The following is a 57,671-nucleotide window of genomic DNA, read 5'->3' on the forward strand; positions in this document are numbered from 1 at the left end:
TCGGACGAACCACGCCTGGAGCTCGTCCTCGTTGCGCAGCCCGAGTCCCCTGATGCGCTCCTGCGCGGCGCGCGACCGCCGCCACTGGTCCCTGGGGCATTCGTCACCCCCGACATGGACGAACTCGGCGGGGAACAGCTCCAGGACCTCCTCGAACACCCCCTCGTAGAAGCGCAGGGTGTTGTCAGTGGGAGCGAGTACGTTCGGATTGATCCCCCAGGTGTCCCAGACGGAGAGGGCGGTGGTGTCGATGACGTCGGTGTTGCCGAGTTCCGGATACGCGGCGATCGCGGCCTGCGAGTGGCCGGGTACGTCGATTTCGGGGACGACGGTGATATGCCGCTCGGCGGCGTACGCGACGATCTCGCGGATGTCGTCCTGGGTGTAGAAGCCACCGTGCGGCTTGTCCTCCCACAGCGGGGACGCTCGATGGCCGAATTTCGTGCGGGCCCGCCAGGAGCCGATCTCCGTCAGCCGGGGGTACTTCTCTATCTCGATCCGCCAGCCCTGGTCGTCCGTCAGATGGAAGTGGAGGACATTCAGTTTGTGGGCGGCCATCAGATCGAGGTGGCGCAGGACGCCGTCCTTGGGCGTGAAGTGCCGGGCGACGTCGAGCATGAGGCCGCGCCAGCGGAATCGGGGAGCGTCCTCGATGACCTGGTGCGCGATGCCGAGGGGGGAGCCGGGCCGGACGGGGGCGCGCCGGAAGGCGTCGGGGCCGAGCAGCTGACGCAGCGTCTGGGCACCCCAGAACACCCCGGCCGGGCTGCCGCCCCGGATCTCGACACCGCGGCCGGCGATGACGGCGAGCCGGTACGCCTCCGGCTCCAGGGCGTCGTCCAGGCGCAGCCGTACGGAGCCGGTGCGGTCCTCGGGGCCGGGCGGCAGCGGCAGGCCGAAGGCGGCGCCGAGAGTGGAGCGCAGCCAGCGTTGCGTCGTCTCCGTGCCGGGGTCGGCGTACAGCGTGGTGTCCTCGTCCAGCGGGAGACGGCCGCGCGTCGGGCCCTGGACCGCGCGCGGCGCCGGAATCACGTCCGTCGGTGAAGTCATCTCAGTCCTTCACCGCCCCGCCCAGCCCGGACACCAGTCGTCGCTGCACGAGCACGAAGAGGACCAGCACCGGAATCGTCATCACCGTCGACGCCGCCATCACCCCGCCCCAGTCCGGCTCGTCCGGCTTGTAGAAGACGAGCAGGGCCATCGGCAGGGTGGACTGCGATGTGTCGCTGATGATGAAGGACTTGGCGAACAGGAAGTCGTTCCAGGCCGAGATGAAGGAAAACACGCTCGTGGCCACGAGCCCCGGGAAGACCAGCGGGAAAAGGATCTGCCAGAGGAATCTCGACCGGCTGGCCCCGTCCATGTACGCGGCCTCCTCCAAGGCCTCGGGAACGGCCTTCACAAACCCCCGCAGCATCCAGATCGCGAACGGCAGCGAGAAGGCGATGTGCGGCAGGATCAGCGAGCCCAGCGTGTTCAGCTGACCGAAGTCCCGCATGAGGAAGAACAGGGGGATCGTCAGGGCCTCCACCGGCACCGTCTGGGCCACCAGAAACATGATCAGCAAGGTGGTCCGGAAGCGGAACCGGAATCGTGTCACCGCGGTCGCGGCGAGAAACGCGATCAGGGCCGAGGCGATCACGACCGTGCCCGCCACGACGAGGCTGTTGAGGAAGTAGCGGCCGAATTCGTTCTGCTCGAAGACCCGCCGGAAGGAATCCAGGGAAGGGGCGAGCGTCCAGGGCCGCGGCCGGATCGACTCGATCTCCCCGGCCGGTTTGAAGGCGCTGAGCACCATCCAGTACAGCGGAAAGGCCACGGCCGCGGCGATCAGCAGCGCGGAGGTCTCGGCGAGCAGCCGCCATGGCCGCCGTGCGACACGCACGGCCCTCACAGCTCCTCCCCCCGCCCGCGCAGCAGCCGCAGGTACACCAGCGTCACCGCCAACAGGATCATCAGCATCACCACGCCGATCGCCGATCCCAGGCCGTACTGCGAGGACGCGAACGCCTTCTGGTAGGCGTACACGTTCAGCACGAGGTTCTGGCCCGCGATGCCGCCGCCGTTCGTCATGACGTAGATCTGGGTGAAGACCTTGAAGTCCCAGATCACCGACTGGATGGTGACGACCACCAGGATCGGCCGGAGCATCGGGGCCAGCACCGATCGCCAGATCCGCCACTGCGAGGCGCCGTCGAGCGCGGCGGCCTCCAGCACCTCGGCCGGGACGGCGCGGATGCCGGCGTAGACCGTCACCATCACGAACGGAAAGGAGCACCAGACCACTTCCAGCAGGACGAGGAGGAACGCGCTGAACCGCCCGTACGTCCAGGAGTGGTCACCGAGCCCCAGCACCCTGTTCACCGGCCCGAAGTCCGGGTCGAAGAGGAACAGCCACACCGTCGACCCGGTGATGGCCGGTGTGGCCCACGCCCCCAGCGCGGCCAGCATCAACGCCAGCCGGGGCACGGCACGGACACGGGTGAGCAGCACGGCGAGCGCACAGCCCACGGCGAGGGTCGACACGACACAGGCCGCCGCGAACACGACCGTGGCGAGCAGCACCTGCCGGAACTGCGGGTCCCTGAAGAGCTCCGTGTAGTTCCCCAGCCCCCGGAAGGCGGTCGGCTCACCGCCGCTGACCTGGGCCTGGGTGTACTGGAAGAAGGAGATCAGGCCGAGCTGGCAGACGGGGTGGACGAGCAGCCCGCCGAGAACGACGAGAGCAGGGGCAAGGTACAGCCAAGGTGTACCGGAACCCCGCCAGGGACGCGGGGAACTGCGCGACGGGCCACGCACCACCGGCAGCCGCGAACGGTCCGCGGCCCCCGGGCCGCCGGGCGCCGTCACCCGGCGGAGCCGAACGCGGCGTCCATCTTCCTCGCCGCGTCCCCCGAAGCCGCCGCCACGCCCTTCTTGCCGCTGATGATCTCCTGGAACATCGTCGGCAGCACCAGCGAGGAGTCGATCTGCGCCCACGCGGGCGAGGCAGGGACGAACCGGGTCCCCGCGGCGAGAGTCTCCGCGAACGGCTTCACATACGGCTCCTTCGCGGCGACCTGCCGCCGCACGTCGGTGAACGTCGGCAGGAACCCCATCGCCTCGAACATCGATGCCTGCGTCTTCTTCGAGGCGAGCCGCTCCATCAGCTCGACCGCCAGCGTCCGGTGCGACGTGCTCTTCAGGACGCCGATGTTGTTGCCCCCGGCGAACGCCGGCGCGACGGACCCCGTCCTCACCCCCGGCAGCGGTACGACCGCGTACGCGCCCTTCACCTTCCCGGCCTCCACCGCGGCATGGCTGAAGTCGCCGCCGATCGCCATGCCCGCCTTGCCGGCCGCGAACGCCGTCACGGTGTCGTTGCCGCCCATGCCCGCGCACTTGGCGGCGGGACAGTTGTCGTCGCCGAAGAGGGAGGTGTACGCCTCGATGCCCTTTCGGGCTGCCGGGCGGTCGATCGCCGAGGTGTACGAACCGCCCTCGCCGGTGGCGAGTTCACCGCCGTGGGCCCAGACGAACGGCATCGCGCCGTACGTGTACGCCCCGCCCACCACGAGCCCGTACAGCTCGGGCCTGCGCGCGCGGATCTCGCGGGCGGTCGAGGCCAATTCGGCCATGTTCGCGGGCACTTCGAGGCCGAGCTCCTCGAAGACGTCCGTGCGGTAGTACAGGGCGCGGACACCGACGTAGAAGGGCGCACCGTAGACCTTGCCGGCCACGGTGACCGACTGCTCGGCGGTGGGGTCGGTGTCCTTGGCCTCGCTCCAGGCGCCGAACTCCTCGGTGACGTCGAGGAGTCCGCTGTCCTTCACATGGCCGGCGGTGTCGGTGTTGCCGTACTCCATGACGTCGGGCGCCGACCCGGGGTCGTTGAAGGCGGCCTTGACGCGTTGGGCGCGGGTCTCGACCGGGATGTACTCGACGTCGACCTTCGTGCCGTCGTGGGCCTTCTCGAAGGCGGCCACGACGGAGTCGACGACCTTCTCCTTCGGCTGGTTGCCGACTTCCCGGAAGAGCCAGACCCGCAGGGTGCCGGTCCGCTCGTCCTCGCCGGAGGCGGAGTCGGTGGAGGTCCGGGGGGCGCAGGCCGCCGCGAGGAGGGTCGCGAGGAGCAGGGCCGGGAGCCGGGGGGAGAACTTCATGGAGTGGATCCTCCGAACGTGCGTTGCAACATACGCAATGGATGTTTCGCTCTGCACAACACAACGGAGGCTAGGGACCGCATGAACGCGACCACAAGAGGTCTCAACCACTCTGTGACAGGCGGACGCACCCTGTGCAACGCGCGGGCAGCACAAAGGCCCCCAAGGCGCGCGAAACGCACCTCGGGGGCCTTGCCCTGCCTACGACCGACCGGCCGGGCGAGTTACTTGTCGCCCTTGCCCTTGCCCTTGTCGTCGCCACCGGCGCCCATGGACTCGTAGATCTCCTTGCACATGGGGCACACGGGGTACTTCTTCGGGTCGCGGCCGGGCACCCACACCTTGCCGCAGAGCGCCACGACGGGCGTGCCGTCGAGCGCGCTCGCCATGATCTTGTCCTTCTGGACGTAATGGGCGAAGCGCTCGTGGTCGCCGTCGCCGTGGGAAGTCTGCGGCGTGGGCTCGACGAGGGTCCCCGTACCAGTCCCGCGCTCGGGCTCAAGAGTGCTCATACCGCCAAGAGTACTGAAGCTCACACGCATCAGTTGAGAGATGGGTCGTCCGGATACGTGGCCACCATCGCGAGCTCGCTGCGCTGGCGGCGCAGCACCTCGCGCCAGAGCCTCTCCGGCGACGGCGAGGAGACGTCCCCCGGCTCGGACTCGACGACGTACCAGGCGCCCTCCACCAGCTCGTCCTCCAGCTGGCCCGGCCCCCAGCCGGCGTACCCGGCGAAGATCCGCAGACTGCCGACGGCCGAGGCGAGCAGCTCCGGGGGCGCCTCCAGGTCCACCAGCCCGATCGCGCCGTGCACCCTGCGCCAGCCCAGCGGGGCGCTCTCGCCGGTCGCCTCACCCGGGATGACGGCGACGCCGAGGGCGGAGTCCAGGGAGACCGGGCCGCCCTGGAAGACCACACCGGGTTCACCGGCGAGGTCCGCCCAGCCCTCCAGGATGTCGCCCACGTCCACGGGGGTGGGACGGTTGAGGACGACACCGAGGGAGCCCTCCTCGTCGTGGTCGAGAAGGAGCACCACCGCGCGGTCGAAGTTCGGGTCCGCCAGGGCGGGCGTGGCCACGAGCAGCCGCCCTGTGAGCGAGGACACCTCGGTCATGCCAGACATGATCCCGCATCTTCCCTTCGTGTGGGGAGGCAATGCCGGTTCGGGAGTGAATGCAGCCATGAATCGCAGGAGCGGCCTGGTAAGGCCACGAACGAGGGTGTTGGCGGGGGGCGGGAGGGCGGAAAGGAGCGCCGCCCGGCGCACGAATGGAACGGTAACCGCTTGTGCCCGGCAGTGAACGGTTCGTGTTGTGACAGAGCTATGACGTTCCTGAGCCGTCCGCGGGCTTACTTAAGGGGGGTCGGCGGCGATTACCCTTTCTCTCCGGCCCCTGCCCAACTCATCGGAACGCGAGATACATGACCGTCAACGACGATGTCCTGCTTGTCCACGGCGGAACCCCGCTGGAGGGCGAGATCCGTGTCCGCGGTGCGAAGAACCTCGTACCGAAGGCCATGGTCGCCGCTCTGCTGGGCGGCGAGCCAAGTCGACTGCGCAACGTACCGGACATCCGTGACGTGCGCGTCGTACGCGGTCTGCTCCAGCTGCACGGGGTCACCGTCCGTCCGGGTGAGGAACCGGGCGAGTTGGTGATGGACCCCTCACACGTGGAGAGCGCGAACGTCGCTGACATCGATGCCCACGCGGGTTCCAGCCGTATCCCGATCCTGTTCTGCGGCCCGCTGCTGCACCGCCTCGGCCACGCCTTCATCCCCGGCCTCGGCGGCTGCGACATCGGCGGCCGGCCCATCGACTTCCACTTCGAGGTGCTGCGGCAGTTCGGGGCGCGGATCGAGAAGCGGGCGGACGGGCAGTACCTGGAGGCTCCGCAGCGGCTGCGCGGCACGAAGATCCGGCTGCCCTACCCGTCCGTGGGCGCCACCGAGCAGGTCCTGCTGACGGCCGTGCTGGCGGAGGGCGTCACGGAGCTCTCCAACGCGGCCGTGGAGCCCGAGATCGAGGACCTGATCTGCGTCCTGCAGAAGATGGGCGCCATCATCGCGATGGACACCGACCGCACGATCCGCATCACCGGTGTGGACAAGCTCGGCGGTTACACCCACCGCGCCCTCCCGGACCGCCTGGAGGCCGCCTCCTGGGCGTCCGCGGCGCTGGCGACCGAGGGCAACATCTACGTCCGCGGCGCCCAGCAGCGCTCGATGATGACGTTCCTCAACACCTACCGGAAGGTGGGCGGCGCCTTCGAGATCGACGACGAGGGCATCCGTTTCTGGCACCCCGGTGGCCAGTTGAAGTCCATCGCGCTGGAGACGGACGTGCACCCCGGCTTCCAGACGGACTGGCAGCAGCCGCTGGTGGTGGCGCTGACGCAGGCGACGGGGCTGTCCATCATCCACGAGACGGTCTACGAGTCGCGTCTGGGCTTCACCTCCGCGCTGAACCAGATGGGGGCGCACATCCAGCTCTACCGCGAGTGCCTCGGCGGTTCCGACTGCCGCTTCGGCCAGCGCAACTTCCTGCACTCCGCGGTCGTCTCCGGCCCGACGAAGCTGCAGGGAGCCGATCTGGTCATCCCCGACCTGCGCGGCGGTTTCTCCTACCTCATCGCGGCTCTGGCGGCCCAGGGCACGTCCCGGGTGCACGGCATCGACCTCATCAACCGGGGCTACGAGAACTTCATGGAGAAGCTGGTCGAGCTGGGCGCGAAGGTGGAGTTGCCCGGTAAGGCGCTGGGATAGATCCGGCCCGGCCGGCGCCCGAGAGCGTCGACCGGCACACAACGATGGGGCGGCACCCGAAGACCGGGCGCCGCCCCATTGGCGTTTCTACGAGCCGCACACCGTCTCGTGGTGCGCGGACGGCAAGGTCACTTGCCCTTGGCCGCTTCCTTGAGCTTGGAGCCCGCGGAGACCTTCACGCTGTAGCCGGCCGGGATCTGGATCGGGTCGCCGGTCTGCGGGTTGCGCGCGGTGCGAGCGGCACGGTGGGTGCGCTCGAAGGTCAGGAAGCCAGGGATGGTGACCTTCTCGTCGCCCTTGGCGACGACCTCGCCGACGGTCTCGGCGAACGCGGCCAGCACGGCGTCGGCGTCCTTGCGGGTCACCTCGGCGCGGTCGGCCAGCGCGGCCACCAGCTCACTGCGGTTCATGTTGTTACTCCCGTGTTCTTTTTGCCTTTGAGGCGTGCCACGCGGCGGAGCCGCATATCGGGCACAGCGAAGTCGATGCTGCCAGGGTCCTCGGACACTGCCCGGACCCGGGTCCGTCGTCAGACCCTCGCGCCCGAAGACGCATCCTGCCCCTACCTGCGGCGGGAAAGCCAATCCGGCACCCGGAGGAGTCGTGAGAACACCCTTGGGAGTCACACGAAGAGAGGGCCCGAGCTTGGCCGTCACCATAAACGGCTGCCACAGGCCCTAGGTTCCACGACGCGCCGTTACAAGGGCTTGCCGTGGCGATCCTCACAGCCGGCGCTCCGGAGGCTGTCCGCCCCCGGAGCGCGGCCGAAACCCTGGACGGGGGTTCCCGCTCAGACGCCGGACGTGCCGGCCGTCGCCGCCCCGGCCGCCTTGGCCGCTTCCCGCACCGCACCGGCGACCGCGCCGGCGACCTTGTCGTTGAACACGCTCGGGATGATGTAGTTCGGGTTCAGCTCGTCCTCGGTCACCACGTCCGCCAGCGCCTTCGCGGCGGCGAGCATCATCTCGGTGTTGACCGTGCGGGACTGCGCGTCCAGCAGACCGCGGAAGACGCCCGGGAAGACCAGGACGTTGTTGATCTGGTTGGGGAAGTCGGAGCGGCCCGTGGCCACAACTGCGGCCGTCTGACGGGCGATTGCCGGGTCGACCTCGGGGTCCGGGTTCGCAAGCGCGAACACGATGGCACCCTCGGCCATGGCGGCCACGTCGTCGCCGTCGAGTACGTTCGGGGCCGAGACGCCGATGAAGACGTCGGCGCCGCGCACGGCTTCCTTCAGCGTGCCCGTCAGCCCCTCGGGGTTGGTGTTGTCGGCGATCCAGCGCAGCGGCGAGTCGGCCGCGGCGTCCACCAGGTCCTCGCGCCCGGCGTGCACGACGCCGTGGATGTCGGCGACGACGGCGTTCTTCAGGCCGGCCGCGAGCAGCAGCTTGAGGATCGCCGTACCGGCCGCGCCGGCGCCGGACATCACGACGCGGATGTTCTCGATCGCCTTGCCCGCCACGCGAAGTGCGTTGGTGAGGGCGGCCAGGACGACGATCGCGGTGCCGTGCTGGTCGTCGTGGAAGACGGGGATGTCGAGGGCCTCGCGCAGGCGCGCCTCGATCTCGAAGCAGCGGGGCGCGGAGATGTCCTCCAGGTTGATGCCGGCGAAGCCGGGGGCGATCGCCTTGACGATCTCGACGATGGCGTCGGTGTCCTGGGTGTCGAGGCAGATCGGCCAGGCGTCGATACCGGCGAACCGCTTGAAGAGGGCCGCCTTGCCCTCCATGACGGGCAGCGCGGCCTTGGGGCCGATGTTGCCGAGGCCGAGCACCGCGGAGCCGTCCGTCACGACCGCAACGCTGTTGCGCTTGATGGTCAGGCGGCGGGCGTCCTCGGGGTTCTCGGCGATCGCCATGCAGACACGGGCCACACCGGGCGTGTAGACCATGGACAGGTCGTCACGGTTGCGGATGGGGTGCTTCGACGCCATCTCGATCTTGCCGCCGAGGTGCATCAGGAACGTACGGTCGGAGACCTTGCCGAGCGTGACGCCCTCGATCTGACGCAGCTGCTCGACGATCTCGTCGGCGTGCGCGGTGGAGGTGGCGGCGATGGTGACGTCGATGCGGAGCTTCTCGTGGCCGGACGCGGTCACGTCGAGGCCGGTCACCGAGCCTCCGTGGGACTCGACGGCCGTGGTGAGCTGGGAGACCGCGGTTCCGCTCGCGGGCACCTCCAGCCGGACCGTCATCGAGTAGGAGACGCTGGGCGCCGTTGCCATGGCCGACTTCCTCTGCTTTCACCGTGGAGCTGGGATGTGCCGTCCGATCGTCGCACCTACCGTCGAGTAGGAGTTAGCCGGTCATGGATTGCGAACGTATTGTTCGCCACGTCCCCCATAGAAAGAGACCCACGTCACTTGGTGACGTGGGTCTCTTCGACGTTCATGACACCGGCCCGCCATGCTCGCCTCGCGGCAAGTGGTCGCTCGTAGCGACGAAGGTTGGGCCCGGGGGCTTGGATCGAGCCGGTGCCACACCCAGGCTAACAAACGGATCCCGTAAGGCCATTCCCACACCGCGGGTTACTCCGTCCGCCTCGCGGTCCGCGCACCGGATCAGTCTCTGAGCAGGTCCGGGACCCCGGAGGCGTCCGGCTCGTCCCGCTCCCCCGACACCACGGTCAGCTGCTGGGTGGCCCGGGTCAGCGCGACGTACAGCACGCGCAGCCCGGCCGGCGACTCGTCCGCGATCTCCGCCGGGGAGACGACGACCGTGGCGTCGTACTCCAGTCCCTTCGCCTCCAGGCTGCCGAGCGCCACGACCCGGTCGCCGAGCCCGGCGAGCCACTTGGCCGCCTCCTCGCGCCGCTGCATGGCGACCACCACGCCGACCGTCCCGTCGACCTGGTCCAGCAGCCGGGCGGCCTCGTCCCGGACCGTCTGCGCGAGGGAGTCCCGTACGACGCTGAAGCGGGGCCGTACGCCGGTGGAGCGGACCGCCGACGGGGCCGTGGAGCCGGGCATGGCGAGGGCGAGCACCTTCGCCGCCAGCTCGGCGATCTCGGCCGGGTTGCGGTAGTTCACGGTGAGCTGGAAGCGGCGGCGCGGGCGGGTGCCGAGGGCCTCGTCGCGGGCTTCGGCCGCCTCGTCGACGTCGGACCACGAGGACTGCGCCGGGTCGCCGACGACCGTCCAGGTGGCGTGCCGGCCGCGGCGGCCGACCATGCGCCACTGCATCGGCGTGAGGTCCTGCGCCTCGTCGACGATGACGTGGGCGTACTCGGTGCGCTCGGCGGCCAGCCGCTCGGCGCGCTCGCGCTGCGACTCCTCGCGCACCGGCATCAGCTCCTCCAGGCCGGTGAGCTGGTCGAGCGGGTCGAGCTCGCGCTTCTTCTTCGGCCGGGCCGGGGTGCCGAGGATCGCCTGGAGCTCGTCGAGCATGGCGATGTCGTGCACGGACAGGCCGTCCCGCCTGAGGGAGCGGGCCACCTTGCGGACCTCGCCGGGGTTGAGGATCCGCCGCGCCCAGCGGCCGAGGCGCCGCTCGTCGGCCATCGCCGCGAGGACGGCCCTCGGGGTGAGCTCCGGCCACCAGGCGTCCAGGAAGGCGAGGAAGCTGTCCTCGGAGGTCACGTCCTCGTCGAAGGAGGAGCGCAGCTCGGCTGCGAGCTCGGGGTCGCTGTGGCGGTTCGCCCCGCCGGACTTCTCCCACAGGGCGTCGAGCAGCAGCTTGCGGGCGCGCGGACGCAGCAGGTTGACCGGTGCCGTGCCCCCGAGGGCGGTGCGGCGGATACGTTCCAGCGCGTCCGCCTCCAGCTCCAGCCGGCGCCCGAAGGCGACGACGCGCAACCGGGTGGGCGGTCCGGCCGGTGCCTGCGCGGGCGCGCCGGTGCTGTCGTCGCCCGGGTCGTCGCCGAAGGCGAGCTGCCCCACCCGGCTCGCCGTGACGCCCGAGGCGGGCCGGCGGCCCTGGGCGGTGCCGCCTTGCGGCCCCAGCTCCAGTGCGCCCCGCGCCGCCTTCCGCAGCACCTTGAGCATGCGGTACGAGCCCTTGGCGCGGGCCGTGGAGGGGGAGTCGTAGAGCGTGGCCTCGGCGCCGTCGACCAGCGAGCCGATGGCGCGGATGGCGACCTGGCCCTCCTCGCCCAGCGACGGGAGCACGCCCTCGGTGTAGGCCACCAGCAGGGGGGTCGGCGAGACGATCAGGATGCCGCCCGCGTAGCGGCGCCGGTCCTGGTAGAGCAGGTAGGCGGCGCGGTGCAGGGCCACGGCGGTCTTGCCGGTGCCGGGGCCGCCCTCGACATAGGTCACCGAGGCGGCGGGGGCGCGGATGACCAGGTCCTGCTCGGCCTGGATGGACGCCACGATGTCCCGCATGGTGTGGCCGCGGGCCTGGCCGAGGGCGGCCATCAGGGCGCCGTCGCCGATGGCGGGCAGCTCGTCGCCGTCGAGGAACGCCTTGAGCTCGGGGCGCATGAGGTCGTCCTCGACGCCGAGCACCTTGCGCCCCTTGGAGCGGATGACCCGGCGCCGTACGACCCGGCCGGGGTCGACCGGCGTGGAGCGGTAGAAGGGTGCCGCGGCCGGGGCCCGCCAGTCGATGACCAGCGGGGCGTAGTCCTGGTCGAGCACGCCGATGCGGCCGATGTGCAGGGTCTCGGCGATGTCGGCGGTGTTGTCCTCGCGGACCGCGCCCTCGGCGGGCTCGACGGCGGTGTACGCGCCGTCGGGCCCCTTCTTGCCGTCCTTGCCGAGCAGCAGGTCGATACGGCCGAAGAGGAAGTCCTCGAACTCGTTGTTGAGCCGGTTGAGGTGGACGCCCGCCCGGAAGACCTGCGCGTCCCGCTCGGCGAGCGCGCCGGGCGTGCCGACCTGGCCGCGCTTGGCCGCGTCGTTCATCAGGAACTCGGCCTCGTGGATCTTCTCCTCAAGGCGCTGGTACACCCGGTCCAGGTGTTCCTGTTCGACGCCGATCTCGCGGTCTCGCAGAGAGTCTTCGAGCGCGGTCTCCTGTTGAGCCTGAGCGGCCACCGGGCCCCCTTCTGACGTGCTGGGCAGCCGTCAACCGTACGCGAAGGGGACCCGGAAAAGCTACGGCACGACTACACGTCGACCTCGACGAGCTTGTTCCCGTCGAAGTCCATCACCTCGACATGATCGACGTCGTCCGGCGACATGGACACACCGCCGCTGACGTAGAGCGGGTTCCTGGCCTGCTCGGTCTTGGCGTCCGGGATGCCGTAGCCCCACTTGGGGACGGACCAGGACGCGGCCGTCTCGCGCTCGCCGTCCTTGCTGACGAAGATCAGGGAGCACTTGAGCGGACCCTTGACCCCCTTGAGCTCCAGGGCCGTCTCGGTGCCCCACAGCTTCTCCGACATGGCGACGGTCGCGCTGACGCCGGTCGAGGAGTCGGTGCCCGAGACCTTGTCCTGGATGCCGGTGAACAGGTCCTTGGCGGGGTTGGCCGCCTGAACGGTCCGGTTGCCCTCGCTGCCACCGCCGCCGCCGTCGCCGCCTCCGTTCGTCGCCACGGCCACGAACGGACCGCCGACGATCAGGGCGGCCGCCGCCGCGACCATGTAGAAGCTGCGCCGGCGCTTCTGGGCGCGACGCTCGGCGACCTCGTCGACGAGCTTGTTCACCAGCCGCGGGCTGGGCTTCGCCGACAGCGAGTCACCGATGGCGGGCGTGCCGGCACCGGGCAGGTCCGCGAGCGCGGCCAGCATCGGTTCCATCCCGGCGAGCTCGTCCAGTTGCTGGGCACACCATTCGCAGGTCGCGAGGTGGGCTTCGAATGCGGTCGCCTCGGCGTCGTCGAGAATCCCGAGGGCGTAGGCGCCGACGGTCTCGTGCTCGCTCGGAACCGGATGTCCCTGCATGGGTCCAGACATACCCGAGCCACCCGTCCCGAATCCCTGGTTACCCCCGTAAACACTCATCACGCCGTCACCCCCCGCTCCTCCAGAGCCAGCTTCATCGACCGCAGGGCGTAGAACACCCTGGAGCGGACTGTGCCGCTGGGTATGCCCAGGGTCTCGGCCGCCTCATTGACGGTACGCCCCTTGAAGTACGTCTCGACCAGTACCTCCCGGTGCGCTGGGGTCAGGTCGTCGAGCGCGTCCGACAGCGTCATCAGCCACAGCGCCTTGTCGATCTCGTCCTCCGCGGGGATGACCTCCAGCGGCGACGGGTCGACCTCCTGCGGCCGGGCCTGCCGGCTGCGGTGGCCGTCGATGACGATGCGCCGGGCGACCGTCACCAGCCAGGGGCGTACCGATCCGGTCGCTCGATTGAGCTGTCCGGCGTTCTTCCAGGCACGGATGAGCGTCTCCTGCACGACGTCCTCTGCTCGTTGCCGATCACCGGCGACCAGTCGAAGGACATACGCAAGGAGGGGTCCGGCGTGCTCTCTGTACAGCGCACGCATCAGCTCCTCATCAGGTTCCGAGGGCTGGGACATGCGATGTCGGGCCCTCGATCCACGTTCATTGGCCACGACGGAATCCTTGCGCACGCCCACCTCCGATGTCCGGGGGTTCCCCCAGTCGGTCGCTCGACCACCCGTACGGAAGGGGTGTGTTGAGTGTTCAAAGCGGGACGACACTTTTCTGAGAAGTGACGTGACGAGCGGGACATGGCGGCACATTCCCACCGCGCGATCTTTACAAATCCGTCACATCGGCAAGATCGTTTCTGCGCTTCCCTACGGATGCGTAGGTAAACAACATGTAATCGAAATCACGTCGACGGCCGTTTCACAGAAGCGACATAACGGACCGTCAGGCACGGGCGAGAGCCGCTCGACGGCGATGCCGGGCCACTCTTTCGCGGTTCCCGCAGACCTCACTGGAGCACCAGCGCCTCCTGCGCCCCCGGGACGAATCGAGATAGACGATCGGGCAGTTGTCCCCCTCGCACTCCCTCAGTCCGGCCCGCGCAACGGGATCGGTGAGCAGTTCCACGGCGTCCCGCGCGATGGCGCCGAGCAGCGCCGCGCACTCCGGCGGACGGTCCAACTCCCGGACGAGAGTGCCGTCCTCACCCCGTCTGGCCCGGGGTGCGGGGGGCGCGGCGCGGGCGATGTCGTTCACATGGCCGAGCGCGAGGTCGTACGACGGCCAGGGCTCGGGGGCGATTCCTCCGCGCACCAACTGACCGATCCGTCCCCGCAGTTCACGGAACGCGACCAGCCAGGAGGCGTCGGCGTGGGCGAGCGGGGTGCCGGGTGGGACGAGTGCGGAGCGCGTGATCCAGCCGCGCAGGGCCTCCACCGAGTCGAGCCGTTCGTCGGGGTGCGTGGTGGCGAGGAGATCCAGACAGATCCGCCCGGCGTCGAACCGGGGCTCGTACGTACCGGTGGCCGTACCCAGTGCCATGTGCCTGTCACCGCCTAGGGGTCACCCCGGTCAACAGGGGTCGGTGAGATGCCGTGAGGAGAGCCGGGCGAACCGTTCCCTCCCACAGTGCCTGCCCACCGGCACAGCCGGAACCCCCCGTACCGCCGGTCGGCGCCGGAACACGTGCAAACGCGGCCGGGCGGGAGCGCCGGCCCTACGACGCCCCCGCCCGGCCGCAGCCCACGGTCATCTGCTCAAACGTCCGCGTACTTCGCGTCGGCCGCCGGATCCAGCGCCAGCCGATAACCCCGCTTCACCACCGTCTGGATCAGCTTCGGTGCTCCGAGGGCCGTACGCAGCCTGGCCATCGCCGTCTCCACCGCGTGCTCGTCACGGCCCGCCCCCGGCAGGGCCCGCAGCAGCTCCGCGCGGGCGACCACCCACCCCGGGCGACGGGACAGCGCCCTCAGCAGGGACATGCCCGCGGGCGGGACCGGTCGCAGCACGCCGTCGACGAGGACCGCGTGCCCGCGGATCTCCACCTGGTGACCGGCGATCGGCAGCGACCGGGCCCGGCCCGGAAGTTCCTGGCACAGAAGCTGCACCAGCGGGCCGAGGCGGAAACGCCCTGGCTGTACCGTGTCGACGCCGCGCGCCTGCAGGGGCAGCGCGGTGACCGGCCCGACGCAGGCCGGGAGGACGTCGTGGCTGAGCGCGGAGAGCAGTTCGGTCAGCAGCCCGCGCTCCTCGGCCCGGTCCAGCAGGGACGCCGCGGCCGGGGCGCTGGTGAAGGTGAGGGCGTCCACGCCCCGGGCGACGGTGGCGTCCAGCAGGCGGTCGACCGGGCCGAGGTCCTCCGGCGGCAGCCACCGGTACACCGGCACTCCGAGCACCTCCGCTCCCCCGGCCCGCAGCGCCTCCACGAACCCGGGCAGCGGCTCGCCGTGCAGCTGCACGGCGACCCGGCGCCCCTCGACGCCCTCTTCCAGCAGCCGGTCCAGCACCTCGGCCATGGACTCGCTGGACGGCGACCACTCCTCGGTCAGCCCGGCGGCCCGGACCGCCCCCTTCACCTTCGGCCCGCGCGCGAGCAGTTCGACCTGGCGCAGCCGGGCCAGCAGGTCCTCGCCCAGACCCCAGCCGTCGGCGGCCTCGATCCAGCCCCGGAAGCCGATCGCGGTCGTGGCGACCACGACGTCCGGTGTCCGCTGGATGATCTCCTTGGTGGCGGCGAGCAGCTCGCTGTCGTCGGCGAGCGGCACGATGCGCAGGGCGGGGGCGTGCAGGACGACCGCGCCGCGGCGCTGGAGCAGCGCCCCGAGCTCGTCGGCCCTGCGCGCGGCGGTCACGCCCACCGTGAACCCCGCGAGGGGTCCGTGTTCGGGTTGCTGCTGTTCGTCGTACATAACTCTCGTCCCGCACTCGAGTCGTGGTGCCTGCCCCAGGTTGCTGCACCGGAGGGGGCCCTGAACGCACCCTTGGTGGTTACACCTGCATGCCGAACGAGCCTGTCAACGCTGCGTGACAGGCTCGGTTCGGCTTGATGTCGGCGGTGTTACGTCACACTTCCGCGTAGCTGAGCTGCGGCTTCGCGTCGGCGGCCGGTGTGGTGTTGGTCTCGGAGGCGGCCGGGCGGCGAAGGTATACGGCCCAGGTGACCGCGAAGCAGACGCCGTAGAAGGCGAGGAAGGCGACGAAGGCGCCGGTGCCGGAGCCCACGGTGAGGAAGGACTGGCGGAAGGCGAGGTTGATGCCGAGTCCGCCGAGCGCGCCCACCGCGCCGATCAGGCCCATGGAGGCGCCGGAGAGGCGGCGGCCGTAGGCGGCGGCGTCGTCACCGGTCAGCCCCTTGGCGAGGGCCTTGTTGTGGAAGATGCCCGGGATCATCTTGAACGTCGAGCCGTTGCCGATGCCGGTCAGCACGAACAGGGTGATGAACGCGGCGGTGAACAGCGGCAGCGACTTCTGCATCGAGGCCACGACGATGACCGAGGTCGCGGCGGCCATGGCGACGTAGTTCCACAGCGTGATCTTCGCGCCGCCGAAGCGGTCGGCGAGCGAGCCGCCCACGGGCCTGATCAGTGAGCCGAGCAGCGGGCCGATGAAGGTGACGTAGGCGGCCTGCAGCGGCGTACGGCCGAACTGGGTCTGCAGGACCAGCCCGAAGGCGAAGCTGTACCCGATGAACGAACCGAAGGTGCCGATGTAGAGGAAGGACATGATCCAGGTGTGGGCGTCCCTCACGGCGTCCTTGGCGGCACCGGTGTCGTTCTTCACGGACGAGATGCTGTCCATCTTCAGCCACGCGAGGACGGCGGCCACCATGATGAACGGGATGTAGATCCCGAGCAGCAGACGCGGCCCGCCGCTGGCGCCGATCACCGCGAGACCCACGAGCTGGACCACGGGCACGCCGATGTTGCCGCCGCCGGCGTTCAGGCCGAGCGCCCACCCCTTCTTGCGCAGGGGGAAGAAGGCGTTGATGTTGGTCATGCTGGAGGCGAAGTTGCCACCGCCGACACCGGCCAGCATCGCGCAGAGCAGGAACGTGGTGAACGACGTCCCGGGCTCCATCACGAGGAACGCGGCGACCGTGGGCAGGAGCAGCAGGCTCGCCGAGATGACCGTCCACATCCGGCCACCGAAGACGGCTACGGCGAAGGTGTAGGGCACGCGGACGATGGCGCCGACGAGCGTGGCCATCGAGACGATCGTGAACTTGTCCGCGGGGGTGAGCCCGTACTCCGGTCCCATGAAGAGCACCATCACCGACCACAGGGTCCAGATCGAGAACCCGATGTGCTCGGAGAGGACCGAGAAGAACAGGTTCCGCTTGGCGACCTTCTCCCCGGTCTCGTTCCAGAACGTCTCGTTCTCGGGGTCCCAGTGATCGATCCAGTGGCCTCCCCTGCTTGCAGCGGGGGCTGTGCTAGGGGCTGTCATGACGCCTCCACGGTCTTCGGGCTCAGGCTCTACGAGTGGCTGATCCCGAAGGTAGGCAGGGCGCGTTTCCTCCCTGTGGCACCGAGTGACCGGAAGGGAACTTTGCTCTCACCCGCCGGGGCGGGCGGATGAGAGGTTGTCTTCATCGTCCGGGTATGACTCAGCCCCGCACGGCCCGCGCCCTGCGACGTGTCTGCTTCGTCGTCCCGTTCGGCCACAGCCTGGGCCGCCGCTTGGCCGCGAGGTCCTCGACCCAGCCCACGGCCATGACCATCAGGCCGATCAACGGCCAGACCAGGAAGAACATCCAGATCATGTACGTCGAGTCGAGTGCCGCCGTGGCCCGTTCGCTCTGCATGAAGGGCAGCTCGTACAGCTGGTCGAGGATCGGGACCGTGGCCATGATCAGGAGGTTGTGCCAGAGATAGATCGTGACCGCCCGGTTGTTGGACAGCGTGACCAGCCTGTCCCACTTCGCCAGTCTGCCCGGCAGTTCCTGCCAGGACGGGGAGTACTGGAGCAGGATGACCACGAAACCGAAGGACCACGTGGCCTGGGCCAGCGGGATGTCGTTCAGATCCCAGCCGTCCGGGCCCAGGTGACCCGAGGCCCACCACAGGCCGAAGGCCATCAGGAGGGTCGAGCAGGAGACGGCCACATAGCGCGGGATCTTCGCCAGGAAGCCCTCGTGGTGGGCGAAGCCCAGGACCCAGCAGCTGCCGTAGACCGCGAAGTCCGTGACCGCGTTGCCGGTCTCACCGGGGATCGTCACCAGGCCCGTGCCCACGACCGCCGTGAGGCCCAGCGGGGCGAGCAGCGTCGGCCAGGGGGCCCGGCGGAACGCCCACAGCAGGAGGGGGGAGGCCACCACGAACCACAGGTACGCGCGCAGGTACCACAACGGCCCCGCCGCCTGCACCGCCCAGGTGTCCTCCAGCAGGCCGGACTGCGAGCCGATGTGCCACGGGAACGGCGGTGCGCCGATCGGGACGACGTAGTTGACCAGGTCGAGCAGGGCCCAACTGCCGCCGTGGTCCGGGTCCTTCGTCGGGTTCCAGCCACCCGCGAACATCAACGCCAGCACCAGCGCGCTGAACGCCCACAGCGGTGGCAGGAGCCGGCGGACGCGTCCCCGGATCACGCCCCACGCCGGGCGGTTCAGCGAGCGGGCCATCAGCGAGCCCGCCAGCGCGAACATCACGCCCATGGACGGGAACAGCACCGTCAGCCACGCCCAGCCGAAGAGGTGGTAGACGACGACCCGGACCAGGGCTATGGAGCGCAGCAGGTCGAGATAGCGGTCCCGGCCCGGCTTCTTCGGCGCCGGGTCCGCGGCGGGCGCGGGGGCGGCCGGCTCCGGCTCGGCGTTGCGCTGCTGCGGGACGCCGTACGCGGCCGTCGACCCCGCGGGCTCCCGGAGCCAGGCCTCCGCTCCCGCCTCAGCCGGCTGATATCCGTGCGTCATCCCACCGGCCTCCGATCACCGTCGCGGGTACCAGCCGTTCGCTGCCGCGGCACCGGGCCGCCGGGCGCCTCCACGACGCCCGTGCGCCGCAGCTTCTGCCAGCGCAGGCGACCGCCGGTGAGGGCCGTGATCCAGGACTGGAGCAGCACGACGTACATCAGCTGGCGGTAGAGGATCTGCTGCAGGGGGAGCGAGATCAGGTGGGTCATGCGTTCCTTGTCCAGACGGAAGGCGTACGCCGCGCAGACCAGTTGGATGGCCAGGACGCCGAGCCACGCGCCGATCGTCTTCTGCGTCGGGCCGAAGATCAGGCCGTACAGCAGGAACACGTCGATCAGCGGGGCCAGCAGCGGCGCGAGTACCATGAACAGCGACACGAGCGGCAGGCCCACCCGGCCGAAGCGGCCGGACGGGCCGCTCTCCACGAGCGCCCGGCGGTGCTTCCAGATCGCCTGCATGGTGCCGTACGACCAGCGGTAGCGCTGCGACCACAGCTGCTGGACCGTCTCCGGGGCCTCGGTCCAGGCCCGGGCCTTCTCCGCGTACACGACCCGCCAGCCGTCGCGGTGCATCGCCATCGTGATGTCGGTGTCCTCGGCGAGCGTGTCGTCGCTCATGCCGCCGACCCGTTCCAGAGCCGACCTGCGGAACGCGCCGACCGCGCCCGGGATGGTGGGCATGCAGCGCAGGATGTCGTACATCCGGCGGTCGAGGTTGAAGCCCATCACGTACTCGATGTGCTGCCAGGCGCCGATCAGCGAGTCCCGGTTGCCCACCTTCGCGTTGCCGGCCACCGCGCCCACGTTCGGGTCCCCGAAGGGCTGGACCAGCTCACGGACCGTGGACGGTTCGAAGACGGTGTCGCCGTCCATCATCACGATCAGGTCGTACCGGGCGTTCGCCAGACCCCGGTTGAGCGCCGCGGGCTTGCCCGCGTTGAGCTGGCGGATGACCCGCACGTTGGGCAGGCCCATCCCCTCGACGATCCGTGCCGTGCCGTCGCTCGATCCGTCGTCGACGACGAGCACCTCGATCGGGTGCTCGCTGGCCATCAGCGAACGGACCGTGTTCTCGATGCACTTGGCCTCGTTGTACGCCGGGACCAGCACCGACACCGGTTCGGTGACCGGCGGGCCCCAGCGGAAGCGGCGGCGGCGCACCCGGCGGGCATGGATGCCCGACAGCAGCAGCATCAGCAGGAAGCGGCTGATGACCAGGAAGCCGATCACCGCCAGGCCGACCACCAGCACGGAGGTGATGTTGTCCGAGGCCTGCACCAGGAAGATCCAGGCCTTGCCCTTCCACTTCTCGATGCCGGTGACCGGGGTGTGGGCGCTGGGCGCGTCCAGGGCCTCGGTGAGGTTGGCGAACCGGTACCCCTCGGCCTTCATGTCCGGCAGGAACCGGTCCAGTGCCTCGACGGTCTGGTGGCGGTCGCCGCCGGAGTCGTGCATCAGGACGATGGCGCCCTTGCCGCCCTTGGGGGTGGCGCGGCGGATGATCTCGTCGACGCCCGGCTTCTGCCAGTCCTCGCTGTCGGTGTTGTTGACGACGGTGATGTAGCCGCGCCTGCCGATGTACTCGGTCACCGGCCAGGACTTGTTGTCCATGGCGTCGGCGAAGGAGGAGTACGGCGGGCGGAAGAGGGAGGTGCGGATGCCGGCCGCGCCGCTGATCGCCAGCTGGTTCTGGGACAGTTCCCAGTCGATGCGCTTCTGCGTCTGGTACGAGAGGTCGGGGTGGTTGAAGGTGTGCAGGCCGACCTCGTGGCCCTCCTCGACCATGCGCTGGACGAGATCCGGGTGGCGCGAGGTCATGGTGCCGGTGACGAAGAAGACGGCGTGCGCGTCGTGCTTCTTGAGCACGTCCAGGACCTTGGGGGTCCAGGTCGGGTCCGGGCCGTCGTCGAAGGTGAGGACCAGGCGGTGGTCCTGCAGCCTCAGGCTCTCGGTGCGCCCGCTGCGGGTGTCGATGACCGGGCCGCCCTTGAGGATCTTCTCCGGGACCTTGTCGGAGGCGGCGGAGGGCTGGACGCGGTGGTCGGCCAGGATCTCGTTGTGGACGTAACCGCGCAGCATCAGCATCGCCATCAGGGCGACGAGGACGAGCGAGGGGAGCAGCAGGCGCATGGGCACGCGGCGGCGCCGGGAGCCGTCGGGGGCTCCCTTCGCGGGCCCGTGACGGCGGGTGCGTGATGCCATCAGAGGGTGTACTCCGGGGACGGGGCGGCGGGCGCGGGGGATTCGTCGCCCGGCTCCTGCGCGATGGGTGTGGGGTCGCTCGGGCCGCCCGCGACCGTCCCGCCGGCGGGCTCGTCGATGGTGGGGGGGTCGGTCGGGCCCTCGGTGGGGCCGCCGCCGTCCGTCGGAGTCGGGTCGGGGTCGGGCAGGGTGGGCTCGGTGGGCGGGTCGGGGTCCGGGGTGGGATCGGGATCCGTTGCCGGGTTCTGGGTGTCCGCGGTCGTGTTCGGCTCCGGGGCGACGGACGCGCCCGGCTCGCCGGCGCCGGCCGACGCCTCGGGTGCGAGGCCGCCGGCGCCCGTGGACGGGTCGGTGCCGGCGGTGGCCGTCGGGGCGACGCCCGGGGAGACGTCACCGGTGCCGGAGGGCTGCGGGGCCGACTCGGCGGGCAGCGGCGAGGTGTCGACCTGCCCGGCGGGCTGCTCCTTGGGACGCTCCACGGGCAGCCAGGGCGCGTCGGAGTTGCCGGACAGCACCGTGGCGACGATGACCACGGCGTAGACCGCGCAGGCCAGGGCCACGGCCATGCCTATCCGGCGGAAGCGGCGGCTGCGGCGGCCCGACTCGTCGACGAAGACGGGCCCGTCGGAGCTCTCGCCGCCGCCCGGGCCGTCCTTGGCGGCGCGGAGCATGTTGTCGAGCTGCAGACCGACACCGTCGAGCTGGATGGTGACCTCGTGCGGATCGTGGGTGGCGCCGGGTGCGGCCGAGCGCACGGGCTCCTCGGCCTCGGCCGCCTCGGCCCACGGGTCGCGGACGGCGGGAACGGGCATCGTCACGCCGGGCTCCGGGAACGCCTCACTCCCGCGCGCCGAGGGCCGGTCGAAAGCCGACCAGCCGCCCTGCACCGGAGTCGGAGGGTGCTCGCCCGGAACGTTCCCGCCGACGCGGAGCACGTCCGTCTCACCCGTCTCGGAACGGGGCCGGTGGCCCTGACCGAAAACCTCTGACTCCCCGGTCGCCGGGAACGCCTGGGTCTCACCCCTCGAACCGGCCGGGGAGGAACCGCCCCCGAACCCCGGAACGGCTTCCGGCCACTCCGGTTGGGCGTCTTCTCGCCACTTCTTCACGCGCACGCACATCCCCCCACGGGACCGTTCTGGGTGCGCACACGACACTGAGCACCCGTCGCCGTACCGAGCCCCCACCCGGCCGAGCGCCCCCCTTTACCACAATGTGCTCAGGCGAAGAATGTAGCGCACGCGGAGGTTTCATGGTTGCCGCGTGTCAATCGTGGACACGCATAACGGTCGAATCGATGGCCGGAATCCAACCTCCGACGGGTGGCGTCAACCACCCTTCCGAGGCCGCCACCTGGGCAGCTGCCCGCCGAAGGGCGTCCAGAGCAGGATGCGTCAGCCCCTTTCGCCACACCAGTGAGACGGGCGACACAGGCACGGGATCGACCAGGGGACGCAGCACGGCCCCGGGCATGGCCGGAAATTCAATCACGGCGAGGACGGGGGTGCGCGTCTTGGCCATGATCCGCTGGAACTCCTCGTGGCCGACCGCGAGCGGCGCGGGCGGGGCGAGGGCTATCCCCCGCCCCTCGAACAGCCGGCGGGCGAGATCGGTCCACTCCGGCGTACGGGGGTTGCCCGCTCCGGCGTACACGGTCTCGCCGGCCAGCGCGGCCAGCGGTACCCGCTCCTTCTCGGCCAGCGGATGGCCCTCGGGCAGCAGGACCGCCATCGGCTCGTAGCGGACCGGCTGGTGGTCGAGGCCCGCGCGCAGGGCCGGGTCCAGTCCCGCGAACCGCCCGAACGAGGCGTCGAGACGCCCGGCGGCGATCTCGCCGGCCGCGCCTGTCAGACCGCTCTCGTAGCGGGCCATGAGTTCGTGCTCGGGGGCGAGTTCGCGGGCCCGCCGCAGGACCCTGTGGCCGGTGGCCAAACCCGGCGAGTTCACGTCCACCAGCAGGGGGCGGGCCTGGCCGAAGGCGGCGAGCAGGGCGTCCTGGGCCTGCAGGGCGCCGCGGGCGTACGGCACCAGCCGCTCCCCGTCGGGCGTCAGCGTGACCTGCCGGGTGGTGCGCACGAACAGCTCGGCGCCCAGCTCCCGTTCCAGCCGCCGTACGTCCCGGCTGAGCGCCTGCTGGGCGACGTACAGCCGTGCCGCGGCCCGCGTGAAGTGCAGTTCCTCCGCGACGGCGAGGAAGGCGCGCAGCAGGCGGGGGTCGAGGTGAGCGGGTGCGGGCATGCGGGGAACCTACAACGCCGGGCGCTTTCACAACACAGGTGCGTGAATGCTCACCGAGCAGGTGTTGGACCCCGTGATCCACTCGGGGCGAGGGTGGAGCCATGCCGCAACGACCCGCCATGAACACGCCGAGAGACGGCAGCGCCCCCCTGGTCACCGTCACCGCCGACACCCTTGTCGCCGTCGACTTCGGGTCCCGTGCGCGCACCCGGCCACCGGGCCCGTACCGCCGGCTCTTCGCCCGCCCCGGCACCCGCGCCTTCACCTTCGGGAACCTGATCGCCCGGCTGCCGATGGGCATGTTCAGCGTGAGCGCGGTGATCATGATCGCCGGTTCCCGGGGTTCGTACGCCCTCGCCGGCGCGGTCACCGCGACCGGCCTCGCCGCGACCGCCGTGGTCGCCCCCTGGACCGCGCGGCTCGTGGACCGGTACGGGCAGGCCAGGGTCGCCGTTCCGGCCACGCTCCTCGCGGCCCTGGGCAGCGTCGCGCTGCTGCTGTGCGTGCGCTTCGACGCGCCCGCCTGGACACTGTTCGCCGCGTACGCCGCCACCGCGACCACGCCCAACACCGGCGGCATGTCCCGCGCCCGCTGGGCCCATCTGCTCAAGGGCGACGCCGACGCCCTGCACACCGCGAACTCCTTCGAACAGGCCGCCGACGAGCTGTGCTTCATGCTCGGCCCGGTGCTCGCGGCCTTCCTGTGCGGGACGTTCTTCCCGGAGGCCGGGACGCTGGTCGGGGCGGTGCTCCTCGTGACCGGCGTGCTGGTGTTCGCCGCCCAGCGGTCGACCGAGCCGCCGCCCCGGGGCCGCACTGCCGCGACGGACGCACCGCCGCCCCTGCGCTCCCCCGGCATGCCCGCGCTGCTGGCCGTCTGCCTGGCCATGGGGGCGGTGTTCGGCGCGACGGAGGTCGTGACGATCGCGTTCGCGGACGCTTCGGGCCACCGTACGGCGGCGGGCGCGGTGCTCGCCCTCCAGGCGGCCGGATCCTGCGCTGCGGGCCTGTGGTACGGCCGGCTGAGGCTCTCCGGGTCCGCCGAGCACCGCTACCCGTGGTGCATAGCGGTGATGGCGGCGCTGCTGACCCTGCCCCTGCTCGCCGCGTCCCTCACCGGATCGCTGCTGCTGCTGTCCGCCGCCCTGCTGGTCTCCGGCATGGCCACGGCGCCGACGATGATCACCAACATGTCCCTGGTGCAGCGGCGCTCCCCGGACGGCCGCCTGAACGAGGGCATGACGCTCGCGGTGACCGCGCTGCTCGGCGGTATCGCGTGCGGCAGCGCGACCGGCGGCTGGCTGGTGGAGCGCCTGTCCCCGGCGGCCGGGTACGGGGTGCCGATCGCGGCGGCGGCCGTGGCACTGCTGTTCTCGCTGACGGCGCGGCGCGGCTGGACCACGGCCTGACCGTGTGTCGCTGCCACCGCGGATGACGGAACGCGGCAGTACGGCCCGGCGGACGCGGGCATGACGGGCCGTCGCCGCCCGCGGCGGCGGTCACCTGCCCGGACCGTCACCCGGGACCGCGCTCAGCCCAGCCCCCAAGCCCGCCCCATCCGGTACGCGGCGCACAGATCCACGTCGAGCAGATACGCCCCGGCACTCCCGCACTGCTCGCTCCCGGCCCCCGGGTCGACGGGCTGGCCGTGTCCCGTCCCGGTGAGGCTGTAGGTCTCCACGACCGCGCGTCCGGACGCGTCCCGGAAGACCTGGTGGGGGTGTCCGGCGACCGTGTCGCTCAGGTCGGCCGTCCGGTCGGTGCCGTGCACGTCGGTCCACTGGCCTGTCAGGTCGGTCATGTTGACCGGCCTGACGGTGTGGTCGGCCGTGCCCTGGAAGGCGATCAGCGTGGGCCAGGGACCGGGGTGGCCGGGTCGGGCGGCGCGCACCCGGTCGCCCCACTGACGCGGGCTCTGCGTGGCCCCGACGTACATGCACACGTACGGCGATCCGGCCGCCTGGGCACACCCGTACGGCAGCCCGGCGACGATCCCGCCCGCCGCGAACTTCTCCGGATACGCGGCCATCATCACGGCCGTCATCCCGCCCCCGGCGGACAGCCCGGTGACATACACCCGCGACGCGTCACCGGAGACGTCGGCGAGCTGCCGGTCCACCATCTGCGCGACGGAGGCGGCCTCGCCCCGGCCGCGGGCGATGTCGCCGCTCTGGAACCAGTTGAAGCAGGACGAGGGGTTGTTGGCGCCCTGCTGCTGCGGCAGGACGACGGAGAAGCCCCACCGGTCGGCGAGCTGCGTCCATCCGCTGCCGGTGCCGTAGCCGGAGGCGTTCTGCGTGCAGCCGTGCAGCGCGACGACCACGGGCCGTCCGGCGGGAAGCTGGTCGGGAACGTACCGGAACATGCGCAGTGCGCCCGGATCGGACCCGAACCCGGTGACCTCCTGCAGCGAGGCGGCCGCGGCTCTGCCCGGTGTGAGAAGGGCGGTGATCAGGGCGAGGAGAAGAGTCACCCCGACGGCGGTTCGACGACGTGCGGCTGGGGTCCGTGTCATGCGGAAGAACCGTAGAAGCGTGAACGGCCCCTCGATATGGAGCGGGACACCACAACGGACCTGCGCGCCATGGTGGTTCACCCGGTGAGCGAACCGTCCCCGCGGAACTGCCGAAGGAACGTCCTCGGGTCCCGCACGACCTCCCACAGGCCGAGCCCCAGCAGCAGCACACTGCTGACGAAGCACACCCAGAACACGAACTGGGCGCCCGGCGCGAGGTCGTGGGTGCTGCCGGACTCGTACAGGCAGTAGGCCTGCGGGGGAAACGCCTTGGAGACGCCGACGCCGCCGTGGTACATGGAGCAGGGGTCCTCGCCGGGATCCTTGATCGTGTCGTCGGCCGTGACGACGAGCAGCCAGGCCAGCGCCGCCACCGGAACGGTGAGGAACACGCTCATCTTCGCCCACAGCGGCAGGCGTGGGTGCCCCAGGAGCCCGATGAGAGCGACCAGCACGACACCGAACACCGCGGCGACGGCGGCGGCCGCGGACGTGTCGTCGAGCACCGCCTGAAGCAACCAGACCAGCCCGGCCACCGCAGGCGCGGTCAGGACGACGACCCTGACACCGGGCGGGATGCGCGGGTGGGCGAGCAGGAACACCGCGACCGCGCACCCGAGGAGGATCAGAAAGCCGGTCATCGGCCACCGCGGTTCACGGAGTCGGGAAGGCCGAGGGGACGGCGGACGCGGGCGGCGGCGTCGGCCGCCCGGTGGCGGTGCCGGCGCCCCGGTACGTCTCGTCCTTCTTCCACGGCCCGACGCCGAGCCTGCCCGTCGTCCCGAGGTCGAACTCCGGCACCACCGTCACGGCAGGGGCACCCGGCTTCGCCCGGACACGGACGTACGGCGCGTTCACCGGTTCACCTGCCCCGGTGGTGTTGCGCCACGCCAGCCCCGCCTGCGCGGCCTCACCCGGTCGCAGGACGACGGGGCGCGGGCCGCCCTCGCCGCCGGCGGCCGGGCTGATCCGCTCGGTTCCGTGGAGGATGCGCACACTGTCGATGAAGTCGTGCTCCTCATCGAGGAGTTCCAGCTCCGGGTAACCGTCGAGCCGGTACGGCCGGGTGCCGCAGTTGACGAGGTGCAGCCCGACGACGCGCAGGCCCAGGGCGGCGTCCCCCCGGTCCGCGTAGACGTGGACCCCGGACGCCGGACACGGCCCCGAGGCCGTCGACGCCTCGTCGGCGGGCACGCTGCGCACCTTCAGCACCTGCGCGCCCGACACGTCGAAGGCCCGCCCGGGCGACCGGCTCATGGCGACGGATCTTGTGACCGTCCGCCCCGGGGCGACCGACTCGACGGTCTGCTCGACGTTGTCGACCGCGCCTGCGGTTCCGCTGCGGAAGCTGATGGTGACGCTGTAAGTGAGCGGCTCCCGCTGCCGGTTGGTGACCTCGAAGTCGGCGGAGTAATCGGCCGCGCAGCCGCTCTGCGGCCCCCAGGCGTACAGGCCGGTGACCTCGACGCCGTGTTCGCCCGGACCGGTGAGCGAGGGGAGCGGAAGCGGTGTGGGCGTACCGGAGGGGCTGGGGCCGGACGCCGGCTGTCCGGTCGGCGGGGTGCTGCCGTACTGCGTGAACTCCGAGGGGCACAGCGCCTCGGCCCGCACCGGAGCGTCCCCGCCGCCGCGCGCCTGCCCCGCATCGCCCTCCGCCGAGGGGCGCTGCGAACCGCACGCGGCGAGTAACAGGACACCGGCGAGGACGGCCGGGACGGTGCGGGGGGTGGTGGTCATCGGCCCACCCCACCAGGGCGGTGGGGCACAGGCTGTGGCGGAACCCACACCTCCGGTCACAGGGGTGTCACAGATCACTCGGCGATACGGGCAGCGGGAGACGGCAAGACGAAGGCCCCGCTGCCCGGAAGCAGCGGGGCCTTCGCCCACATGGGTGAGGAGATTCGCGAGAACCTCCCGATCGTGGAGATGGCGGGAATCGAACCCGCGTCCAACGGTGCAAAATCAGGGCTTCTCCGTGTGCAGTTCGCTGTGATTTTCTCGGCCCCGGCGATCACGCGAACAAGTCGCCGACGGGCCCAGTCACTGTTTGGTTTCCCTTTTCACCCCGTGACCGGGATCAAGGTTTAGTTCCCTAGCTGATGCCAGGATCCGGGTCGGGAACAGCCCCGGGCTGACACTTCGCAAGTCGCTACTTAGGCAGCGAGGGCGAAGGAATCGCGCTTGGTGTTGGCGATTATTTTTTGCGACATATGGTTTACGAGATCATTGCCGCTTCCTCGACACGCTTCCCCTGCTTCAACAGCCGCTGTCGAAACCGATCATCCCCATGTTGTTTTATCAATCCCCTCCGGAGACCGGAGGAGGGCGCGCACCCTCTGTGAGGTGCGGTGCCATCGTACGTGACCAACGCGCGACGATGCCAGCGTATTCCCGGCGGCCGCCCGCGGGCGCGTGCCCGCTCGGCGTTCCGCTGCCCGCTAGACGCCCCGCTGCCGGCGCCGCGCCGCGGCGATCGCGCGGTCCGACTCCCGCCGGTCCTGCTTCTCCCGCAGGGTCTGGCGCTTGTCGTACTCCTTCTTGCCTCGCGCCAGGGCGATCTCGGCCTTCGCGCGGCCGTCCTTGAAGTAGATGGCGAGGGGCACGATCGTGTGACCCGTCTCCTGGGACTTGGCCTCCAGCTTGTCGATCTCCTCACGGTGCAGGAGGAGCTTGCGCTTGCGGCGCGCGGAGTGGTTCGTCCAGCTGCCCTGGTGGTACTCCGGGATGTGGGCGTTGTGCAGCCACGCCTCGCCCCGGTCGATCTGGACGAACCCGTCGGTCAGCGAGGTGCGTCCCTCACGCAGCGACTTGACCTCGGTGCCCATGAGCACCAGTCCGGCCTCATAGGTGTCGATGATCGCGTAGTCGTGCCGGGCCTTCTTGTTCTGGGCGACGATCTTGCGCTTGCCGCCCTTCTCGCCGTCCCTGGCCTTCGCGGCCGACCCGCCCTGCTTGGGCTGGGACTCCTTCGGTACGTACATTCCCTTGCTCATAGTGCCGTCCATTTTCGCACCACGGAGGGGGTGGACGGGAAGCCGATTTACGAGTCGCCGAGGCCGCTGAGGACCGTCTCCGCCCGCTCCAGGACCTGCCGGTCGGCCTCCAGGTCCGGCATGATCCCACGGCCGTCGACGGCCCGCCCCGAGGGAGTGCGGTAGTGGCCGACGGTCAGCTCGGCGACGGAGCCGTCGGGCAGGCGGCTCGGCATCTGGACCGAGCCCTTGCCGAAGGTGCGGCTGCCGACGACGACCGCTCGGCCGCGGTCCTGCAGGGCGCCGGTGAGCAGTTCGGCCGCGCTCATGGTGCCCCCGTCGACGAGCGTGACCAGGGGCCTGGTGGTGTCACCGCCGGGTTCACCGTGCAGGGCGCGCTGTTCGCCGTCCACGTCGTAGGTGGCGACGAGGCCCCCGTCGAGGAAGGCGGAGGCGGCGGTGACGGCCTCCGTGACCAGGCCGCCGGGGTTGCCCCGCAGGTCGAGGACGACCCCGGTGCCGGCGGGGGCCTGGCGCAGCGCGGTGCGGACCTCGTCGCCGGAGCCCTTGGTGAAGGAGGAGATCCGGATGAGGGTGATGCCGTCGCCGAGGGTACGAACGGTGACCGGGTCGGTGGACAGCCGTGCCCGGCGCAACGTCAGGTCCCACGCGCGCGTGCCCCGCTCCAGGCCCACCTTCACCGCCGTACCGGCGGTCGCGTCCTTCGCGTCGCCCCTCAGTAAGGCGACGACCTCGGTGACCGGGCGCCCGTCGACCTTCTCGCCGTCGACGCTGCGCAGCCGGTCGCCGGCGCGGATCCCGGCCGACGCCGCAGGGGACCCGGCCCGCACCCTGGTCACCTCGATACGGCCGTCCCGCTCGCGCCGGGCCCAGAGGCCGACGCCGGTGTACTGGCCGTCGAGGGCCTCCTCGAACTCCTTGTACTCACCCTGGGAGTAGACGGCGCCCCAGCGGTCCCCGCTGCGGCTGACCGCGCGTTCGGCGGCCTCCACGGGGGACTGGCCCGTCGCCATGGCCTCCGCGGCCGCCCGGGCCACCACCTCGTGCCGGCCCGCGGGAACGGCCGAACCGGCCGCTCCGTCGGCGGACTTCCGGTCGGGGCCGGGCAGGGCGCCGGTCGCGGCACCCGCGACGAGCACGCTCGCGAACACCAATGTCAGGGCGGCCCCGCGGCCGAGGCGGCGGGGCTGACAGAACAGGTCACGACCTGACATGCCGGTGAGTCTAGGACAACGCGAAGGGGCCGCACGGTCCCTTGCCCGTACGGCCCCGTTGGCGTTGGTCACACCTTCAGGTACTTGCGCAGCGCGAAGAACGCCGCCAGGGCCGGCATCAGCAGGCTCGTCGCGAGGATGAGCGGGAGCTTGGTCAACACGGCGTCCCAGCCGATGAAGTTGACCAGGGTCAGCTGGTCGGCCAGGGCCAGTCCGTGGTCGATGAGGAAGTACCGCGCGATCACCAGGAACCCACAGGCGACCGTTCCGCCGATGAGTCCGGCGACCGCGGCCTCCATGATGAACGGCGCCTGGATGTAGAAACCGGAGGCGCCGACGAGGCGCATGATCCCGGTCTCCCGCCGGCGGCTGAACGCCGAGACCCGCACCGTGTTGACGATCAGCATCAGCGCGACGACGAGCATCAGCGCCATCACCGCGCGGGCCGCCCAGTTCATACCGTTGAGCAGCTTGAAGAGGTTGTCCAGGATGCCCTTTTGGTCCTGCACCGACTGCACGCCGTCCCGCCCGTTGAAGGCGGTCGCGATGACCTGGTACTTCTCGGGGTCCTTCAGCTTGATCCGGTACGACTCCTGCATCTGGTCCGGCGTGAGCGAGGCGGCCAGCGGGGAGTCGCCGAACTGCTCCTTGTAGTGCTTGTACGCCTGGTCCTGGGACTCGTACGTCACCTTCTCGACGATCGCCATCTTGTCGAGGTCGGCGAGGATCTCCTTCTTCTGGTCCGCGGTGACCGCACCCTTGGCGCAGTTGGGGTCGGACTCGGCGTCGGACTTGTTGCAGAGGAAGACGGAGACGTTGACCTTGTCGTACCAGTAGCCCTTCATGGTGCTGACCTGGTCGCTCATCAGGAGCGACCCGCCGAACAGGGCGAGCGACAGGGCGACGGAGACGACGACGGCGAACGTCATCGTCAGATTGCGGCGGAGACCGACACCGATCTCGGACAGTACGAACTGGGCGCGCATGGCGACGGGTTGGGCCTTTCCGTGGACGGGGCGGTCAGTGCTGGTAGCCGTAGACGCCGCGCGCCTGGTCGCGGACGAGGCGGCCCTTCTCCAGCTCGATGACGCGCTTGCGCATCTGGTCCACGATGTTCTGGTCGTGCGTGGCCATCACGACGGTCGTACCGGTCCGGTTGATCCGGTCGAGCAGCTTCATGATGCCGACGGAGGTCTGCGGGTCGAGGTTGCCGGTGGGCTCGTCGGCGATCAGCAGCTTGGGCCGGTTGACGAAGGCCCGGGCGATCGCCACGCGCTGCTGCTCACCGCCGGAGAGTTCGCCCGGCATCCGGTCCTCCTTGCCGCCGAGCCCGACGAGGTCGAGCACCTGTGGCACGGACTTGCGGATCTCGCCGCGGGACTTGCCGATGACCTCCTGCGCGAAGGCCACGTTCTCCGCGACCGTCTTGTTGGGCAGCAGCCGGAAGTCCTGGAACACGGTCCCCAGCTGGCGCCGCATCTGCGGCACCTTCCAGTTGGACAGGCGTGCGAGATCCTTGCCCAGGACGTGCACCTGCCCGTGGCTGCACCGCTCCTCGCGGAGGATCAGCCGCAGGAAGGTGGACTTTCCGGAGCCGGAGGATCCCACGAGGAAGACGAACTCGCCCTTCTCCACTTCCAGGGACACATCCCTGAGTGCGGGGCGGGTCTGCTTGGGGTAGACCTTGGAGACGTTGTCGAATCGGATCACGGATGCACCACGGGTCGCCGGGGGTAGATGAGCGTGACCATACGCGAACCGGGTGCACGAGCGCAGGCACCGGTGGGGGTTGTGCAAGGGTTGTGCCCTTTTGTGCCGGGCAGGGGTGACCCCGAGGGGGCCCGCGGTGACGAAACGACCCCGGCCACCCCTGTGGAAGCGACCCGGCGCGGCTTCCGCGGGAACCTGGCACAGTGGAGGGGGGAACGTTCGGTTGCCCGCGAGCGTTGTCCAGGTGGAACGAGTGGCTAGGAGGGTGGCGCATGACGTACGACCGGCTGGTGTGCGCGAACTGTGCCGCGCCCGTGAGTGAGGGCCGCTGCCCCGTCTGCCGGGCGAACCGTGAGCGGATGCAGCAGGAGAACCCGTTCGCGGGTCTGAACCCCATGACGCTGATCGCCCTGCTGGCGGTGCTGATCGCCGCGGTGGCACTGCTGGCTCACCAGACCGCGTAGAAGACCGCCCACCCGTCAGCGGACATGGCGAGGGGCCCGGAGCGAGCGCGCTCCGGGCCCCTCGGCCGTACGGCGTGAGTCACACCGCGTGACGTGGTGACTGCCGTCAGGCAGCCGCACCGCCGCGACCGCCCGCGAGACGCGGCAGGACGCGGAAGGCGATGCCACCGGCGATCATCGTGGCGGCGCCGACCAGCAGGAACGTGGTCTGAGCGGCACCCGTCTCGGCGAGCTCCTCGCCGCCACCCTGGGCCGTGGTGCTGGTGTTCGTGGCGGTGGTGTCGTCCGAACCGGTGTCGGCCAGGCCGGAGGAGCCCTCCTGCTGGGTCGAGGTGCCACCGTCGGGGTCGGCGTTGTTGCCGCCGCCGTTGTTGCCGTTCCCGTTGCCGTTTCCGTTCCCGTTCCCGTTGCCGTTCCCGTTACCCGGGTTGGTCGGGTCGGTGGTCGGGTCCTCGGTGGGCTCCGTCGGCTCGGTCGGCTCGAGCGTCGGGTCCGTCGGGACGGTGGGCTCCTCGGTGGGGATGCCCGGGTCCGTCGGGATGTCGGTCGGGATGTCCGTCGGCGGGTCGGTGGGAACCGGCGGCTCGGTCGGGTCCTCGTCGGCGCACAGGAGACCGAGCAGGCAGCTGTCGTCCGCCTCGGCGGCAGATGCGGCACCCGCGGCGGTCAGCGAGGCACCGGCCGCGATCACGGCGCCGGCGGCGAGCCGCGCGATACGGATCCGCGTCTTCTTCGTCATGTGGTTGCTACCCCCAGTAGCTGAATCGTCAGTGAGGCGGCGCTCGGGGCCGTGATCGACGGAGGTAGCTGAAAGTGAGCCCCCCGGTTCACATGCGCCCCAGAGATACGCATGCCACGCTTTACCCTTCCCATTTTTCAAAGACACGTCAAGGCCGTTTGCGGGCGCCATGTCCAAATACGGGAACTATGCCGGGAGTTGCAGGCTGTGAGTGTGATGTAAAACCCAGACATGCGGACACAGAAAAGACAACTGCCGCCGGAGCGGCGGCAGTTGTCATGTCGACAAAGTTACTTCTCTTGCTGCTTGCGCCAGCGAATTCCGGCTTCGAGGAACCCGTCGAGTTCACCGTTGAACACGGCCTCGGGGTTGCCGACTTCGAACTCGGTGCGCAGGTCCTTGACCATCTGGTAGGGGTGCAGCACGTAGGACCGCATCTGGTTGCCCCAGGAGTTGCCGCCGTCGCCCTTGAGTGCGTCCATCTTGGCCTGCTCCTCCTGCCGGCGCCGCTCCAGCAGCTTGGCCTGGAGGACGTTCATGGCGGTGGCCTTGTTCTGGATCTGCGACCGCTCGTTCTGGCAGGAGACGACGATGCCCGTCGGGAGGTGGGTGATCCGGACGGCGGAGTCGGTGGTGTTGACGCCCTGACCACCGGGCCCTGAGGACCGGTAGACGTCGATCCGCAGGTCGCTCTCGTCGATCTCGACATGGTCGGACTGCTCGACGACGGGCAGGACCTCCACACCCGCGAAGGAGGTCTGGCGCCGGCCCTGGTTGTCGAAGGGCGAGATACGGACGAGCCGGTGCGTGCCCTGCTCGACGGAGAGCGTCCCGTAGGCGTACGGCGCCTGCACGGCGAAGGTGGTCGACTTGATGCCGGCCTCTTCGGCGTACGACGTCTCGTAGATCTCGGTCTTGTAGCCGCGCTGCTCGGCCCAGCGCAGGTACATGCGCTGCAGCCGCTCGGCGAAGTCGGCGGCGTCGACGCCGCCGGCCTCGGCGCGGATGTTGACGAGCGCCTCGCGGGCGTCGTACTCCCCGCTCAGGAGCGTGCGCACCTCCATCTCGTCCAGTGCCTTGCGGACGGCGGCGAGCTCGGACTCGGCCTCGGCACGGGTGTCCGGGTCGTCCTCCTCCTCGGCCATCTCGAAGAGCACGGCGAGATCGTCGATCCGCCCGCGCAGCGCCTCGGCCTTCCTCACCTCCGCCTGGAGGTGGGACAGCTTGCTGGTGATCTTCTGCGCCTCGTCCGGGTTGTCCCACAGGGACGGCGCGGCCGCCTGCTCCTCGAGCACGGCGATGTCTGCCCTCAGTTTGTCGAGGTCCAGAACGGCCTCGATCGACTCCATGGTCGAGGAGAGGGACTTGAGCTCTTCGGAAACATCGACGACTGCCACGCCTCCAGCGTAACGGCTCCGCCAAGCGGCGGGACGCGGGCGCCCTCGGCCGACGACGCGCCCCGGCGCCACCGGCGGCCCGGCAGGGGCTGTGCCCTCCGTGCGGGAACGGGCGGCGCGGCAGCCGGCCGGCTCCGCGCGGTCCCGTCGTCGGCCGGGACGGTGTGCCCGGCGCCGCGGGGCGGGCGGGGCTCCGCGGACCCGGCCCGGGTGTGCTGTTCGGACAGGCTGGGTGGCGCGGCCGGCCGGCATGCTCCGCACGGCAGGCCCTGAAGGTCCTGTCGTCACATTCCCGCCCTCCGGGCGGACGACGGGAATGTGACGACAGGGCCTAAGGGGTCGCCGGAGCCGAGTTGTTCGTGTCCTGGGGCGGTACGTCGGCGTCGTCGCCGGAGGTCGCCAGCCACGTGCCCACTCCGGCCGCGGCCACCAGCGCCACCGCCGCCGCCCCCAGCGCCACGCGTCGGCGCCGGGCCACCGCCCGGTGGCGGGCCGAGCCTGGCCGAGGCGCCCCGGTCGCCCTCGGCACTCGCGCCGTGCCCCGCGCGCCGCCCGCCAGTTCGTCCGGCGCCGGCACCCTCATCGAGGTGTGCGTGTCGCGGTTGGAATCGGCCGGCCTGGCCCCCGGCACCAACGGCACCGCGCCCCGCCGTCGGGCCCGCTCCCCGCCGTCCCGCGGCGGCGCCGCCTCCTCCGCGGCCTCAGCCTCCTCCTCGGCGGGCTCCGAGCCCGGCTCGTCCACGTCCAGCGGCGGCATCCCGGCCACCAACGGCAGCAGCTCCCGCAGCCGCGCCCCCAGCTCCGACGCCCGCAGCCGGGAGGCCGGCGCCTTCGCCAGGCACTGCACGACCAGCTGCCACAGCTCGTCGGGGATGCCCGGCAGCGGCGCCACCGACTCCGTGACGTGGCGGCGCAGGACCGCCCCCGGGTGGCCGCCGCCGAACGGTGTGAAGCCGGCCAGCAGCTCGTACAGCACCGTGGCCAGGGCGTAGATGTCGACCGCCGCCCGGGGCGGCAGCCCCTCGACGATCTCCGGCGCCAGGTAGTCCGGCGTCCCGATGATCTTCGTGGCGCGGGTACGGCGCGGCGAGTCGATGAGCTTCGCCACACCGAAGTCCGTCAGCAGGGCGGGATGCGAGCCTCCTGGCCCGAGGGGGCCCTGCATGTCCAGGAGCACGTTCTCCGGCTTCACGTCCCGGTGCACGACCCCGGCGGCATGCGCCGCCGCCAGCCCGTCCGCCACGTCGGCCACGATCGCCACCGCCGCCTCGGGCGCGAGTCGCCGGTCCCGGTCGAGGCGGGTGCGCAGGTCGGTGCCGCGGACGAGGTCCATGACCAGCGCGAGGTCGTTGCCGTCGACGACCAGGTCGCGCACGGAGACGACGTTCGGGTGCTCCAGACCGAGCAGTGCCGTCCGCTCCTGCACGAACCGCCCGACGAGCTCCTGGTCGGAGGCGAGATCCTCACGCAGCAGCTTGATGGCGACGGGCCCCTCGGGCCCCTCACCCAGCCACACCGTGCCGGCGCTGCCCCGCCCCAGAATCTGGTTGGCGGTGTACCGGCTACCGATCTTCCGTGCCAAGACTGCTCCTACCGACGCGTGTTGTCGCGCTGCGTCGTTCCGGAGGCCGACCCCCCGGACCCCCAGCGGACAAAACCGGGACCCCCGGTCGACAAAACTACGCGTTCGAGAAGCCAACCTTCACCGCGGAGGCGGAAATCACCCGCCTGGTGTCGACAAATCCCCAAACCCGTCGAGGCTGTGCCTCCCCCGGCCGGGAGCCGGCACGGCCTCCGGTCAGCCGGTGCCCGAGCCCCCGCCCGAACTGCCGCCCAGCTCTCCGATCCAGTCGGTGACGGTGCCGAACCAGTCGGTCAGCTGTTCCCAGTAGCCCTTGCCCGTGCCGATCCACCCCTGCAACGGGCTCAGCTCCCAGATCAGCCAGCCCGCGACGAACAGGATGACGATGGTGAACAGGCAGCCCTTGAGGCAGCCGAGCCCGGGGATCCGCATCGGGTTCGCGCTGCGCTGCCGCGGCGGACGCGGCTCGCGCTGCGGCCGCCTCGGCTCCGGCGCGGGCGGCGGGGCGTACCGCTGCGGCTGCTGCTGGGGCTGGTGCGGCGGGGCGTACGGCTGCGGCTGGTGCTGCTGCGGCTGGCCGTACCCCTGCTGGCGGCCCTGCTGCCGGCCCTGCGGGGGCCGCTGCTGCTGGGGCCTCGGCTGCTGCTGCGGGCGGGCGACCTGCCGCTGAGGGCGGCGGCGCAGCGGGTCCTCGTTGGGGTCGAGGTACTGGACCTGGGTCTGCTCGTTGCGGTCCCGGGCGGCACGCAGCTGGTTCTGCCAGGGGTGCGGCTCCTCGGGTCCGGGCTGCCCGGGCTGCCGACCGGGCGGTCCCGGCGGCATCGGGGGCATGACGGCCGTCGGGTCGGCGTCGCCACCGGCCGGACCACCGGGGCCGCCCGTGTTCGGCAGTACGGCCGTGGGGTCGGCGGCGCCCGCCGGGCCGGGGGCGCCGGTGTGCGGCAGGACGCTGGTGGCGGCGTTCGGGTCGAACGCGCCGCCCGCGCCGTGCGGCAGCACCTGCGTGGGGTCGGCCGAGCCGGGCACGGTGGCCGGCGAGGGATCGGGGGCGAGCAGCGCGGCGACGCCCTCGGCCGCCGCGATCTGGGCGGAGTTGGCGTGCACGCCGACGCCCTCGGCGACGACGCGCAGGGCGCGGGCGAGGTTCTCGGCGCTGGGCCGTTCGTCGGGGTTCTTGCGCAGGCAGCGTTCTATGACCGTCCAGAGCGGGTCGGGGACCGTGGACGGGCGGCGCGGCTCGGCGCTCAGGTGCTGGTGCAGGACCTCCAGGGCGGAGCCGCCGCCGAACGGCGGGCGTCCGGTGACCAGCTCGTACAGGAGGATGCCGGCGCCGTAGATGTCGACGGCGGACGTCTGCGGGCGGCCCTCGGCGGACTCGGGGGCGACGTACGCGGGCGTGCCGACGAACTCGTGGGTGCGGGTCAGGCCCGGGGAGTCGGCGAGGCGGGCGATGCCGAAGTCCGTCAGCATCGGGTGCATCCGGCCGTCGCTCTGCTTGAGCAGGACGTTGGCGGGCTTGAGGTCGCGGTGGACGACCCCGTCGTCGTGGCTCGCGGCGAGGGCGTCGGCGATCTGCGCGGTGAGCAGGGCGGCGGCCACCGGGCTGAAGGGGCCGTTCTCGCGCAGGTAGCGGTGCAGGTCGGGGCCTTCGACGAGGTCCATGACCAGGGCGAGGAGATCGCCCTCGACGACCAGGTCGCGGACCCGGACGATGTTGGGGTGGGTCAGGCGCAGCAGGACGGACCGCTCCCGCAGGAACCGCATGACGATGTCCGGATCGCCCGCCAGTTCCTCCTTGAGGACCTTGATCGCGACGGTCTCACCGGGCTGGCCCGGCACGGCCGCCTCGGCGCCCGCGGTCTCCCGCTGGCGGGCCCGCCAGACGGTCCCCGTGGCGCCGCGCCCGAGCGGCTCCTCGAGGAAGTACTTGCTGCCTACCGGCCGCACGTCGCGCTCCCTGCTGCTTGCCTACGTTCCGACCCACTGTAGTGCCGTCCCCCGGGGCACCGGCCTGTCGTCATTCTGTGCGTCTTACGTACGGCTCCCCGTACATGTTCGAAGGAAAGACGCTCGCCTTTGTCTCCCGGTTGCCCGAAGCAGACGTGACCGATCTCAAGCGATCGCCCGAAGGTCAACTGTCAGGCACTTTTGCGGGCAGAGCCGACCAATCAAGATCACTTGCCTTCGGGCGGGGGGCGCGCTGTCAGTGGCAGGTGCGAGGATGCGTGCAGTACTGGCCGATGTGCTCGTGAGGGGTGGGGAGGGCCCGTCCATCAGACGGGCACTGGTCCGCGCCCGCGCAGAAGGGACCGCTGACGCCGATGCAGATCCGGCTGACCGTCGTAGATCCGCTGGCCCCACCTGCCCCGGCGCGGGGCCGTGCCGCGAGCTGCGACGTGCTGGTCACGGCGCCCGCGGGCACGGCGCTGGCCGCGGTGGCGTCGGCGCTCGCCTCGGCGGTGTCCGTGGACGGGGCCGGCTCCCGCGCGGGCGAGACCGAGCGCGGCTCGGGCCCGGCCGTGCTGTACGCCGGGGCGGAGCGGCTGGACGAGCGCCGCAGCACGCTCGGCGAGCCCCCGCTGACGGACGGCGCCGTGCTGTCCCTGGGCGCCCCGCTCGCGCCCGAGCCCCATCCCGAGCTGGACGACGCCCCGACCCAGCTCCATGTCGTGGCCGGGCCGGACGCGGGCGGCGTCCATCTGCTGCACGGCGGCGAGATCCGCATCGGCCGTTCCGCCGACGCCGACGTCCCGCTCGACGACCCGGACGTCTCCCGCCTCCACTGCGCCGTCACGGTCGCCGCCGACGGCCGCGTCACGGTCGCCGACCTCGGCTCCACGAACGGCACCACGCTGGACGGTTCCGGCGTGACCACGCGTCCGGTGCGGTTCGCGCCGGGAGCGCTGCTGCGGATCGGCGAGTCGGCGCTGCGGCTGGCTCCGGCCGGTGGGCCGGGGGCCAGGGTGCGCACGGAGCCGGACGGGGAGGGGCACGTGCGCGTGCCCGCCGGGCACGAGCGGGGCGTGCAGGGGCCCGCCGGCCCGCGCGGCGAGAGCCCGGCGGTGGCACACGCGCGCGTGGCGGACGGCGGCGACCCGGCCGCACGGCCGTCCGCGCAGGGGCACGCTCCCGTCGAACCGGCGGTCGTTCCGGTGCAGGGCGGGGCACCCCGGATCGAGAGGGACACCCGGGCGGGCAGCCCGCTGCCGGCCCCGCGCGGGGGCGACACGCACGGCGCGGGCCTCGGACCGGGCCACGGGCGTCACGACGACCCCGGCGCGGCGGACACCGCCCTCCCGTCCGGCGCGCCCCACGCCGCCGGCCCGTCCACCGAGGCCGGCCTCACCGCAGACCGGGCGGGCGGCGGCCGCCGTGAGGGAACCCCGCTTCGGGGCACCGACGTACCGCCCGGCGTGCGCAGGCGCGGCGGGCTCACCGCGTGGGCCCGGCGGCTGACCGGCGGACGCGGCGAGCAGGAGGCGGTCCCGCCCGGGGCGTACGACGACGAGCCGGCCACGGCGACGCGCCTCCCCGCGGCGGCGGACGGCCCCCGGCTGCCGGAGACCTGGCCGGACCCCGCCTCCCTGCTGCTGACGGCCCTGGGTCCCGGCCCCCGGCTGTGGGAGCGCGCCCCTGGTCACCCGGAGGCGCTCACGGTGCGGCTCGGCACGGCCGACCGGGCGGCGCCCGACGGTTCGGGGCTGCTGCCCGCGGTACCGGTGACCGCCGATCTGCGGGAGGTCGGGGCACTGGGGCTGGCAGGGCCGCGCGAGCGGCTCGCCGGGCTGGCCCGCTCGGTGCTCGCCCAGCTCGCCGCGCTGCACTCGCCCGACGTCCTGGAGCTGGTCCTGATCAGCGCCGACCGGTCGCGCACCGTGCGGGAGCGCACCGCCGAGTGGGCCTGGCTGGGCTGGCTCCCTCATCTGCGTCCCGGACACGGCCAGGACTGCCGTCTGCTGCTGGCCTACGACCGTGAGCAGGCGGCGGCCCGCACGCAGGAGCTGCTGCGGCGTCTGGAGGACCTGGCGGCGGACGCGCGAGGCGGTGCCGTCGGCAAAGCGAGCGACCCCACGCGCGGTGCGGGCAGCCGGGTACCGGCCCGGGGTGCCGTCCGGCGGCCCTCCTGGGCGCGGGACGACGACCCGGCCGACTCGGCGGGCGGGTTCGCGGGGCCGTACACCGTGGTCGTCGTGGACGGCGACCCCGGAGGCGCCGACGTGCGCGAGGCGGTGGCGCGGCTCGCCCTGGAGGGACCGGCCTGCGGGATCCACGTCGTATGTCTCGCCGAGACGGCTTCCGCGTCGCCCGCGTCACCGGTGACGGAGACCTACGAGGCGGCGTGCACGGTGTCGCCGACGTTCCGGGAGTGCGGGGCGGTCGCCCTGCTGAGCGGCGACGTGGCGACGGCACTGCGGCTGATGCGGGTGGCGCGAACCGGCGGGGCCGACACGGCCCCGGGCGGGACCGGAGCGGCCCGGGCCGGCGCAGCCGACCGGGGCGCCGACGGCCTCGCCCCGGCGGGACATGACGCGGGTGGCCACGGGACCCTGACCCACGGCCCGGCGACCGGTGACACCCCCGCGGGCCACGGCGCCGGGGGCCGCAGCCCCCATCACTCCCCCGACCCCGACCACGGCCCCGTGGGCCCCGGAACCGTGGCCGCCCTGGACGCCGTCTCGCTCGCCTGGGCGGAGCGGTTCGCGCGGGCCCTGGCGCCGTTGCGGACCGAGGGGGCCGGCGGGGAGCGGCACGCGCGGGTGTCCGTGCCGCTGCCCCAGGCGGCCCGGTTGCTGGACGAGCTGGGGCTGGCCCGAGCCACCCCGGCGTCGCTGATGGCGCGCTGGGCGGACGCGGCCGACGACACCGAGGTGCTCGGCGGCCGGGCGTGCGCCGTGCTCGGGGCCGGGCCGCGTGGACCGGTCAGCGCGGACCTCGGCGCCGACGGCCCGCACCTGCTGATCGAGGGACCGCCCGGCAGCGGACGGACGGAACTGCTGCGGGCCGTCGTCGCGTCGCTCGCCGCGGCCGAGCGGCCGGACCGGCTGGGCGTCGTGCTGATCGACGGCCGGGACGGCGTGGGCGGCGGTCACGGCGAGGGGCTGCGGGTCTGCACGGACGTCCCGCATGTCACCACCCATCTCACCGCCAACGACCCGGTCCGCATGCGGGAGTTCGCCCAGTCGCTCAGCGCCGAGCTGAAGCGGCGCGCGGAGCTGCTCGGACGGTCCGACTTCGCCGAGTGGCACACAGGACGTGCGCTGTCGGGCCGGATGATCGCCCAGCGGGCGGCGGGGAAGGGCGGCGGTGCGCAGGGCGCCAAAGCCGCTGCGGTCGACGGCGCGGGCGATCTCGACTCCCCGCCCAGCGCGACGATCCGTCTGCGGCCGGCGGCGGCCCGGCGGCAGGCCGAGGCCGAGGCCGTGCCGCCGCTGCCCCGGCTCGTCGTGGTCGTGGACGACCTGGACGCGCTGGTCTCCCCGGCGCTCGGGTCGACGGGCCGGCCCGCGGCGGGCTCGGTGATACGCGCACTGGAGGCCGTGGCACGGGAGGGCGAGCGGCTCGGGGTGCACCTGGTGGCCGCCACCGGCGTCGGGGGCCGTACGGCGGAGTCCGAACCGGCGCGACGGGCGACGCTGCGGGTGACCCTGGACGCGGTGGCTGCGGGGCCGGACGAACCGGCGCCCGGCCGGGGACGGCTGACCTGGGCGGACGGCAGAGCGGTGCCGTTCCAGGGCGGGCGGGTCACGGGCCGTATCCCACGGACGGCCACGCTGCGGCCCACGGTCGTGCCGCTGGAGTGGCACCGCATGGGCGACCCGCCGGCCCGGCGTCCGGTGCGTGAGCTGGGCAACGGGCCGACGGACCTGGCGTTGCTGGCCAGCGCGCTGGAGCGGGCGGCGCGGGAGGTCTCGGCCTCGGAGGTTCCCTCACTGCTGTGACAGCGCGGGGCCCGGCCCTCGTACCGCTTCGATCCCGCCCAAGATCTCCGGAGAGCTTGAGAACCACCCCGTGCGGACCGATACCAGGGTCTGGGGGTCACCTCCCCCACCGACGGCGTCGTCCCTGCGGGGTGCCTGGTCACGACGGGGTCACGATCCCCGGGTTGACACATGACGTGGTCTTGCCGCCCTCAGCACCAAGGCGTAGACCAGATCGCACGGGACAGCGCTCGAACGTTCGACGAGGCACGAAGAACGGGGCAGTGATGCGCAGCACGAGCAAGAACCGGACCAGGAGGGCCGCCCGGACCGCGGCAGCCGTGGCCGCGGGCGCCCTCGCACTCTCGCTGACCGCCTGCGGAGGCGATGACAAGGACAGCGGCAATGAACCGGGCGGTAGCGGTCAGCAGACCGGCAACACCGTCACCCTTCCCAAGCTGGACGGCGAATCCCTTGAGGTCGCCGCCGTCTGGACCGGGGCCGAGCAGGAGAACTTCAAGAAGGTCCTCGCGGAGTTCGAGAAGCGTACGGGCGCCAAGGTGACCTTCGTGCCCGCCCAGGACCCGATCATCAACTTCCTCGGGTCGAAGGTGGCGGGCGGTCAGCCGCCGGACATCGCGATGCTCCCGCAGCCCGGCGCCATCAAGCAGGCCGTCGACAAGAAGTGGGCCAAGCCCCTCGACGCCGATGTGATCAAGGAGCTGCAGGAGAACTACTCGCAGGGCTGGCAGGACATCGGAAAGGTCGGCGGCAAGCAGTACGGCGTCTACTACAAGGCCGCCAACAAGTCCCTGATCTGGTACAACAACCAGGTCTTCGAGAACGCGGGGGCCACCGAGCCCAAGACGTGGGACGAGTTGCTCACCACCGCTCAGACCGTCTACGACTCCGGCGTCACCCCGTTCTCCGTCGGCGGCGCGGAGGGCTGGACCCTCACGGACTGGTTCGAGAACGTCTACCTCTCCCAGGCCGGTCCCGAGAAGTACGACCAGCTGGCGAAGCACGAGATCAAGTGGACCGACCCGTCCGTGAAGGACGCGCTCACCACGCTCGCCCAGGTGTGGGGCAAGAAGGACTACGTGGCGGGCGGCGCGACCGGGGCGCTCCAGACGGACTTCCCCGCGTCGGTCACGCAGGTCTTCACGGGCGGCGACCAGCCGAAGGCCGCGATGGTGTACGAGGGCGACTTCGCGCAGGTCAACATCACACAGGCCAAGGCGGAGGTCGGGACGGACGCGAAGGTGTTCCCGTTCCCGTCGGTCGGCGGCACCGCGCCGGTCGTCTCCGGCGGCGACGCGGCCGTCATCCTCCAGGACTCCAAGGCCGCGCAGGCCCTGGCGACCTGGCTCGCCTCCCCGGACGCGGCGACGATCCAGGCGAAGCTCGGCGGATACCTCTCGCCGAACAAGAACGTGGACAACTCGGCGTATCCGAACGAGGTGCAGCGCAGGATCGCCAAGGCGCTCATCGACTCCGGTGACGACTTCCGCTTCGACATGTCCGACCAGGCGCCGCAGGCGTTCGGCGGTACTCCCGGCAAGGGCGAGTGGAAGGCGCTGCAGGACTTCTTGAAGAACCCGTCGGACATCGCGGGCACGCAAGCGAAGCTGGAAGCCGACGCGGCCGCGGCGTACGGAAACTGACGCCATGGCGTCGACGGAAGCGGCAGGGGTCTCTCCGACCCCTGCCGCACCCAAGTCGCGCAGGAGCGTGACCGGCACGCGCAGGACGATGGCGGCGCTCTTCCTGCTGCCCGCGCTCGTGCTGCTGGGCGCGCTCGTGGTCTACCCGATCGGGTACTCGGTCGTCCGCAGCTTCTACGACCAGTCCGGTGACGGCTTCGCCGGATTCGACAACTACGAGGCGCTGTTCACGGACGAGGGCATCCGTACCGCCCTGAAGAACAACGTCATCTGGGTGGTGTTCGCCCCGACGATCGCCACCGCGCTCGGGCTGATCTTCGCGGTGCTCACCGAGCGGGTGCGCTGGGGCACGGCGTTCAAGCTGGTCGTCTTCATGCCGATGGCGATCTCGATGCTGGCGGCGGGCATCATCTTCCGGCTCGTGTACGACCAGGACCCGGACAAGGGCGTGGCGAACGCGGTGTGGGTCGGCGTCCACGACACCTTCGCGCAGGCGTCCGCGTTCCCGAAGGCCCATCCGGGCCGTGAGTCGCCGCTCGAAGCGGCACCGGGCGGCGGGTTCATCACCAAGGCGACCGTCAGCGCCGGCACCCCGGTCAGCCTGCCCCTGGTCGGTGTCGCCCCCGACCAGATGCCGGACGGCGCCGCGCAGGCCGTGGCGGCGAAGCCGGAGTCCGGCAAGGTCACCGGCACCACCTGGCAGGACTTCACGCGCGGCAAGGGCGTCGGCACGCTCGGCGAGGTCGACGCGTCCGAGCTGGGCTATGCCGGGATGAAGATCGAGGCGGTCAAGGACGGCGAGGTGGTGGCCTCCACGAAGGCCGCCGACGACGGCACGTTCACGCTGCCGGCCGCCGCCGACGGGGCACAGCTGCGGCTGCCGCCGGACAACTTCAAGGAGGCGTACAACGGCCTGGACTGGCTCGGCCCGTCCCTGGTCACGCCGGCCATCATCGGGTCGTACATCTGGATGTGGGCCGGTTTCGCGATGGTGCTGATCGCCGCGGGCCTCGCGGGCATCCCCCGCGACCTGCTGGAGGCGGCCCGCGTCGACGGCGCGAGCGAGTGGCAGGTGTTCCGCAGGATCACGGTGCCACTGCTGGCGCCCGTCCTCGCGGTCGTCACGGTCACCTTGATGATCAACGTCCTGAAGATCTTCGACCTGGTCTTCATCATCGCCCCGGGCTCCTCCCAGGACGACGCGAACGTCCTGGCGCTGGAGCTGTACCGCAAGGGCTTCTCCGAGGACCAACCGGGCATCGCGAGCGCCATCGCGGTGTTCCTGCTGCTGCTGGTGATCCCGGTGATGTGGTTCAACATCCGCAGGCTCAGGCGGGAGGTGCGGCGATGAGCGCGGACGCCGGCAAGCTCACCGAGGGGGCGCCCCAGCCGCTGAGCACCGTCAAGGCCGAGCAGTCGCTCGGCGCCCGGCTCGTCTCGTTCGTCAGCGGCGGGCTGGTACGCGTGTTCCTGATCGTCGTCGGCCTGTTCTGGCTGGTCCCGACGATCGGTCTGCTGCTGTCCTCCCTGCGCCCGCCGGAGGAGATGACCGCGAGCGGCTGGTGGGAGGTGTTCAGCAAGCCCTCCCAGCTCACCTTCGACAGCTACGACAAGCTGCTGAGCAACCCCGACATCACCGACTCGATCCTCAACACCATGCTGATCACGGTCCCGGCGACGATCCTCGTCGTCGTCATCGGCTCGCTCGCCGGATACGCGTTCGCGTGGATGGAGTTCCCGGGCCGCGACTGGTGGTTCCTCGGCGTGGTCGGACTGCTGGTCGTGCCGGTGCAGGTGGCGCTGATCCCGATCGCCGAACTGTTCGGCAACATCGGCATCTTCGGCTCCCTGATCGGCGTGATCCTCTTCCACGTCGGTTTCGGGCTGCCGTTCGCGGTGTTCCTGCTGCGGAACTTCTTCGCGGAGATCCCACGGGAACTGCTGGAGGCGGCCCGGCTGGACGGCGCCGGTGAACTGCGGCTGTTCCTGCGTGTCGTGATGCCGCTCGGCGGTCCGGCGATCGCCGCGCTCGGCATCTTCCAGTTCCTGTGGGTGTGGAACGACATGCTGGTCGCGCTGATCTTCACGGACTCCGGGAGTCAGCCGATCACGGTCGCGTTGCAGACACAGGTACGGCAGTTCGGCAACAACATCGACGTCCTGGCACCCGGCGCGTTCATCTCCATGGTGATCCCGCTGATCGTGTTCTTCGCCTTCCAGCGGCAGTTCGTGTCCGGTGTGATGGCGGGCGCGGTCAAGTAGCCGCGGGACAGGCGCCGTTGAGGGAGCGGACCGGTACACCGGTCCGCTCCTTCCCTCTCGTTGCGGCACCGTCCCCCGTATGCCGTACGCGCCGTAACCAAGTCACTCCATCGGCCGTTCCCGGCAGGGCGACAACCCCCACCGCCCAGGTCGACCCAGTGGATGTCCCGTGCCCAGGTTCAGTGTCATCGTCCCCGCGTACAAGGTTCAGGCGTACCTGCAGGAGTGCCTGGAATCGGTGCTCTCGCAGTCGTACTCCGATCTGGAGCTGATCGCCGTCGACGACTGCTCGCCGGACGCGTGCGGGGCGATCATCGACGAGTTCGCGGCCCGTGACACACGGGTACGCCCCGTGCACCTCACGGAGAACCAGGGCCTGGGGCCCGCCCGCAACGCGGGGATGGCCGAGGCCACCGGCGACTACCTGATCTTCCTCGACAGCGACGACACGCTCACCCCCGACGCCCTGCGGGCCATCGCCGGCCGGCTGAAGGAGACCGGCGATCCGGAGGTCCTGGTCTACGACTACGCGCGCACCTTCTTCACCGGTGAGACGATCCGCAACCAGGCGTCCCCCCAGCTCTGCGAGCAGGGCCCGGCGCCCTTCCGGCTGGCGGACCGCCCCGGTCTGCTGCGCCTGCTGATGGTCGCCTGGAACAAGGCGTACCGGCGGGACTTCGTCGAGAAGGAGGGCTTCACCTTCCCCTCCGGCTACTACGAGGACACGCCCTGGACGTATCCGGTGCTGATGACGGCGCAGTCCATCGCGACGCTCGACCGGGTGTGCGTGCACTACCGCCAGCGCCGCAGGGGCGGCATCCTCGGCACGGTCAGCCCGCGGCACTTCGACATCTTCGAGCAGTACGACCGGGTCTTCGCGTACGTCGACAGGAACCCCGAACTCGACCGGTGGCGTCCGCTGCTGTTCCGGCGGATGGTCGACCACTTCGTCGTGGTGTTCGCCCGGCCCGACCGCCTCCCGCGCCGCAGCCGCGCCGAGTTCCTGCGCATGGCCCGCACCCGTTACCGCCGGCACCGCGCCCCCGGAGTCCCCGTCGCGCTGCGCAGCCGCCTCCACCACACCCTGGTCCGTCTGGGCCTGCACCGCACGTACCGCGCCCTGCGGCTCACGGCGGCCCTGATCCGCCGCACCGCCAAGGTCGCCAACCGCCTGCTGAAGGGTCTGCGTTCCCTCCTCCTGCGCCTGCACTACCGCGTCCAGCGCTGCCTGCCGGTACGCGCCGACCGCGCCGTCTTCGGCGCCCACGGCGTCCGCGGCCACGGCTGCCACCCGGGCGCCCTGGAGCAGGCGTTCCGCGCGCACGCCCCGCGCATCCGCACGGCCTGGGTCGCCGACGCCGGCCAGGACGGTCCGGTCCCGGCCGGCACCGCCAGGCTGCGCCCGGAGACGGCCGCGTACTGGACGGCCCTCGCCCGCTCCAAGTACCTGGTCCACAACGCCGAGTTCGACCGCCGTCTGGTCAAGCGCCGCGGCCAGGTGCTGGTGCAGACCCAGCAGGGCACCCCGCTCAAGCACATGGGCCTCGACCTGCGCGAACGCCCGGCAGCGGGGGCGGACACGGACTTCGACCGCCTCCTCGACGACGTCGACAAGTGGGACTACGTCCTGTCCGGCAACCGCCACTCCACGCTGGTCTGGGAGCGCGTGTACCCCGGGGACTACACGACGCTGGAGTACGGCTCGCCGCGCAACGACGTCTTCCAGCAGGCCACTTCGGCGGACGTGACCCGCATCCGCGAGGCGCTCGGGGTCCCCGAAGGGGTGGTCGTGATCCTCTACGCCCCCACCCACCGCGACTACCGCCGCACCCAGCGCACCGCCCTCGACCTGCACCGCGTCCTGCGCCGCCTGGGGCCCGGCTACGTCGTCCTCGCCCGCGCCCACCACCGCCACGGCGGCCCTCTCGCGCCCACCGCCGGCCAGGTGATCGACGTCACCGGCCATCCGAGCGTGGAGTCGCTGTGCCTGGCCTCGGACGCCCTGGTCACCGACTACTCGTCCCTCATGTTCGACTACGCCAACCTGGACCGGCCGATCGTGCTGCACGCCGACGACCGGGAGGCGTACGAGGCGGCCCGCGGCACCTACTTCGACCTGCGCTCCTTCCCGCCGGGTGCGGTGGCGCGCAGCGAGGACGAGCTGATCGACATCTTCGCCACCGGCCACTGGCGCGGCTCGCGCTCCGCCCAGTTGCGCTCGGCGTTCCGCGAGCGCTTCTGCCCGTACGACGACGGACGCGCCGCCGAGCGGGTCGTACGCCATGTGGTGCTGGGCGAGAGGGGTGTGCCGCCCGTCGTGCCGCAGGACATGCGGCATCCGGTGCCGTCGCCGGCCGCGTCGCTCGCGCAGTCCCCGCGCGCGACCGTGTCCCCGTCCGCGGCCGTGCCCCCACCGGCGGGTTCCCTGACCGTCACCGAGAGCCTCTGAGCGCCGTTCACACGGAAGAGGAGTTCGTATGCCCTCCAGCCCGTCACGGCCCACGCCGAGCCGGCCGCCCACCTGCCGTCCTGCCGGGCGGCCCGGTCGCCGGCACCGGCTGAGGCCGGCCCCGGCCTCCTGAACGACCACGACAGAAAGAGCAGTATGCCCCGCTTCAGCATCATCGTTCCGTCCCATGGGGTCGCGGGCCGGCTGTCCCAGGCGCTGGACTCGGTCCTCGCCCAGTCCTTCGGCGACTTCGAGCTGATCCCGGTCTGCGACGCCGCCGAGTCCCCCGCGGCGGCCGTCGCCGCGGGTTACGCCGAGCGGGACTGCCGGGTGGCGCCGGTGCACTCGCCGCCGTCGGACGGGCTGGCCGGGGCGCGCAACGCCGGGCTGGAGGCGGCGCTCGGCGACTGGCTGCTGTTCCTGGACGGCGACGACGAGCTGGTGCCGGGCGCGCTGGCGGCGCTGGACGCCCGGCTGGGCGAGACCGGTGACGTGGACGTCCTGTACTTCGAGCACGAGCGGACGCCGTGGTGGGCGGGCGAGCCGGCCAATCCGGCGGCCCCGGCGCTGGCACGGGCGCCGCAGGGGGTCTTCCCGCCCGCGAAGGCTCCCGCGCTGACGGGCGTCGAGTTCCCCGCGTGGAGCGCGGCCTACCGGCGGGACTTCCTCATCGAACGGCAACTCGCCTTCCCCGGCGGGCACTTCACGGACATCGGTTTCGGTGGCCTGGTCGCGCTGCGTGCCGAGCGCATGGCGGTGCTGCGGCAGGTCGTCGTACGGCATCTGCTGCGGCGGCAGGGGAACCGGCTCAACCTCCCCGGGGAGCACCACGTCGAACTGCTCGACCAGGTCGAGGCGGTCCTGACGCACGCCGCCGAACAGGGGCTGGCCGAGGACCGGCTCGGGCCGTTGTTCGAGCAGCTCTTCGCCGCCGTGCTGAAGACCGCGGCCCATCCGCGGCGGCTGCGGCGCGGGCGGCGTGCCTTCTTCCGCCGGGCGAGCAGACTGTACCGGCGGCACCGCCCGGCCGGTTTCAGGGCGCCGGGCGGCAGTCTCGGGGTGCAGCACCGGCTGCTCGCGCGGGGCGCGTACACGGCGTTCCGGGCGCTGCGCGGGGCCAACCGGATCGCGGCGCGGGCCGCTTCGGGTGTGCCGCGCCCACGGGGACTGCGCAAGCGGCTGCGGTACCGGTGGCAGCTGCGGCTCCCCCTGGACCAGAACCTCGCCGTGTACTGCGCGTACTGGGGCCGCGGCTACCTCTGCAACCCGGCGGCCGTCCACGCCAAGACGCGGGAGCTGGCCCCGCACCTGCGCTCGGTGTTCCTGGTCGAGCCGGACGCGGTGGACCGCGTGCCGAAGGATGTGGAGTACGCGGTGATCGGGAGCCGCGCGTACTGGGACGTGCTGGCCCGCGCGAAGTACCTGATCAACAACGCCAACTTCGCGGACGCCGTCGTCAAACGCAGGGGCAGCGTGCACCTGTCGACCCAGCACGGCACCCCACTGAAGAAGATGGGCGCCGACCAGGCGACGTACCCGGTGGTGGCGGCGGCTACCGGCAGCTTCGCCAGACTGCTGGCCCGCGTCGACCGCTGGGACTACAACCTCACCTCCAACCGGCACTCCACCGAGATGTGGGAGAGCGCGTTCCCCTCGGCGCACGAGCCCCTGGAGTACGGCTATCCGCGCAACGACGTCTACTACACGGCGTCCGCCGCCGACGTCGCCCGCATCCGACGCGAACTCGGCGTCCCCGAGGGCAAGAAGGCCCTGCTGTACGCGCCCACGCACCGCGACTACGCCACCGGCTTCGAGACCGGTCTCGACCTTGGGACGCTGTGCGAGGAACTCGGCGACGAGTACGTCGTGCTGCTGCGCGCCCACTACTTCTACGACCAGGGCGCCGCGCGCGGCACCGGACGCATCATCGACGTCACCGGCCATCTCTCCTCCGAGGACGTGTGCCTGGCCGCCGACGCGCTGATCACCGACTACTCGTCCATCATGTTCGACTACGCCAACCTGGACCGGCCGATCGTCGTGTACGCGGACGACTGGGACGTCTACCGGGAGCTGCGGGGCGTCTACTTCGACCTGATGGAGGCCCCGCCGGGCCGGGTGGCGCGTACGCCCGGGGAGCTGGCGGCCGTCTTCCGCGACGGCTCGTGGGCAGACGAGGAGGCCAGGGCCCTGCGCGCCGCGTTCCGGGAGCGGTTCTGCCAGTTCGACGACGGGCGCGCCGCGGAGCGTGTCGTACGCCGGGTGCTGCTGGGCGAGCCACCGGAGGCGATCCCGCCGGTGATCCCGCTCGCCGAGCGCATCCCCGCCCCCGCCGCGACGACCCTCGTGAGGAACTGACGTGCCCCGCTTCAGCATCATCGTCCCCGTCTTCAAGGTGCAGGGCTTCCTGCGGGAGTGCCTGGACTCGGTGCTCGGGCAGTCCTACGGCGACTTCGAGGTGATCGCCGTCGACGACCGCTCCCCGGACGGCTGTCCCGCCATCCTGGACGACTACGCCGCCCGCGACGCGCGGGTGCGGGTGCTGCACCTGCCGCAGAACGTCGGCCTCGGCCGGGCCCGCAACGCGGGTCTGGAGCAGGCGAGCGGCGACTACGTGCTCTTCCTCGACAGCGACGACTCCTACACGCCGGGCCTGCTGGCCGCGGTGGCGGCCCGTCTGGAGGGCAACGGCGACCCGGACATCCTGGTCTTCGACCACGTCCGCACGCACTGGTGGGGCCGCGGTGGCCGCAGTTCGGCGGCGGACCTGCTGGCCGCGGCCGGTACGGACACCTTCGACGTGCGCTCCAACCCCGAGTACCTGCATCTGTTCCTGGTCGCCTGGAACAAGGCGTACCGGCGCGCGTTCTTCCTCCAGCACGAGCTGCGCTACGCCCCCGGTCTGTACGAGGACGCGCCCGTCACGTACCGCTCGATGGTCCTCGCCGACCGCATCGCCTGCCTGGAGCGGATCGGTGTCGAGTACCGGCAGCGCCGGCGGGGCGCGATCACCAAGACACCCGGCCGGCGGCACTTCGACATCTTCCCCCAGTACGAGGGCCTGTTCGCGTTCCTCGAAGCGCGTCCGGACCTGGACTGGGCACGTCCGCTGCTGTTCGAACGGGCCCTGGACCACATGCTGTTCGTGCTCGCCCGTGAGGACCGGGTGCGGCCGGCTGACCGCCCGGACTTCTACCGCGAGATCCGTTCCTTCCACGCCCGTCACCTCCCCGAGGGCTTCACGGAGCCGGAGGGCCGGCGCGGCAGGGAGATGCGGCTGCTGGCGACGGCTCCCTACGCGTCGTACGCCGCGGCGCGCGGTCTGCGTGAGCTGCGCGAGGTGGCCGGGAAGGGGCGGCGGCGGGTGGCGGGGGCCGTGTCGCAGCGGGCCCAACGGGCCTGGTACGCGGCCCGGTCGAGGCTTCCGCTCGATCCGCGGCTCGCCGTCTACTCGGCGTTCTCGCACCGGGGCGTCCTGGGTGATCCGGCGGCCGTGCACGCCAAGGCCCGGGAGATCGCCCCGCACATCAGGGGCGTGTGGGTGGTCAGGGAGGACGCGGTGGACGGCTTGCCGCCCGGCACCGACTTCGTGACGCCGGGCTCGCGGCGCTACCACGAGGTGATGGCGCGGGCCACGTACTGGGTGAACAACGTGAACTGGCCGGGCACGCTGGCCAAGCGCCCCGGCACCGTCCATGTCCAGACCCACCAGGGCACCCCGCTGAAGTACATGGCGGCCGACCTTCTGACCAAGCCCGGCGCCCGGCACGGCTTCGACGTGCCGAAGATGCTGTGGCGGGCGGACCGCTGGGACTACAGCCTGGTGGCCAACCGGCACTCGGAGCTGGTGTGGGAGCGGGCGTACCCGTGCCACTTCACGTCCCTGAGGACGGGCAGCCCGCGCAACGACGTTCTGGTCACCGCGGGCCCCGAGGCCGGTGAGGCGGCCCGTGCGCGGCTCGGTGTCCCCGCCGGGCGGACCGCGGTCCTGTACGCGCCGACCCGCCGTGACTACCGCCGCGGCGGCCATGTCGACCGGATCGATCTGGCCCGGTTCGCCGCTGACCTGGGCGAGGGGTACACCCTCGTGGTGCGGCTGCATCCGTCGCTGGCGAAGGGCACGGCACGCGGGACGGGCCTGGCCGATCTGCACCGGCGGGGCGTGCTGATCGACGCGACCGACGAGCCGCACGTCGAGGACGTGATGCTCGCCGCCGACGTCCTGGTCACCGACTACTCGGCCCTGATGTTCGACTACGCCAACCTGGACCGGCCGATCGTGATCCATGCCGACGACTGGGGGGCGTACGCGGCGAGTCGGGGCGCCTACTTCGACATCACGGCCGACGCGCCGGGTCATGTGTCGCGTTCCTACCGGGAGTTGGCGTGGCTGTTCGCGTCCGGGACATGGCGGGACGGGGAGTCGGAGCGGCTGCGGGCCGGGTTCCGGGAGCGGTTCTGCGAGTTCGACGACGGGTTGGCCGCGGAACGGGTCGTACGGACGCTGCTGCTGGGTGAGCGGATGCCGGAGCATCCGGTCGGGGAGCGGCGGGTGCCGGCTCCGGCCACCGTGCGGGCTCACTCGATGAGGTGACGTGAGGCGAAGCCGTTGACCCGACCGACCAGGCCGGGAACATACGGCAAATGCCTCAAACCCACACAACCTCCACGACCAGAGCCGCGGGTGCCGCTGTCGGTGTCCTCGTCCGGAGGACCGTGCGCGGAGCGAGTGCGCTGCGCGGCGGCGGCAGTTGGCGTCCGACGCCGTACCAGGCCTTCGGGCTGCTGTTCTTCCTGGTGACAGTGCTGGCGTACTGGGCCGTTCCGCTGTGCTGCGACGCCGGTCAGCACGCGGCGGTGGTCGAACGCCTCAAGGACTCCCTTCTCCATCCACGTCACCCGATGGCGGACCTGCCGGGCGCGGGCAGCCCCTACTACTCGCCGTACTCGGTGACGCAGGGCGTGCTCGCCCGGCTGACGGGGCTGGGCGGCTGGGAGGTGGTGCGGCTGGCCGGCCCGCTGAACCTGCTCGTGCTGCTGACCGGCATCGGCCGTCTCGTGCGGGTGCTGACGCCGAGACCGTGGGCGCCGGTGCTGGCCGTGGGGGCGATGACGCTGCTGTGGGGGACCGAGCGGGCCTGGTGGAGCGGATACCTGAACCTGATGTCGATGACCGGCAACCTGGGCTATCCCTCGGCGTTCGCCATCGGGCTCACCTTCTGGGCCTGGGCGCTGACGGGGGCGCGGGCCCGGGGGCAGGGGCAGGTCCGGTTCGTCGGACCGAGCGGACTGCCTGGTCTCGCCGGGTACGCGGGGCTCGGCGCGCTGTACGGGCTGATCCTGCTGATCCACCCGATCACCGCGGTGGCGGCGGCGCTGGGGGCGGTGGCGTTCGTCGCCGGGTGGCAGCGCGGATGGCGGGGCGCCGTGGTCGCGCGGTGGGGCGTGGCGGCGGGTGCGGCGGTGCTGCTCGCCTGGTCCTGGCCGTACTTCGACGTGTTCGCGCTGGCCGGGGACGACAGCGTGGACGGGATTCACCGGCAGCTGTACGAGCGGCTGCTCGGGCAGTTCTGGCTGGCGCTGCTGGGGCTGCCGGCGCTGTGGGCCCGGTGGCGGCGGGACTCCCGGCGGGATCCGCTGGTGCTGCTGTTCGCCCTGGACTGCCTGGTCGTGGCGTACGGCTGGATCAGCGGGCACTACACCTACGGCAGGATCCTGGGGCTCACCCTGGTGCCGCTGCAGTTCGCGCTCGCGGTGGAGCTGGCGGCGCCCCGGCCGTGGGGCGGGGTGCGCAGGTCGCTGGGCGGGGCGGCTGCCGTCGGGGCGTGCGTCGGGTTCCTCACCGTGCAGGGCGGGGCGGTGGTGCCGCGCGCGCTGGATCCGGTGGGGCTAGAACAGCCGTCGCGGTGGCCGTCGTACTCGTGGGTGGCCAGGCATGTCGGCAGGGGCGAGGTGGTCATCTCCGACGGGCACTTCGCGCCCCGCTCCCTGCCCGGGTACGGTCCGAACCTCGCGGCGCCGATCTGGCCCGACCCCGCTCTCGACGACCGGGAACGGCAGCGGCGGCTCGCCGACGTCCGCGCCTACCTGGCCCCGACGTCCAGCCGTGCCGAGCGCACCGCCATCGCCCGGCGCCACCACGCGCGCTGGCTGCTGCTGACGCGGTGGAAGCGGGTGCCGGAGGAGGCGGTGGTGGTGGCGTGGAGCGGGGAGACGGGGGAGGTGCTGGCGCGGATCGGGTGACGGGCCGGGCGTCGGGCGACCTCCTTGCGGGGCGGTCGCCCGGCGGCTCGGGACGGTCCTACTCGATGACGAGGTCGACCGGGATGTTGCCGCGGGTGGCGTTGGAGTAGGGGCAGACCTGGTGGGCCTGCTCGACCAGCTTGCGGCCGGTCGCCTCGTCCAGGGCGTCGGGGAGCTCGACGCGGAGGGTGACCGCGAGTCCGAAGCCCTCGCCCTGCTTGCCTATGCCGACCTCGGCGGTCACGGCGGCGTCGGAGACGTCGACCTTGGCCTGGCGGCCGACGAGACCGAGGGCGCTGCCGAAGCAGGCGGCGTACCCGGCGGCGAACAGCTGCTCCGGGTTGGTGCCCTGCCCGTTGCCGCCCAGCTCCACCGGCATGCCCAGCGCGAGGTCGATCTGGCCGTCGTTGGAGACGGCACGGCCCTCGCGGCCGTGGGTGGCGGTGGCGACAGCGGTGTAGAGCGCGTCCATGGAAACCATTCCTCTCGGAAGTCGTGACGAGGCGACTCGATGTCGTGACGGTGCGGCCGGTCCCCGCCTGACCGGGACCGCCGCACGACGACAAGTAGAGCACACAATTCAATTGCGCACAACTAAATCGCGGGGCGAGAGCTACCCTGGAGACATGACGACCACGCCCGCGGCCGACTGGCTCCGCCTCGACCAGCAGATCTGCTTCTCCCTGAACGCCGCGTCGCGCGCCTTCGGCGGCGTCTACCGCGTGGTGCTGAAGGACCTCGGGCTCACCTACCCGCAGTACCTGGCGATGCTGGTGCTGTGGGAGCACGGCGACCTGCCCGTCAAGAAGCTCGGCGAACACCTCCGCCTCGACTCCGGCACGCTGTCACCGCTGCTCAAGCGGCTGGAGGCGGCAGGGCTGGTGCGCCGGGAGCGCAGCGCCCGCGACGAGCGCTCCGTGGAGGTGCGGCTGACGGAGGAGGGCGTCGCGTTGCGCGAGCGTGCTCTGCAGGTGCCGCGCCGGATCGCCGCCGCGACGGGCTTCGACGTGGACGAGATCCGCGCACTGCGGGCACGGCTGGACCAGCTCACGGAGGCGCTGGACACGGCGGCGGTCGAGGAGGCGGCGCTGGAGGAGGCGGCGCTGGAGGAGGCCGGACAGGTGGACGGGCGGCGGCGGGGCACCTAGCCCATTTTGATCGCATCAGGGGATATTCATCCCGTAATACCGGCTTGCTTCCCTTGATGAGGCATTGATCCGGCTTACGATCGCTGAGATGAACCACCCCCGCGCCGCGTCCGCCCCGCAGGCCGTCGTCGCCGTCGTCGTCATCGGCTACAACGACGCCGCCCATGTGACGACCGCCGTCCGCTCGGCGCTGGCCCAGGGCGCCGCAGTCCGGGAGGTCATCGCCGTCGACGACTGCTCGACGGACGGCAGCGCGGAACTGCTCACCCGACTCGCGACGACCGAACCACGCCTGATGGTGGTCGGGCGCCGGGCGAACAGCGGTGGCTGCGGCAGCCCGCGCAACACCGGGCTCGACCGGGTGACATCGCCGTACGTGATGTTCCTGGACAGCGACGACGTCCTCCCGCCGGGCGCGGTGGACGCACTGCTCACGGCGGCGACCCGGGCGGACGCCGCGGTGGCCGGCGGGCTGTGCGTGCGGCGGGAGCTGCCCGGCGGGCGCGAAGTGCCATGGCAGGGGCCCCTCTATTCCGCGCACGCCGTGATCGAGCACCCCGCACACCGCCCACGCCTGGTGCACGACACGCTCTGCGTCAACAAGCTCTACCGCACGGACTTCCTTCGCGCCCACGGCATCCGCTTCCCCGAAGGCCGCTTCCCCTACGAGGACTTCGTCTTCACCGCGCGCGTGCTCGCCGCCGGTCCACGCGTCGCCCTCGTCCCGGACCGGGTGTACGTCTGGCACGTGCGCCGCTCGGCGAACCGGCTCTCGATCTCCCTGGACCGCGCCGACGTCTCCAACTGGCGGGCGCGCACCGAGGCGAACCGGCAGGCGTACGAGATCCTGCTGGGCGCCGGGCGCAAGGAGCTGGCACGGGCGGCGCGCGCCAAGTTCCTGGACCACGAACTGCGCATGTACGCGCGCGAACTCGGCCTGCACGACCCGCGGTACCAGCAAGCGTGGTGGGCACACACGCGGGCGTACCTCGCCGAGTACGACGCGTCCGACTGGGCGCACAACCCCACCGCGCCCGGCCGCCTCATCGGCCGCGTCGTCCTGGCCTCCCCCGAGCCCCGCGACCTGCCCCGCCTCAGGGACCTCGCCGCCCGCCCCGCCCGCCTCCTGCCGCCCTACGCCCGGACCGCCGACGGCACGCCCGTCTGGTCGCCCACCCTGCCCCAGGTCACCCTGGAGCCCCTGCTGACCCGCCCCGTCCACCTCCTCCCCCTGGCCGTGCACGCCGAACTGCGTCCACGCGCGCGTGCCGCCCGCCTCCGGCTGCGCCTGCACGAGCTGTACGGGCGGGTGGCCCAGGCCGGCCCGGAGGCACTGGAGGTGGAGTGGCGGTGCCGGGAGACGGGGCGGCCGGCGGGTCCGCGTACGACGGTGGGGCTGACGTGCTCGGCAGAGGGGGTGTGGGCGGCGGAGGTGACCGTCGACTGGAGCCTGTTCGAGGGCGCCGGGGAGCCGGGGCCCTCCATGCCGTCCGGGACCGCGGCGCGCACCTGGGACCTGCGACTGCGGGTGCTCTTCCGGGACGGCGCGTCCCGTGAGGTGACGGCGCACGCCCTCACCGGCGCGGGTCTGCTGCGCCGCCGCGCCGTGCTCGGCACCCGCCACACCCTGTTGCTCGTGCAGCCGTACGCCACGCACTCCGGAGCTCTGGCGCTGCGATCGGCGCCGGGTCTACGGGGAGTCGCGTCCGTGCTCGGCGTCCGGCTCCGCCGGCTGCTTCACTGTCCCTGAGACCGACCGCGAAACCGACCCGACCACGCAGGACACAGGCCACTGACGAGGGGACCGCCGCACATGACCTGGCTGATCACCGGCGGCGCCGGTTACATCGGAGCGCACGTCGTCCGGGCGATGACCGAGGCCGGCGAGCAAGCCGTGGTGTACGATGACCTGTCCACCGGCATCGCCGAGCGCGTGCCCGACGGTGTGCCGCTGGTCGTCGGCTCGACCCTGGACGGCGACCGCGTCGCCCGCGCCCTCGCCGAGCACCGCGTCACCGGTGTCGTGCACCTCGCGGCGAAGAAACAGGTCGGCGAGTCGGTCGGCCTCCCGCTGCACTACTACCGGGAGAACGTCGAGGGTCTGCGCGTCCTGCTGGAGGCCGTGACGTCGGCGGACGTCCTGTCCTTCGTCTTCTCCTCCTCGGCGGCGGTCTACGGCATGCCGGACGTGGACCTGGTGACGGAGGAGACGCCGTGCGCACCGATGTCGCCGTACGGCGAGACGAAGCTGGCCGGCGAGTGGCTGGTCCGCGCGACGGGGCGCGCCACCGGCATGTCCACGGCGTCGCTGCGCTACTTCAACGTGGCGGGCGCGGC

Annotated in this window: 44 protein-coding genes and 1 other RNA gene (2 of these 45 cut by a window edge); 14 read left to right on the plus strand and 31 right to left on the minus strand. The window is 71.6% G+C overall.

Annotated features, from left to right (window positions below; all coding sequences use genetic code 11):
• The 6 genes from ACWCPI_RS16220 to ACWCPI_RS16245 all read right to left on the minus strand — a co-directional run.
• Positions 1-1,050 carry the 5' portion of a beta-N-acetylhexosaminidase gene (locus tag ACWCPI_RS16220; protein WP_451038717.1) on the minus strand. The gene continues 582 nt to the left of window position 1, outside the view, so 1,050 of the gene's 1,632 nt are visible here — the first part of the coding sequence; its start codon is at positions 1,048-1,050; the stop codon falls past the left edge of the window.
• A 1-nt stretch (position 1,051) separates the two neighbouring features.
• Positions 1,052-1,885, minus strand: a complete 834-nt coding sequence (locus tag ACWCPI_RS16225) for a carbohydrate ABC transporter permease (RefSeq protein WP_451038718.1) — start codon at positions 1,883-1,885, stop codon at positions 1,052-1,054.
• A 5-nt stretch (positions 1,886-1,890) separates the two neighbouring features.
• Positions 1,891-2,808: a carbohydrate ABC transporter permease gene (locus tag ACWCPI_RS16230; RefSeq protein ID WP_451038794.1), complete on the minus strand. Its 918-nt coding sequence runs from the start codon at positions 2,806-2,808 to the stop codon at positions 1,891-1,893.
• Positions 2,809-2,846: 38 nt separating this feature from the next.
• Positions 2,847-4,142 (minus strand): extracellular solute-binding protein, encoded by a 1,296-nt coding sequence (locus ACWCPI_RS16235; protein ID WP_451038719.1) that lies wholly within the window; start codon positions 4,140-4,142, stop codon positions 2,847-2,849.
• A 224-nt stretch (positions 4,143-4,366) separates the two neighbouring features.
• On the minus strand, positions 4,367-4,654 hold the full coding sequence (locus tag ACWCPI_RS16240; protein WP_019754409.1) for a DUF3039 domain-containing protein: 288 nt from the start codon (positions 4,652-4,654) through the stop codon (positions 4,367-4,369).
• A 29-nt stretch (positions 4,655-4,683) separates the two neighbouring features.
• Entirely contained in the window at positions 4,684-5,256 is a 573-nt protein-coding gene (locus ACWCPI_RS16245; RefSeq protein WP_451038720.1) for a YqgE/AlgH family protein, read from the minus strand.
• A 308-nt stretch (positions 5,257-5,564) separates the two neighbouring features.
• Between ACWCPI_RS16245 and murA the strand changes: the two genes are divergently transcribed.
• Positions 5,565-6,905 (plus strand): UDP-N-acetylglucosamine 1-carboxyvinyltransferase, encoded by a 1,341-nt coding sequence (gene murA, locus ACWCPI_RS16250; RefSeq protein WP_451038721.1) that lies wholly within the window; start codon positions 5,565-5,567, stop codon positions 6,903-6,905.
• Positions 6,906-7,033: 128 nt separating this feature from the next.
• Here murA and ACWCPI_RS16255 read toward each other — a convergent pair whose 3' ends face one another.
• The 12 genes from ACWCPI_RS16255 to ACWCPI_RS16310 form a co-directional block, all read right to left on the minus strand.
• Entirely contained in the window at positions 7,034-7,315 is a 282-nt protein-coding gene (locus ACWCPI_RS16255; RefSeq protein WP_007498188.1) for an HU family DNA-binding protein, read from the minus strand.
• Positions 7,316-7,695: 380 nt separating this feature from the next.
• Positions 7,696-9,129 carry a malic enzyme-like NAD(P)-binding protein gene (locus ACWCPI_RS16260; protein WP_451038722.1) on the minus strand — a complete coding sequence of 478 codons (1,434 nt, stop codon included), beginning with the start codon at positions 9,127-9,129 and terminating at the stop codon, positions 7,696-7,698.
• Positions 9,130-9,465: 336 nt separating this feature from the next.
• Positions 9,466-11,880 carry a HelD family protein gene (locus tag ACWCPI_RS16265; RefSeq protein ID WP_451038723.1) on the minus strand — a complete coding sequence of 805 codons (2,415 nt, stop codon included), beginning with the start codon at positions 11,878-11,880 and terminating at the stop codon, positions 9,466-9,468.
• Positions 11,881-11,951: 71 nt separating this feature from the next.
• Positions 11,952-12,791, minus strand: a complete 840-nt coding sequence (locus tag ACWCPI_RS16270; protein WP_451038724.1) for an anti-sigma factor family protein — start codon at positions 12,789-12,791, stop codon at positions 11,952-11,954.
• Positions 12,791-13,312, minus strand: a complete 522-nt coding sequence (locus ACWCPI_RS16275; protein ID WP_010039908.1) for a sigma-70 family RNA polymerase sigma factor — start codon at positions 13,310-13,312, stop codon at positions 12,791-12,793. The genes ACWCPI_RS16270 and ACWCPI_RS16275 overlap by 1 nt, the downstream gene beginning before the upstream one ends.
• Positions 13,313-13,631: 319 nt before the next feature.
• Positions 13,632-14,228 (minus strand): CGNR zinc finger domain-containing protein, encoded by a 597-nt coding sequence (locus ACWCPI_RS16280; protein WP_451038725.1) that lies wholly within the window; start codon positions 14,226-14,228, stop codon positions 13,632-13,634.
• 215 nt (positions 14,229-14,443) lie between these two features.
• Complete coding sequence (locus ACWCPI_RS16285) at positions 14,444-15,595, minus strand: uroporphyrinogen-III synthase (protein ID WP_451038726.1); 1,152 nt, start codon at positions 15,593-15,595, stop codon at positions 14,444-14,446.
• Between the two features lie 154 nt (positions 15,596-15,749).
• Positions 15,750-17,132 (minus strand): nitrate/nitrite transporter, encoded by a 1,383-nt coding sequence (locus ACWCPI_RS16290; protein WP_451038727.1) that lies wholly within the window; start codon positions 17,130-17,132, stop codon positions 15,750-15,752.
• Positions 17,133-17,292: 160 nt separating this feature from the next.
• Entirely contained in the window at positions 17,293-18,597 is a 1,305-nt protein-coding gene (locus ACWCPI_RS16295) for an acyltransferase family protein (RefSeq protein WP_451038728.1), read from the minus strand.
• Entirely contained in the window at positions 18,594-20,798 is a 2,205-nt protein-coding gene (locus ACWCPI_RS16300) for a glycosyltransferase (RefSeq protein ID WP_451038729.1), read from the minus strand. Before ACWCPI_RS16300 ends, ACWCPI_RS16295 begins: the two co-directional genes overlap by 4 nt.
• Entirely contained in the window at positions 20,798-21,610 is an 813-nt protein-coding gene (locus ACWCPI_RS16305) for a hypothetical protein (RefSeq protein WP_451038795.1), read from the minus strand. Before ACWCPI_RS16305 ends, ACWCPI_RS16300 begins: the two co-directional genes overlap by 1 nt.
• Positions 21,611-22,064: 454 nt before the next feature.
• The gene (locus tag ACWCPI_RS16310; protein ID WP_451038730.1) at positions 22,065-23,036 is read right to left on the minus strand and encodes a LysR family transcriptional regulator; all 972 of its coding nucleotides are present in this window, start codon (positions 23,034-23,036) and stop codon (positions 22,065-22,067) included.
• Between the two features lie 101 nt (positions 23,037-23,137).
• Here ACWCPI_RS16310 and ACWCPI_RS16315 point away from each other — a divergent pair, with 101 nt between their 5' ends.
• Entirely contained in the window at positions 23,138-24,445 is a 1,308-nt protein-coding gene (locus tag ACWCPI_RS16315) for an MFS transporter (RefSeq protein ID WP_451038731.1), read from the plus strand.
• 122 nt (positions 24,446-24,567) lie between these two features.
• Here the strand turns inward: ACWCPI_RS16315 and ACWCPI_RS16320 are convergent, their stop codons facing one another.
• From ACWCPI_RS16320 to ftsE, 8 genes are all read right to left on the minus strand, one after another.
• Positions 24,568-25,551: an extracellular catalytic domain type 1 short-chain-length polyhydroxyalkanoate depolymerase gene (locus tag ACWCPI_RS16320; RefSeq protein ID WP_451038732.1), complete on the minus strand. Its 984-nt coding sequence runs from the start codon at positions 25,549-25,551 to the stop codon at positions 24,568-24,570.
• A 77-nt stretch (positions 25,552-25,628) separates the two neighbouring features.
• Positions 25,629-26,192 carry a hypothetical protein gene (locus ACWCPI_RS16325; protein WP_451038733.1) on the minus strand — a complete coding sequence of 188 codons (564 nt, stop codon included), beginning with the start codon at positions 26,190-26,192 and terminating at the stop codon, positions 25,629-25,631.
• Between the two features lie 13 nt (positions 26,193-26,205).
• Positions 26,206-27,288 (minus strand): DUF4232 domain-containing protein, encoded by a 1,083-nt coding sequence (locus tag ACWCPI_RS16330; protein ID WP_451038734.1) that lies wholly within the window; start codon positions 27,286-27,288, stop codon positions 26,206-26,208.
• 181 nt (positions 27,289-27,469) lie between these two features.
• Positions 27,470-27,838: a transfer-messenger RNA gene (gene ssrA / locus ACWCPI_RS16335) on the minus strand.
• A gap of 151 nt (positions 27,839-27,989) precedes the next feature.
• A complete protein-coding gene (gene smpB / locus ACWCPI_RS16340) occupies positions 27,990-28,532 on the minus strand; it encodes an SsrA-binding protein SmpB (protein WP_451038796.1) in 543 nt (180 codons plus the stop codon).
• 59 nt (positions 28,533-28,591) lie between these two features.
• Positions 28,592-29,758, minus strand: coding sequence for a S41 family peptidase (locus ACWCPI_RS16345; RefSeq protein WP_451038735.1), 1,167 nt, complete (start codon positions 29,756-29,758; stop codon positions 28,592-28,594).
• A 68-nt stretch (positions 29,759-29,826) separates the two neighbouring features.
• Complete coding sequence (ftsX, locus tag ACWCPI_RS16350; RefSeq protein ID WP_451038736.1) at positions 29,827-30,744, minus strand: permease-like cell division protein FtsX; 918 nt, start codon at positions 30,742-30,744, stop codon at positions 29,827-29,829.
• A gap of 34 nt (positions 30,745-30,778) precedes the next feature.
• On the minus strand, positions 30,779-31,468 hold the full coding sequence (gene ftsE / locus ACWCPI_RS16355; protein ID WP_004000799.1) for a cell division ATP-binding protein FtsE: 690 nt from the start codon (positions 31,466-31,468) through the stop codon (positions 30,779-30,781).
• Between the two features lie 272 nt (positions 31,469-31,740).
• On the opposite strand from ftsE, the gene ACWCPI_RS16360 reads away from it, so the two are divergent.
• Positions 31,741-31,932 carry a hypothetical protein gene (locus tag ACWCPI_RS16360; protein WP_388800415.1) on the plus strand — a complete coding sequence of 64 codons (192 nt, stop codon included), beginning with the start codon at positions 31,741-31,743 and terminating at the stop codon, positions 31,930-31,932.
• 106 nt (positions 31,933-32,038) lie between these two features.
• Here the strand turns inward: ACWCPI_RS16360 and ACWCPI_RS16365 are convergent, their stop codons facing one another.
• The 4 genes from ACWCPI_RS16365 to ACWCPI_RS16380 all read right to left on the minus strand — a co-directional run bounded on the left by ACWCPI_RS16365 (position 32,039) and on the right by ACWCPI_RS16380 (position 37,597).
• Entirely contained in the window at positions 32,039-32,671 is a 633-nt protein-coding gene (locus ACWCPI_RS16365; RefSeq protein ID WP_451038737.1) for an LPXTG cell wall anchor domain-containing protein, read from the minus strand.
• A 290-nt stretch (positions 32,672-32,961) separates the two neighbouring features.
• Positions 32,962-34,068: a peptide chain release factor 2 gene (gene prfB, locus ACWCPI_RS16370; RefSeq protein WP_019756409.1), complete on the minus strand. Its 1,107-nt coding sequence runs from the start codon at positions 34,066-34,068 to the stop codon at positions 32,962-32,964.
• A gap of 331 nt (positions 34,069-34,399) precedes the next feature.
• Positions 34,400-35,650, minus strand: coding sequence for a serine/threonine-protein kinase (locus ACWCPI_RS16375; RefSeq protein ID WP_451038738.1), 1,251 nt, complete (start codon positions 35,648-35,650; stop codon positions 34,400-34,402).
• Positions 35,651-35,866: 216 nt separating this feature from the next.
• Positions 35,867-37,597 carry a serine/threonine-protein kinase gene (locus ACWCPI_RS16380; protein ID WP_451038739.1) on the minus strand — a complete coding sequence of 577 codons (1,731 nt, stop codon included), beginning with the start codon at positions 37,595-37,597 and terminating at the stop codon, positions 35,867-35,869.
• Positions 37,598-37,971: 374 nt separating this feature from the next.
• Here ACWCPI_RS16380 and ACWCPI_RS16385 point away from each other — a divergent pair, with 374 nt between their 5' ends.
• The 8 genes from ACWCPI_RS16385 to ACWCPI_RS16420 all read left to right on the plus strand — a co-directional run bounded on the left by ACWCPI_RS16385 (position 37,972) and on the right by ACWCPI_RS16420 (position 54,186).
• A complete protein-coding gene (locus ACWCPI_RS16385; protein ID WP_451038740.1) occupies positions 37,972-41,589 on the plus strand; it encodes an FtsK/SpoIIIE domain-containing protein in 3,618 nt (1,205 codons plus the stop codon).
• A gap of 266 nt (positions 41,590-41,855) precedes the next feature.
• Positions 41,856-43,232 (plus strand): ABC transporter substrate-binding protein, encoded by a 1,377-nt coding sequence (locus ACWCPI_RS16390; RefSeq protein WP_451038741.1) that lies wholly within the window; start codon positions 41,856-41,858, stop codon positions 43,230-43,232.
• Between the two features lie 4 nt (positions 43,233-43,236).
• Positions 43,237-44,583, plus strand: a complete 1,347-nt coding sequence (locus ACWCPI_RS16395; protein ID WP_451038742.1) for a carbohydrate ABC transporter permease — start codon at positions 43,237-43,239, stop codon at positions 44,581-44,583.
• Positions 44,580-45,494 carry a carbohydrate ABC transporter permease gene (locus ACWCPI_RS16400; RefSeq protein WP_451038743.1) on the plus strand — a complete coding sequence of 305 codons (915 nt, stop codon included), beginning with the start codon at positions 44,580-44,582 and terminating at the stop codon, positions 45,492-45,494. The genes ACWCPI_RS16395 and ACWCPI_RS16400 overlap by 4 nt, the downstream gene beginning before the upstream one ends.
• Positions 45,495-45,663: 169 nt before the next feature.
• Complete coding sequence (locus ACWCPI_RS16405; protein WP_451038744.1) at positions 45,664-47,943, plus strand: bifunctional glycosyltransferase/CDP-glycerol:glycerophosphate glycerophosphotransferase; 2,280 nt, start codon at positions 45,664-45,666, stop codon at positions 47,941-47,943.
• A 156-nt stretch (positions 47,944-48,099) separates the two neighbouring features.
• Entirely contained in the window at positions 48,100-50,301 is a 2,202-nt protein-coding gene (locus ACWCPI_RS16410) for a CDP-glycerol glycerophosphotransferase family protein (RefSeq protein WP_451038745.1), read from the plus strand.
• Position 50,302: 1 nt separating this feature from the next.
• The gene (locus ACWCPI_RS16415) at positions 50,303-52,537 is read left to right on the plus strand and encodes a bifunctional glycosyltransferase/CDP-glycerol:glycerophosphate glycerophosphotransferase (RefSeq protein WP_451038746.1); all 2,235 of its coding nucleotides are present in this window, start codon (positions 50,303-50,305) and stop codon (positions 52,535-52,537) included.
• Between the two features lie 50 nt (positions 52,538-52,587).
• Positions 52,588-54,186 (plus strand): hypothetical protein, encoded by a 1,599-nt coding sequence (locus ACWCPI_RS16420; RefSeq protein WP_451038747.1) that lies wholly within the window; start codon positions 52,588-52,590, stop codon positions 54,184-54,186.
• 58 nt (positions 54,187-54,244) lie between these two features.
• Here ACWCPI_RS16420 and ACWCPI_RS16425 read toward each other — a convergent pair whose 3' ends face one another.
• The gene (locus ACWCPI_RS16425; RefSeq protein WP_451038748.1) at positions 54,245-54,658 is read right to left on the minus strand and encodes an organic hydroperoxide resistance protein; all 414 of its coding nucleotides are present in this window, start codon (positions 54,656-54,658) and stop codon (positions 54,245-54,247) included.
• A gap of 154 nt (positions 54,659-54,812) precedes the next feature.
• Between ACWCPI_RS16425 and ACWCPI_RS16430 the strand changes: the two genes are divergently transcribed.
• The 3 genes from ACWCPI_RS16430 to galE form a co-directional block, all read left to right on the plus strand.
• Positions 54,813-55,334 (plus strand): MarR family winged helix-turn-helix transcriptional regulator, encoded by a 522-nt coding sequence (locus ACWCPI_RS16430; protein WP_451038749.1) that lies wholly within the window; start codon positions 54,813-54,815, stop codon positions 55,332-55,334.
• An 88-nt stretch (positions 55,335-55,422) separates the two neighbouring features.
• Entirely contained in the window at positions 55,423-57,084 is a 1,662-nt protein-coding gene (locus ACWCPI_RS16435) for a glycosyltransferase family 2 protein (RefSeq protein WP_451038750.1), read from the plus strand.
• Between the two features lie 63 nt (positions 57,085-57,147).
• A protein-coding gene (galE, locus tag ACWCPI_RS16440) for a UDP-glucose 4-epimerase GalE (protein WP_451038751.1) crosses the window boundary here: on the plus strand, positions 57,148-57,671 show its 5' portion. It continues 457 nt past the right edge of the window; 524 of the gene's 981 nt are visible here — the first part of the coding sequence; it begins with the start codon at positions 57,148-57,150; its stop codon lies beyond the right edge, outside the window.

The sequence above is a fragment of the Streptomyces sp. NPDC001920 genome (assembly GCF_053594495.1).

Excerpts from the sequence above, each read along its gene's own strand:
- ACWCPI_RS16235 (WP_451038719.1), bottom strand. The coding sequence starts at position 4,142 with ATGAAGTTCTCCCCCCGGCTCCCGGCCCTGCTCCTCGCGACCCTCCTC.
- ACWCPI_RS16240 (WP_019754409.1), bottom strand. The coding sequence starts at position 4,654 with ATGAGCACTCTTGAGCCCGAGCGCGGGACTGGTACGGGGACCCTCGTC.
- ACWCPI_RS16245 (WP_451038720.1), bottom strand. The coding sequence starts at position 5,256 with ATGACCGAGGTGTCCTCGCTCACAGGGCGGCTGCTCGTGGCCACGCCC.
- murA (WP_451038721.1), top strand. The coding sequence starts at position 5,565 with ATGACCGTCAACGACGATGTCCTGCTTGTCCACGGCGGAACCCCGCTG.
- ACWCPI_RS16255 (WP_007498188.1), bottom strand. The coding sequence starts at position 7,315 with ATGAACCGCAGTGAGCTGGTGGCCGCGCTGGCCGACCGCGCCGAGGTG.
- ACWCPI_RS16260 (WP_451038722.1), bottom strand. The coding sequence starts at position 9,129 with ATGGCAACGGCGCCCAGCGTCTCCTACTCGATGACGGTCCGGCTGGAG.
- ACWCPI_RS16270 (WP_451038724.1), bottom strand. The coding sequence starts at position 12,791 with ATGAGTGTTTACGGGGGTAACCAGGGATTCGGGACGGGTGGCTCGGGT.
- ACWCPI_RS16275 (WP_010039908.1), bottom strand. The coding sequence starts at position 13,312 with ATGTCCCAGCCCTCGGAACCTGATGAGGAGCTGATGCGTGCGCTGTAC.
- ACWCPI_RS16280 (WP_451038725.1), bottom strand. The coding sequence starts at position 14,228 with ATGGCACTGGGTACGGCCACCGGTACGTACGAGCCCCGGTTCGACGCC.
- ACWCPI_RS16285 (WP_451038726.1), bottom strand. The coding sequence starts at position 15,595 with ATGTACGACGAACAGCAGCAACCCGAACACGGACCCCTCGCGGGGTTC.
- ACWCPI_RS16290 (WP_451038727.1), bottom strand. The coding sequence starts at position 17,132 with ATGACAGCCCCTAGCACAGCCCCCGCTGCAAGCAGGGGAGGCCACTGG.
- ACWCPI_RS16295 (WP_451038728.1), bottom strand. The coding sequence starts at position 18,597 with ATGACGCACGGATATCAGCCGGCTGAGGCGGGAGCGGAGGCCTGGCTC.
- ACWCPI_RS16300 (WP_451038729.1), bottom strand. The coding sequence starts at position 20,798 with ATGGCATCACGCACCCGCCGTCACGGGCCCGCGAAGGGAGCCCCCGAC.
- ACWCPI_RS16305 (WP_451038795.1), bottom strand. The coding sequence starts at position 21,610 with ATGCCCGTTCCCGCCGTCCGCGACCCGTGGGCCGAGGCGGCCGAGGCC.
- ACWCPI_RS16310 (WP_451038730.1), bottom strand. The coding sequence starts at position 23,036 with ATGCCCGCACCCGCTCACCTCGACCCCCGCCTGCTGCGCGCCTTCCTC.
- ACWCPI_RS16315 (WP_451038731.1), top strand. The coding sequence starts at position 23,138 with ATGCCGCAACGACCCGCCATGAACACGCCGAGAGACGGCAGCGCCCCC.
- ACWCPI_RS16320 (WP_451038732.1), bottom strand. The coding sequence starts at position 25,551 with ATGACACGGACCCCAGCCGCACGTCGTCGAACCGCCGTCGGGGTGACT.
- ACWCPI_RS16325 (WP_451038733.1), bottom strand. The coding sequence starts at position 26,192 with ATGACCGGCTTTCTGATCCTCCTCGGGTGCGCGGTCGCGGTGTTCCTG.
- ACWCPI_RS16330 (WP_451038734.1), bottom strand. The coding sequence starts at position 27,288 with ATGACCACCACCCCCCGCACCGTCCCGGCCGTCCTCGCCGGTGTCCTG.
- smpB (WP_451038796.1), bottom strand. The coding sequence starts at position 28,532 with ATGTACGTACCGAAGGAGTCCCAGCCCAAGCAGGGCGGGTCGGCCGCG.
- ACWCPI_RS16345 (WP_451038735.1), bottom strand. The coding sequence starts at position 29,758 with ATGTCAGGTCGTGACCTGTTCTGTCAGCCCCGCCGCCTCGGCCGCGGG.
- ftsX (WP_451038736.1), bottom strand. The coding sequence starts at position 30,744 with ATGCGCGCCCAGTTCGTACTGTCCGAGATCGGTGTCGGTCTCCGCCGC.
- ACWCPI_RS16360 (WP_388800415.1), top strand. The coding sequence starts at position 31,741 with ATGACGTACGACCGGCTGGTGTGCGCGAACTGTGCCGCGCCCGTGAGT.
- ACWCPI_RS16365 (WP_451038737.1), bottom strand. The coding sequence starts at position 32,671 with ATGACGAAGAAGACGCGGATCCGTATCGCGCGGCTCGCCGCCGGCGCC.
- ACWCPI_RS16385 (WP_451038740.1), top strand. The coding sequence starts at position 37,972 with ATGCAGATCCGGCTGACCGTCGTAGATCCGCTGGCCCCACCTGCCCCG.
- ACWCPI_RS16390 (WP_451038741.1), top strand. The coding sequence starts at position 41,856 with ATGCGCAGCACGAGCAAGAACCGGACCAGGAGGGCCGCCCGGACCGCG.
- ACWCPI_RS16395 (WP_451038742.1), top strand. The coding sequence starts at position 43,237 with ATGGCGTCGACGGAAGCGGCAGGGGTCTCTCCGACCCCTGCCGCACCC.
- ACWCPI_RS16400 (WP_451038743.1), top strand. The coding sequence starts at position 44,580 with ATGAGCGCGGACGCCGGCAAGCTCACCGAGGGGGCGCCCCAGCCGCTG.
- ACWCPI_RS16410 (WP_451038745.1), top strand. The coding sequence starts at position 48,100 with ATGCCCCGCTTCAGCATCATCGTTCCGTCCCATGGGGTCGCGGGCCGG.
- ACWCPI_RS16420 (WP_451038747.1), top strand. The coding sequence starts at position 52,588 with ATGCCTCAAACCCACACAACCTCCACGACCAGAGCCGCGGGTGCCGCT.
- ACWCPI_RS16425 (WP_451038748.1), bottom strand. The coding sequence starts at position 54,658 with ATGGACGCGCTCTACACCGCTGTCGCCACCGCCACCCACGGCCGCGAG.
- ACWCPI_RS16430 (WP_451038749.1), top strand. The coding sequence starts at position 54,813 with ATGACGACCACGCCCGCGGCCGACTGGCTCCGCCTCGACCAGCAGATC.
- ACWCPI_RS16435 (WP_451038750.1), top strand. The coding sequence starts at position 55,423 with ATGAACCACCCCCGCGCCGCGTCCGCCCCGCAGGCCGTCGTCGCCGTC.